This window comes from Paraburkholderia sp. RL18-101-BIB-B (assembly GCF_046026985.1).
Classification (GTDB): Bacteria; Pseudomonadota; Gammaproteobacteria; order Burkholderiales; family Burkholderiaceae; genus Paraburkholderia.
Genome location: NZ_JARESV010000007.1, coordinates 115,343 through 173,013, shown reverse-complemented (window position 1 = coordinate 173,013; position 57,671 = coordinate 115,343). Strand labels below are relative to the sequence as shown.

Here is a 57,671-nt window from a genome sequence, read left to right as displayed (position 1 = left end):
CGCGATCTGGCCCGGATGCTGATGCGGCTGCCATGCGTCGATGAACTGCTCGGCGCTGGAGAAGCATTGCACGCGGTAGCCGTTCGCCTCCAGCAGCCAGCGCAGCGAATCTCGCACGGCCTCGTCGTCATCGACGACAAAGACAGTTTCCTGTGTGGTGACTGGGCTGTTCATAGCTCTCCCGTAACGGTTTGTGGTGTCGGCGCCTGTGTCCCGCCGTTGCTCGGGCCATCAGGCTCTCCAATAGGCAGACTGCAATGGAACGTGGCGCCTGTGATGTGGCCGTCAGATTCGACGTTGTTGACCACCCACAGACGGCCGCGGTGCGATTCGATAATCGAACGGCAAATGTTCAGCCCCATGCCCATACCATCGGACTTGGTGCTGTAAAACGGTTCGAACAGCCGCTCGGCTGTCGCTTCGTCGACGCCGGGTCCCTGGTCGACGACGCTGATGCAGACAAACCCGCTCTCCAGCCGCACGACCACGCGGATCACCGGATCGACCGCATTCGGACGGGCTTCGGCCATCGCTTCGGCGGCGTTCTTCAGCAGGTTGACCAGCACCTGCTCGATCAGCACCGGGTCGACGTAGATCACCGGCAGGCGCGAGCGCAGATCCGTGACGATGCGAATGCGGCGCTTGCGCGCCTCGATTTCGGCCAGACCCACGGCGTCGGCGACGATATCGGCCACGCGCGTGGCTTGCCGCTTCGGCTCGCTGCGCTTCACGAACTCGCGGATGCGCTTGATGATCATGCCCGCGCGCACCGCCTGCTGGGCGGTCTTTTCAAGCACTGGCAGCAGATTGTCAGGTGTCGTCCGACCGGATTTAACCAGTGCGACGGTTCCGGAGCAATAGTTATTGATCGCGGCGAGCGGTTGGTTCAGTTCGTGCGCGAGCGACGAGGCCATTTCGCCCATCGTCATCAGACGGCTGGTGAACTGCAGCTTCTCGTCTTGCTGGCGCGATAGTTCCTGGGCCTGCTTGCGAGTTGTGATGTCGGTTGCGATCTGCATCTGCGCGAGGTGGCCGTCCACCCACTGAATGTACTGGCGGCGCACTTCGAACCACTTCTGGATACTCTGCACGTAGATTTCCTGCGCATCGGCGGTGCTTTCGGTCAACGCGGCGGCGGGTAGGCCGGCGTAGGTATCCACCATATCGATCGAATCGGACGACGCCTGTGCGCTATCGAACCCGCCGCCCGCCAATTCCAGATGACCGTCCGGGCGAATGCCGAAGAGATGCCGGTAATAGCGGTTGGCGAACAGGAGTTCGGCTTCGTCGGCGGCCAGCACGGAGACGGCGGCGTCGAGACTTTCGAGCACCGTGGTGAAGCGTTCGTGCGCGGCGGCGAGTTCTTCGCGCGCGCGCTTCGGCTCGGTGATGTCGGTCATCGACGACATCCAGCCGGTCTGGCGGCCCGAACTGTCGATCAGCGGCGACACGTACAGACGCGCATGGAACAGCGAGCCATCCTTGCGGCGTACCCGTAATTCGAAGCCGGAAGAGGGCGCCTTGCCGCGCAGCGTCATGTCGAGCTGGCGCTGCATTTCGGGGTAAGCGTCGCGCGGCCAGTAGGCGAACGGCGCGTTCTTGCCGACCAGATCGCTTTCGTCCCAGCCGGTCATGCGGCAAAACGCCGGATTGACGTGGGTGATGCGCCCATGCATGTCGAGCACGCGCATGCCGATCAGCACGGAGTTTTCCATCGCGCGACGGAAGAACGCTTCGGCGTACAGCGCCTGCTGCGCCTCGAAGCGTTGGCGCGTGTGTTTCCACAGGCTCCACAGGCTCCACAACACGAAACAGGAGAGACCCGCCACCAGCCATACCAGCGTGTTGTTGGTGAAGTTGGTCATCTGCGGGAACGCGTAGACGCGCACCGAGACACCTTGGCCCGGCGGGTCGAGCGGCAGATCGTAGAACATGTCGCGCGGCAGGCGCGGGCGGGTCGACGTGGTGGTCAACTCGCGGTTGTTCACGTCGATGATCGAGATTTTGTACTTGGCGGACAGCTCAGGCGGAATGTCGTGCTTGAGGATGCCTTCCACCGAGAAGACGGCGGCGATCGTGCCGAGGAAGTCGCGGTCGCGGAACACCGGCGTTTGCAGCGTGATGTAGCCGTTGCCGAGGTCGTCGTAGATGAGCGGCGAATACACCTGGCGGCGCGTGTTGCGCGCCTCGGCGAAGGCCGCTTTGACGGCTTCGTCCATCTGCGTGTCGTTCGGCTTGGCCAGACGCTGGCCGAACACCGGCAGCGCGGTATTGGGCCAGCGCGGCTGCTGCTGGCTCGTGTACCAGTTCATGTAGAGGATCTCGGGATGCCCCTGCATGATGTCCGTGGTGGACACCTGGAACGAATGCGGATCGGCGTGGCCGGCGACCAGATCGCGCGCGAGCGCCTGGATCTGCTCCTGCGCGCCGGTCATGGACAGGCGGATCTGCTGCTGCGCCCACGCGACATTACGGTAAAGCGTGTCTTCCTGCTGTTGCTGTTCGCGCCGGTTCAGGCTCCACAAAATCAGACTCATGACGACCAGGAAGACCAGGATCGACAGGAGCGGCGTGAGCAAATAGGAATTGGACCACCACGGTCCGTGGTGCCAGCGGGAGGACGGCGTCGAATCCGCGGGCGAACCGGCGGTGCGCGCCGAGCGTGCGAAAAGCCGTTCGGTCAACATGCGTGGCATTGTAGCGCAGCGTGAAGCTAGCAAATGGCGCAAAAAAGCGCGGAAAGGACCATTAATCGGCGCAAACTAGCCAACGTATCCGTCGATCGGCAGTCAAATCAGGTTGCGCCGCAACAATTTTTCGCATTATGAGATTCGATCTCGTAATTCGAAAATTTTGTTGCGTGGACGTCGGGACCCTTATTACAATCGGCCGAAGCTGCCGCGGCCGTGCTTCGTCCGCGTCGTCTGTTCAAAGAGCGTTCCTCTACATCCAGGAGACGAGCATGTCCGCTGTACCCGACGAAGTCATGAAATATGTCGCTGCTGAAAAAGACGACGATCCCCAGGAAACCGGCGAATGGCTTGAAGCGCTGGATGGCGTGATTTCTGCTGTGGGCCCAGATCGCGCTCACTACCTGATCGAGAAACAGATTGAATTCGCCCGCGTGCATGGCGAACATTTGCCGTTCTCGGCCAACACGCCTTACATCAATACGATCCCGGTTTCGCGTCAGGCGAAGATCCCCGGCGATCAGGACATCGAACACCGTATCCGCTCGTACACGCGCTGGAACGCCATCGCGATGGTGCTGCGCGCCGGCAAGGACACCAACGTCGGCGGCCACATCGCCTCGTTCGCTTCCGCCGCCACGTTGTACGACGTCGGCTACAACCACTTCTGGCATGCGCCGTCGGCCGAACATGGCGGCGATCTCGTGTTCGTGCAGGGCCACTCGTCGCCGGGCGTCTACTCGCGCGCGTTCCTGCTGGGCCGTCTGACCGAGAACCAGCTCGACAACTTCCGTCAGGAAGTGGGCGGCGAGGGCATCTCGTCGTACCCGCACCCGTGGCTGATGCCGGACTTCTGGCAATTCCCGACCGTCTCGATGGGCCTCGGCCCGATCATGGCGATCTATCAGGCGCGCTTCATGAAGTACATGCAGGCGCGCGGCATTGCGAAGACCGACGGCCGCAAGGTCTGGGCCTTCCTCGGCGACGGCGAAACGGATGAGCCGGAATCGCTCGGTGCGATCGGCATGGCCGGCCGCGAACGGCTCGACAACCTCGTGTTCGTGATCAACTGCAACCTGCAGCGCCTCGACGGTCCGGTGCGCGGTAACGGCAAGATCATCCAGGAACTGGAAAGCGAATTCCGCGGCGCCGGCTGGAACGTCATCAAGGTCATCTGGGGTAGCCGCTGGGACGCGCTGTTCCAACGCGACAAGTCGGGCGCGCTGATGCGCCGCATGATGGATGTGGTCGACGGCGAGTACCAGACGTACAAGTCGGAGTCGGGCGCGTATGTGCGCGAACACTTCTTCAACACGCCGGAACTGAAGGCGCTGGTCGCCGAATGGTCCGACGAGGAAATCTGGAATCTGAACCGCGGCGGCCACGATCCGCACAAGATCTACGCAGCGTTCCAGGAAGCGTCGAATTCGCAGGGCCAGCCGACCGTCATTCTCGCGAAGACGATCAAGGGCTACGGCATGGGCGAAGCCGGCCAGGCGATGAACATCACCCACCAGCAGAAGAAGCTGCACGTGGATCAGCTGAAGAAATTCCGCGACCAGTTCCGCCTGCCGATCGCCGACGAAGACCTCGTCAACGTGCCGTACCTCAAGTTCGAAGAAGGTTCGAAGGAACTGGAGTACATGCGTGCTCGCCGTCAGGACCTCGGCGGCTATCTGCCGGCGCGTCGCCAGAAGGCCGAGTCGCTGCCGGTGCCGGAACTGTCGGCATTCGAGCCGCTGTTGAAGGGCACGGGCGAAGGCCGCGAGATCTCCACGACCATGGCGTTCGTGCGGATCCTGAACATCCTGCTGAAAGACAAGGCGCTGGGCAAGCGCATCGTGCCGATCGTGCCGGACGAGTCGCGTACCTTCGGTATGGAAGGTTTGTTCCGCCAGATCGGTATCTGGAATCAGGAAGGCCAGAAGTACGTGCCGGAAGATTCCGACCAGTTGATGTTCTACCGTGAGTCGGAAACCGGTCAGATTCTGCAGGAGGGCATCAACGAAGCCGGTGGTATGGCCGACTGGATCGCAGCCGCGACGTCTTACTCGACGCACGGCGAGATCATGATTCCGTTCTACATCTTCTACTCGATGTTCGGCTTCCAGCGCATCGGCGATCTGGCATGGGCGGCGGGCGACATGCGTTCGCGCGGCTTCCTGCTGGGTGGCACGGCCGGCCGCACGACGCTGAACGGCGAAGGCCTGCAACACGAAGACGGCCACTCGCTGCTGTGGGCGGCTTCGGTGCCGAACTGCATCAGCTACGATCCGACGTTCGGTTACGAACTCGCGGTCATCATGCAGGACGGCCTGCGCCGCATGGTCGCGGATCAGGAAGACGTGTACTACTACGTCACGGTGATGAACGAGAACTACGAGCACCCGGCGATTCCGCAGGGCGAATCTGTAGCGGCCGACATCATCAAGGGCATGTACTCGTTCCGCAAGGCCGAAGCGGACAAGAAGGCGCCGCGCGTGCAACTGATGGGCGCGGGCACGATCTTCAACGAAGTGATCGCCGCCGCCGATCTGCTGAAGAACGACTGGGGTGTCGCCGCCGATCTGTGGAGCGTGCCGAGCTTCACCGAACTGGCTCGCGAAGGCCACGAAGTGCAGCGTTGGAACCTGCTGCACCCTACCGAAGAAAAGAAGCTCTCGCACGTCGAGAAGCTGCTCAAGGACGCACAAGGTCCGGTCATCGCCTCGACCGACTATGTGCGCGCGCTGACCGAACAGATCCGCGCCTTCGTGCCGCAGAAGTTCGTCGTGCTGGGCACGGATGGCTACGGCCGTTCGGACACGCGCGAAAAGCTGCGCCACTTCTTCGAAGTCGACCGCTACTGGGTCACGGTTGCCGCGTTGAATGCACTCGCAGATGAAGGCACGATCGAACGCAAGGTAGTCGCCGAGGCGCTCAAGAAGTACAACCTTGATCCCGCCAAACCCAACCCGATGACCGTCTAAGGCATCATTCCCCGTGTGCCATGGCGTGCGCGCCCGCCCCTGATCGCCAGGGGCAGGCCGCGTGCGCGGCCCAGGAGACACTAACAATGAGTCAAGCGATCGAAGTCAAGGTGCCGGACATCGGCGATTACAAGGACATTCCTGTGATCGAGGTGCTGGTGAAGGCGGGTGACACCGTCGAAAAAGAGCAATCGCTCGTTACGCTGGAATCCGACAAGGCGACCATGGACGTGCCGAGCTCGGCCGCCGGCGTCGTCAAGGAAGTGAAGGTCAAGGTCGGCGACAACGTGTCGGAAGGTTCGCTGATCGTCGTGCTGGAAGGTGCGGAAGGCGGCGCGGCCGCACCGGCTCCGGCGCCTGCCGCCGCACCGGCTCCGGCACCTTCGGCCGCACCCGCGGCCGCGCCGGCGCCTGCCGCCAGCGGTGGCGGTGGTCTGCAGGAAGTCAAAGTGCCGGATATCGGCGACTACAAAGACATTCCCGTGATCGAAGTCGCGGTGAAGGTCGGCGATCGCGTCGAGAAAGAGCAGTCGCTGGTGACGCTCGAATCCGATAAGGCGACCATGGACGTGCCGAGCTCGGCTGCCGGCATCGTCAAGGAACTGAAGGTCAAGGTCGGCGATACCGTGTCGGAAGGCTCGGTGATCGTGGTCGTGGAAGCGGAAGGCGGCGCGGCTGCGCCGGCTCCGGCTCCCAGGCAGGAGGTCGAGAAGCCGTCCGATGCGCCGGCTGCACCGTCGCCGGCTCCGGCGGCTCCGTCGGCGCTCGCTCAGGCACCGGTGATTCCGGCCGGCGAAGGCGGCGCGCGCCATGCGAGCCATGCATCGCCGTCCGTGCGCAAGTTCGCGCGCGAACTCGGCGTCGACGTGACGCAGGTGCAGGGCACGGGTCCGAAGGGCCGCATTACGCAAGCCGACGTGACTGCCTTCATCAAGGGCGTCATGACCGGCCAGCGTGCCGCGCCGGCTGGCGCTGCTGCACCGGCTGCCGCGGGTGGCGGCGAGTTGAATCTGCTGCCGTGGCCAAAGGTCGACTTCACGAAGTTCGGTCCGATCGATCCGAAACCGCTGTCGCGTATCAAGAAAATTTCGGGCGCGAATCTGCATCGCAACTGGGTCATGATTCCGCACGTCACGAACAACGACGAAGCGGATATCACCGATCTCGAAGCGCTGCGCGTGCAGTTGAACAAGGAAAACGAAAAGGCCGGTGTGAAGATCACCATGCTGGCTTTCGTGATCAAGGCCGTGGTTTCCGCCCTGAAGCAGTTCCCGACGTTCAATGCCAGCCTCGACGGCGATAACCTGGTGTTCAAGCAGTACTTCCATATCGGCTTTGCGGCTGATACGCCGAACGGTCTGGTCGTTCCTGTCATTCGCGATGCGGATAAGAAAGGTTTGATCGAGATCGCCAAGGAAATGGCCGAGCTGTCGAAGGCTGCGCGCGATGGCAAGCTCAAGCCGGATCAGATGCAAGGTGGGTGCTTCTCGATTTCTTCTTTGGGTGGCATTGGTGGCACGAACTTCACGCCGATTATCAATGCGCCTGAAGTCGCCATTCTCGGGTTGTCGCGTGGCGCGATGAAGCCGGTTTGGGACGGCAAGCAGTTTGTGCCGCGTCTGATCTTGCCGCTTTCTTTGTCGTACGACCATCGTGTGATTGATGGTGCTGCGGCGGCGCGGTTCAATGCGTATCTTGGGGCGCTTCTTGCCGATTTCCGGCGTGTGATTCTTTGATGTGGTGGTTGCGCGGGGCGCGGGTTTCTTTTTGTTTGTGATCCGCGTCTCTCTGTAGAACCTGATTTCTTGTCGGTCTATTAGCGTCGCCCCTGTGCGGGGCGGCACCTACTTTTCTTTGTCTTCCAAAGAAAAGTAGGCAAAAGAAAGGCGCGTCCTTGGGCGGACTGCAAAGGATGATTCTGTTCGCCGCGCTGCCAGCTTTTGGGCTGCTTTTTTGAGGTTCTTCCTTCATCACGATCAATAAGAGAAGGGGACACTAATGAGTCTCGTCGAAGTAAAAGTGCCGGATATCGGTGACTTCAAGGATGTCGATGTCATCGAAGTCAATATCAAAGCGGGCGACGTCATCGAGAACGAACAGGCGCTGATGACGCTCGAGTCCGATAAGGCCTCCATCGAAGTGCCGAGCGATACCGCCGGCACGGTCAAGGAAGTCCGCGTCAAAGCCGGCGACAAAGTCTCGCAAGGCACGGTGATCGCGCTCGTCGAAACATCGGCGGACGCGGCTCCCGCGAAAGATGCGCCGAAGGCTCCGGCCAAGGAACCTGAGAAAGCGCCCGCTCAAGCGGAAGCAAAACCGCAGGCGGCGGCTCCGGCCAAGGCGGCTGCGCCCGCTCCGCAAGCGGGTAGCTTCTCCGGCAACGCGGATATCGAGTGCGACATGCTCGTGCTCGGTTCGGGCCCCGGCGGCTATTCGGCGGCGTTCCGTTCTGCTGACCTGGGTATGAAGACGGTGTTGGTCGAACGTTACTCGACGCTCGGCGGCGTGTGTCTGAACGTCGGCTGTATTCCGTCGAAGGCGCTGTTGCACACAGCGCTGGTGATCGACGAAGCCGAAGCGCTCGGCTCGCACGGCATCACGTTCGGCAAGCCGCAAATCGATCTCGACAAGCTGCGCGACTTCAAGTCGGGCGTCGTCAAGAAGCTCACCGGCGGTCTCGCCGGCATGGCGAAGATGCGCAAGGTCGAAGTCGTGACGGGCACGGGTTCGTTCGTCGATCCGCATCATATGGAAGTGCAGGTCGAGGGCGGCAAGAAGGTCGTCAAGTTCAAGCAGGCGATCATCGCCGCGGGCTCGGAAGCGGTAAAGCTGCCGTTCATTCCCGAAGATCCGCGTGTGGTCGATTCGACCGGCGCGCTCGAACTGCGGCAGATTCCGCAACGCATGCTGGTGGTCGGCGGCGGCATCATCGGGCTGGAAATGGCCACGGTGTACGCGACGCTCGGCGCGCAGATCGACGTGGTCGAAATGCTCGACGGCCTGATGGCCGGCGCGGACCGCGATCTGGTCAAGGTCTGGGAGAAGTACAACAGCAAGCGTTTCGCCAACGTCATGCTGAAGACCAAGACCACGGCGGCCGAAGCGAAAGACGACGGCATCTATGTGTCGTTCGAAGGCGAGAAGGCCCCGGCCGAAGCGCAACGCTACGACCTCGTGCTGGTTGCCGTCGGCCGTTCGCCGAACGGCAAGAAGATCGGAGCGGACAAGGCAGGCGTCGCGGTGACGGATCGCGGCTTCATCGACGTGGACAAGCAGATGCGCACCAACGTGCCGCACATCTTCGCGATCGGCGATATCGTCGGTCAGCCGATGCTGGCGCACAAAGCCGTGCATGAAGCTCACGTCGCCGCCGAAGTCGCACACGGCGAAAAGGCATACTTCGACGCGCTGCAGATTCCGTCGGTGGCTTACACCGATCCGGAAGTGGCCTGGGCCGGCAAGACGGAAGATCAGTTGAAGGCCGAAGGCATCAAGTACGGCAAGGCGGTGTTCCCGTGGGGCGCTTCGGGCCGCGCAATCGCCAACGGCCGCGACGAAGGCTTCACCAAGCTGCTGTTCGACGAGGAAACGCATCGCGTGATCGGCGGCGGGATTGTCGGTCTGAATGCGGGCGACCTGATCAGCGAAGTCTGTCTCGCGGTCGAAATGGGTGCGGACGCAACGGATATCGGCAAGACGATTCACCCGCATCCGACGCTTGGCGAATCGATCGGCATGGCCGCCGAGTTGTACGAAGGCGTCTGTACCGACCTGCCGCCGCAGAAAAAGAAGTAAGGCGATTCGGTCCGTCTGCATTCGTGCAGGCGGATTCGATGATGCAAATAAAAACGGCGCGCCCCGCAAAGGGCGCGCCGTTTTTTTCTTTGGGCAGCAGAGTGGGGCGGTTGCCGCGCGACGACGGCGTCACCAATACATGCTGAACGACTCAGGCGACGGCGAAAAAGCGTCGGGTAAAAAAATCCCGGCCTTTCGCCGGGCAAACGATACGCCGTTCAACGTATCGGAGCGTTCGGCCAATTAACACCGTGTGAGCGGCAACGACACGACGCTGTTGCTTGCGGTAACGCCGGCACAGCGTTCGAGCTGTGCCGGCGTTGGGTGATGCCTGCAGAGTGATGCTTGAGACTGAAGCTTAGACTGCCTTCTTGGCCGAGCGCGATGCTTGGGCGGCGGCTTGCGAAGCTGCCTTCGATGCGGCCGTTGCAGCTGCATTGAAGTTGCTTTCAGCGATTTCGACAGCTTGCTTCGTTGCCTTGTGAACCGTTTCGTACGTGGTGTTAGCGGCGGTGATAGCCGACTTCATCACGGCGACAGCGGTTTCCGAACCAGCCGGTGCATTCTTGGCGACGTTTTCGACGAGCGATTGGACCTTGCGGTTTTGCTCTTCGAATTGCGCTTCCGCGACGCGGGTGAATTCACCTTGCGTTGCCGAAACGATCTCATACACGTGGCGACCGTACGACAACGCCTTTTCAGCCACCGGCTGTGCAAGGCTTGCTTGCAGAGCCAGCAATTCTTGCGCGTCCTTGACCGACAGGGCGCGTTGAGCATTTTCCTGGCTTTCCGCGAGCGTCGATTTCACGACTTGCAGGTTCAGCTCAACCAGCTTTTCGACGCCTTCGAATGCTTTGGTCGTCAGGCCGAACAACGTTTCAAAGTTGGCTTTCTGGGCTGCGGCGAATTGCTCAGGGGTCAGCAGAGTCATGGTTTACGCTCCTGGATCGCGGTCTGTCTGTGCGGACCGCATTGGGTGAATGGTGAGACACATGGTGCGTCCCGCCGGACCGCGATGTATTGTGCATCGCAGCAATGGTTCCCATTTTAGGATGGTTACAAAGAATGTCAAGCGCTTTTTGTGCGTCGCACAATATTAAGAAACTACTGATAAAACATAGTGTTATGCGATCGGCATGACATCCTTATGACGCAGGTCGATTTAACCGCCGCACCGCGCCGGTGCCTAATCATGCTGTATTTATTACTGAATTGTAAGGTCAATTTGACCGACAAACGCGGGCTAAGTGGGGACGCTAACATCCGGCAATTGTTAAAAAAGTCTTCGGCGGTCGATTTGGTGTAAACCGGAAAGTGTCACGGAACGTTAATGCTTCATGCTGGTCGAATGCGCGTTGCAGTCTGCAGCAGGCGTTTAACAACCTCGCTGCAGCGACTGCTGCCGCGTGCTGTTGCACTGGCAGTTTGACCGCCCGTGCTCTGACCGTATTTCCCCTGATCAAGGTTGTCTCGAAATTGCCGTTATGCTGGAAGAATCACCTCGATTCCGGCGTATGGCGGCAGCGGCGAGGCGTAACGTGCCGGCGATCGTTTTTTTCGATCGATGCACGGCACTTATTCGTGTTTTTGCGATCGGAGCTTACAAGCCGGTTTAAGGAGCGCGTATAAGTGCTTCAAATTGCTAATTTTTCGTTGTTTTACTACACTTGCGGAAACCTCTCGCCGCTCCCTACCGAACACCCATGAAAACCGACATGTTTTCGTCGCTAAAAGTGATCCACGGCGCGGCCCGCAGCACCGCTCTGTCGGTGGCCGCCTCCATGGTCATCGCGGCGGCGTTCGCCACGCCCGTGAGCGCTTTTGCCGCCACGCCCGATGCACCTGCAAAAACCTCCAAACACGCCAAAGCGGCCAAGAAGCCGGCTGCCGCTCCTGAAAAGGTGTCGGGCAAGGCCTCGAAAGCGACCAAAGGCGCGGCCGCAAAAACCGTAGCCGCTGACGACGACGCGCCGCGCGCGGGCGTCAAGCGCAAGCGCGTGACGTACACGTCGAACGGCCGTCACCACTCGGTGGTGCGCCGCATCGCGTACGAACCGCGTCAGCCGAGCGTCGGCCAGGCTTTCGGTCTGCACGAAACGCCGGACGCGCTCATGCTGCGCTCGAGCGTCGCCTACGTGATCGATCAGAACTCGGGCGAGTCGCTGTTCGACAAGAACTCGCGCGCCGTGGTGCCGATCGCGTCGATCACCAAGCTGATGACCGCGATGGTGGTGCTCGACTCGAAAGAGCCGATGACCGACCAGATCGAAGTCACGGACGAAGACCGAGACTACGAAAAGAACACCGGCTCGCGTCTGTCGGTGGGCTCGGTGCTCTCGCGTGAAGACATGCTGCATATCGCGCTGATGGCATCGGAAAATCGCGCGGCCGCGGCGCTGTCGCGTTATTTCCCGGGCGGCCGTCCGGCGTTCCTCGCGGCCATGAACGCGAAGGCCAAGCAGCTCGGCATGACCGACACGCACTTTGAAAACCCCACGGGTTTGACGAGCCAGAACGTGTCGAGCGCGCGCGACCTCGTGAAGATGGTCAACGCGGCGTATCAGTATCCGGTGATCCGCAGGTTCTCGACCGATCACAGCTACGAGGTGTACACCGGCAAGCGCTCCCTGGCGTACAACAGCACCAATGCGCTGGTGCGTAACCCGACGTGGGATATCGGTCTGCAAAAGACCGGCTTTATCAACGAAGCGGGTGAATGCCTCGTGATGCAGGCGACCATTCACGGCCGTCCGATGATCATGGTGTTGCTCGACTCGTCGGGTAAGTACTCGCGGTTCGCGGACGCCACGCGTCTGCGCACGTGGCTGGATAACGGCGGCGGCGAGGCGCGGATTACCAGCGCGGACGCCAGCGGTCCGGGTACCTGAAGCGTTTGTTCGCTGGCCGGTTTCCGGACCGGCCGCGTGAAAACAAAAAGCCTCGCAGTTGCGAGGCTTTTTTGTTTCTTGAGCGTAAGCCCAGCGCCGGGCTTACGCGTGATGGCTATGCGAATGGTCCTGCGCGGGTTGCGGCCGGTAGCCGAGCGACGCGGAGATCATCAGCGCCGTCTGGCTAAGCTGGCCGAGCCAGGAATCCTGCAAGCGATCCGCCGGCGCCGACAGCGACAGACCGGCAACCAGTTTGCCGGTGTCGTCGTAAATGCCGGCGGCGATGCAGCGCACGCCGAGTTCCAGCTCTTCGTTATCGCGCGCGCAGGCCTGCTGGCGCACGTGCGAGAGCTCCCGCTCCAGTTTGGTCAGGTCGGTGATGCTGTTCTGCGTGTGGCCCGACAAGCCGGTGCGCGTGGCGTAGGCCCTCACGCGAGTGGATTCGTCGGCGGCGAGGAACAGCTTGCCTACCGAGGTCAGATGCAACGGCGCCCGTCCGCCGATGGCGCGCACCACCTGCATGCCGGAACGCTCGGAATAAGCACGTTCGATATAGACGATCTCGTCGCCCTGACGTACCGACAGATTCACCGTCTGGCCCGTCTGACGATGCAGTTCGCGCATCGGCGTGAGCGCCGCGTCGCGGACCGACAGACGCGCCTTCACCAGATTGCCCAGTTCGAGCAGGCGCATGCCGAGACGGTAGGTGCCGGGATCCGACCGGTCGACCAGCCGGCACATCACCATGTCGTTGAGGATGCGGTGCGCGGTGGACGGATGCAGCTCCGTGCGGATGGCGAGTTCTTTCAGGCTGACCGGGTCGCTATGCGCAGCGAGTGCGTCGAGCAAGCGCATCATGCGTTCGATCACCTGGATCGAAGTTTTGGGATCCGGGTTCGTATCGCTCATGGGAGGAATCGGTTGACGCGTCAAACAGCGGAAATTGATTGTATCCCGTATTGTGAAAAGAAGGAAAGCGATTGGAACGCCAATTCCAATTTCAGCGGCTTTCGTCCTATGCCTTCCGGCCGTTGGTATTGTGCGGCAAACAGCGGATAATCAGGGACGTTTTCCCGAAGGAGGGCTCATGCGAGTCGGATTGTTCGTTACCTGCCTGATCGACCTGATGCGTCCCGAGATCGGTTTTTCGGTCATCAAGCTGATCGAAGGCGCCGGATTCGAGGTGGTGGTGCCACCCGCCCAAACCTGTTGCGGTCAACCCGCGTACAACTCCGGGGAACGGCGCATCGCGCGCGATCTGGCCGAGAAAACCCTGCGCGAGTTCGAACAGTTCGATTACGTCGTGGTCCCGTCCGGTTCGTGCGGCGGCATGATCCGCGTGCATTACGGCGATCTCTTCGCCGATGATCCGGAACTGATGAACCGCTTCGGCCGGTTGCGCGCCAAGGTGTTCGAACTGACCGATTTCCTCGTGAACGTGGCCAAGGTGCAATTGCAGCCGGGCGAGTTCGCGGGTCAGGTCACGTACCACGATTCCTGCTCCGGGCTGCGTGAGCTCGGCGTGAAGGCGCAGCCGCGCGCTTTGCTGGCGCAGGTCGGCGTCACAGTGAACGAGATGAAGGATTGCGAGCATTGCTGCGGCTTCGGCGGCACCTTCGCGGTCAAGTACGGCGACATCTCCACGGCGATCGTCGACGAAAAGTGCGCGAATATCAGTGCAAGCGGCACCGGCACGGTGGTGCTCGGCGACCTCGGCTGCATGCTCAATATTGAAGGCCGTTTGCGGCGTACCGGCGACGCCACCACGCGCGTGCTGCACATCGCGCAGGTGCTGGCCGGCGACGTGTAACCCTGCTTGCCGCACTCGCACCGTTTTCAGATACGCGCGCTTGACTCGTACTTCAGTCGCGCTTCGCCTGTTTTGCCCGCTTCGCTCGAATACGCATAAGGCCGCCATGCAAGTCCAATCGATGCAATTCAAGGCACGCGCCGGTCAGAAACTGGCCGACCAGCGTCTGCAGCAGAACCTCACCAAGCTGTCGACCAAGTTCGTGTCGGCCCGCGCCACGGCCATGACAGCGATTGATTTTCCCGCCACGCGCGCCGCGCTGAAGGAGCGCCGCAATCGCGCGCTGGAGAATCTCGACGTGTGGCTGGAAACCTTCGAGCGCGAAGCGGCCCGGCGCGGCGTGACGGTGCTGTTTGCCGAGACGACCCAGGAGGCCGCGCGGCTCGTCGGCGACATTGCGCGCCGGCACGAGGTGAAGAAGGTCATCAAAACCAAGTCGATGGTCACTGAAGAAATGCGCCTGAACGAAGTGCTCGGGCAAATGGGCGTCCAATCCATTGAAACCGATCTGGGCGAGTACATCCTGCAGATCAACGACAACGAGCCGCCGAGCCACATCATCGCCCCAGTCGTCCACAAGGATAAGGACGAGATCGCCGACCTGTTCGCGAAGACTCACAACCGGCCGCGCCTGACCGAAATTACCGACATGACGCGCGAAGCGCGCGAGATGCTGCGCCCGCATTTCATGACCGCGGACATGGGCGTGACCGGCGGCAATTTCGTGGTGGCGGAAACGGGCTCGGTCGTGCTGGTCACGAACGAGGGCAACGAAGGCATGTGCACCGTGATGCCGCGCGTGCATGTGGCGGTGACGGGCATCGAGAAGGTGCTGCCTACGCTCGAAGATCTGGCCACGGCGATGCGTCTTTTGCCGCGCTCAGCGACCGGGCAGACCACCTCGAACTATTTTTCCGTGTTGACGGGGCCGCGCGGCGAGGGCGACCAGGACGGTCCTGCGCATATGTATGTGGTGCTCGTCGACGGCGGGCGCACGGGGCTGATCGGCGGCGACTTCCAGGAAATGCTGAGGTGCATCCGCTGCGGCGCGTGCATGAACCATTGCCCGGTGTATCAGAAGGTGGGCGGCCACGCGTACGGCTGGGTCTATCCCGGCCCGATGGGTTCGGTGTTGACGCCGAGCTACGTCGGCATCGACAAGGCGCTGGATTTGCCGCAGGCCGCGACTTTGTGCGGCGAGTGCAACAGCGTGTGCCCGGTGGGCATTCCGCTATCCGATCTGTTGCGCAAGCTGCGCGAGAAGCAGGTGGAGCGCCATCTGCGGCCCTGGAAAGAGCGCGCCGGACTTGCCGTGTGGGGTTTTCTCGCGCTGCATCCGGATGCTTACGCGCTTTTCACGAAGCTGGCCGTGCGCGTGCTGGAACGCATGGGCGGAAGGAATCGGTCGATTGCCAAATTGCCGTTGGGCGGCGCGGGCTGGACCAATACGCGGGATATGCCCGCTCCGGTCGGTCGAACGTTCAGGGAGTTGTACGCGGCGCAGCGCAGTCATATCGGCTGAGCGGGCGTTCTGGGCGAAGCGCGCCGTCGTATTTTTAGAGGTTGGTGGCGTTGCGCGCGAGCCGGTGATTCCGGCGCCGCGCTATCTAAGTCATGGCCGTGCCGTTTGGCGGCTGTCTCCGTCTGCCGTTCAGGACGTTGCCGCAGAAAACGGAGCGCGGTATGCGTGCGTTGACAGATACGCATGCGAACCGCGCAACTATGCGACCAGCGGCGCTTAGTGGTCCGTCATCTGGCCAGGTTGTCGGCCCGGTGCCCCTCGCACGGGGGCGCCCCCATTATTGCCATTACCACGACCGCCGCCATTGCCCGCCTGCTGCGACGGCGGTGGCGGAGGCGGCGGGCTGGCAGCCCCCGGCCGGGGCGCATTCGATCCGCTCGGGCCACGCGGCCCGCCCACGCCGCCTTGAGGCGGCGGGCCGCCGTGTGAGCCGCCATTCGGCTGACCGTGCCAACCGCCGTTATCGCCGTGGTTGCCGTTGTTTCCATAGTTGCCGTTGTTCGGCCGGCCCCGGTTCGGATAGCCGCCGTAGCCCGGTCCGTAATAGCGGCCGGGTCCGTCGTAATAGCCGGGGCCAGAGTAGTTGCTGTAGCCCATGTAGACGTTGGTTTGTGGCACAACCGGCACGCCGGTGGCGTAGCCGTCGTAATCGTCATAGCCGCTGTAACCGCCGCCGTAGCCATTGCTGTACATCGGCGTGCCGTCCGGATAGACCGCGCAGCCGCCGAGCAGGGTGGCGACAGCGAGGCAGGCGATGGGTGCGAAGCGTTTCATGGTGATGGACCAGTGCGAGATTTTGTTTCTGTAAGACCGCTATTATCGTCATCCGTCACAAGAGCTTTGTATGTGTTTGTAAGGATTTCTTTCTTGTGCCATGACGAGCGTCGACGTCGTGCGCCGCAAAACGTGAATTCACTGTTCCATTCGGAGCAACGCTCTATCTCGCGCCAGTGGGTTTTTCCCGATTGCGAATTCCTATAGCATTTGCACTGGGCATAGTGGGTTGCAAACTCATCTGCCCCTAATCGGAAGAAACGACATCATGAAAAAGACAATATCGGTGTACTGGCCCCTCGCCATCGTTGTACCGCTCGCTGCGGCCGCTTATCTGCATATTTGCGGCGACGCTGCGTCGCGCGCCCCGCAGGCTCCGCTCGCGGCCGCTCAACTCACGGCTGAACTTGCACGTGCCGTCTCGTACGGCATGATCGACGACACCGCGACGCTGCCGGCCAAACCTATGCGCGCCGCTACGGCGGTGCCGATCGCGGAAGCGTCGTAAGCACACGGTTAAGCGCGAGCGGATCGGTTACCTCATCATTGCGGTGCCTCGGTGCCTCGGTGCCTCGGTGCCGCGAGCGCGCCGGCTTCCGGCGAGATTCCGGCCAGCTTTGTATAATCGCGGCACCGTTTGTTAACAGTCGTCCTACGCGCGTCGCGTGTCTGAAAAAGCCCCTTGATGAAAACCGTATCCATCTGCTTTGTCTGCCTCGGGAACATCTGCCGTTCTCCGACCGCGGAAGGTGTGATGCGCCATCTGGTCGGCGAGGCGAAGCTCACGGAGCGCATTCTGATCGACTCCGCCGGAACGGGTGACTGGCACATCGGCGAGCCGCCGGACGAGCGCGCGCAGCAGGCGGCCGGCCGGCGCGGATATGAACTCGCCGCCTTGCGCGGCCGCCAAGTCGCTGTAGCGGATTTTGAGCGCTTCGACCTGCTCATTGCGATGGACGACAAAAACGTCGCCGCGCTGCGCCAGGTCTGCCCGCCGCAGCAACGCGACAAGATCCGCCTGCTGATGGAGTTTGTCCCCGAAGCGGACGCCCGCTGGAGCGGCGCCCGCGAAGTCGTCGACCCGTATTTCGGCGGCGCGGAAGGTTTCGAGCAGGTACTGGATCAGTGTGAAGCGGCCTGCCGTGGCCTGATTACGGCGTTACGTCCCCAATTGCTTGTGTAGAGTTTGGCGAGAGAGAGCGCCGGGCTTATCCAACAATTAAGCAAATGACCCAAATCGCGGTAGGGATACTTGACTAAATCGCTCATGTATTTATACTTGACAAAACTTGTCGAGAATTGCGGTTCCCACACCATATGAGACTCACCACGAAAGGCCGTTTCGCCGTCACGGCGATGATTGACCTGGCACTGCGCCAGGAGCAGGGCCCGGTGACGCTTGCGGGTATCAGCCAGCGCCAACACATCTCCCTGTCGTACCTCGAGCAGCTGTTTGGCAAGCTGCGTCGTCATGAAATCGTCGAGTCCGTGCGCGGACCGGGCGGCGGTTACAATCTGGCCCGCCGCGCCGAAGACGTGACCGTGGCCGACATCATCATCGCCGTCGACGAGCCGCTCGATGCCACCCAATGCGGCGGCAAGGGCTCCTGCGAGGGTACCAAACAGCACGACGGCCACTGCATGACGCATGAACTGTGGTCCACGCTGAACCAGAAAATGGTCGAGTACCTCGATTCGGTCTCCCTGAAAGATCTGGTGGACCAGCAGCGTTCGCGCGAAGGCGCGCCGGCCGTGCTGCGCGACAGGCGCAACGAAGCGCCGGCGGTCGAACCCGTCCGCGTGGCGCCGAAAGGGCCCAATTCCGTTTTCAACATGGCCGGTTCCTAGGCGCGGTATCGAGCAGTCACCGCAGCCTGATAAGAAACCCAGAAGCCAGAGCACATGACGTCCCCGGAGCAATTGATGAACAACGACACTCTCCATCTGCCCATCTACATGGACTACAGCGCGACGACGCCGATCGATCCGCGCGTGGTGGACAAGATGATTCCGTATCTGCGCGAGCAGTTCGGCAACCCCGCATCGCGCAGCCACTCGTATGGCTGGGCGGCGGAGCGCGCAGTCGAAGAAGCGCGTGAGAATGTCGCCGCGCTGGTGAACGCCGATCCGCGCGAAATCATCTGGACCTCGGGTGCCACGGAGTCGGACAACCTGGCCATCAAGGGCGCCGCGCACTTCTACAAGAGCAAGGGCAAGCACATCATCACGGTGAAGACCGAGCACAAGGCCGTGCTCGACACCTGCCGCGAACTCGAGCGCGAAGGCTTCGAAGTCACGTATCTGGACGTCAAGGACGACGGCTTGATCGACCTGGAAAAGCTCAAGGCCGCGCTGCGTCCGGACACGATTCTGGTGTCGGTCATGTCGGTGAACAACGAGATCGGCGTGATCCAGGATATCGAGGCGATCGGCGAGATCACTCGTGAAAAGGGCATCATTTTCCACGTCGACGCGGCGCAAGCCACCGGCAAGATCACGATCGATCTGCAAAAGCTGAAGGTCGACCTGATGTCGTTCTCGGCGCACAAGACGTATGGCCCGAAGGGCATCGGCGCGCTGTACGTGCGCCGCAAGCCGCGTATCCGTATCGAAGCGCAGATGCACGGCGGCGGTCACGAGCGCGGCATGCGTTCGGGCACGCTGGCCACGCACCAGATCGTCGGCATGGGCGAAGCGTTCCGTCTCGCACGTGAAGAAATGGCGACGGAAAACGAACGCATCCGCATGCTGCGCGACCGTCTGCTGCGCGGCCTGTCGGAAATGGAAGAAGTGTATGTGAACGGCGACATGGAAAAGCGTGTGCCGCACAACCTGAACATCAGCTTCAATTTCGTCGAAGGCGAGTCGCTGATCATGGCGGTGAAGGACGTGGCGGTGTCGTCGGGCTCGGCCTGTACGTCGGCTTCGCTGGAACCGTCGTATGTGTTGCGCGCGTTGGGCCGTAACGACGAGCTGGCGCACAGCTCGATCCGCTTCACGGTAGGCCGCTTCACGACCGAGCAGGACGTCGATTACGTGATCAACCTGCTGAAGACCAAGATTTCGAAGCTGCGCGATTTGTCGCCGCTGTGGGAAATGCACAAGGACGGGATCGATATTTCGACCATCCAGTGGGCAGCGCACTGACGCGCCGGGTTTGGGACGATATCGAATTCATCGAATTGCAATTGCAGGTTGAAACGGATCAAGGAGTGTAATCATGGCTTATAGCGACAAGGTTCTGGACCATTACGAAAACCCGCGCAACGTCGGTTCCTTCGCGAAGGACGACGATGCGGTCGGTACCGGTATGGTCGGCGCGCCGGCATGCGGCGACGTGATGAAGCTGCAGATCCGCGTGGGCGCGGACGGCATCATCGAAGACGCGAAGTTCAAGACGTATGGCTGCGGTTCGGCGATTGCGTCGAGCTCGCTCGTCACCGAATGGGTGAAAGGCAAGACGCTCGATCAAGCCATGTCGATCAAGAACACGCAGATCGCCGAAGAACTGGCGCTGCCGCCGGTGAAGATCCACTGCTCGATCCTCGCGGAAGACGCGATCAAGGCAGCGGTCGCCGACTACAAGCAACGCCACGGTGAAGCCGTCGTCGAAGGCGACAAGCAACACGCTTAAGCGGTGATTGCGGCGCGGTTTCAGCGCGGTCTCAGGTGAATCGAAACGGGCGGCGGCGCGAGTTTGCAGCGGGCCGTCCGGTCCGGGCGATATTTGATGCAGGCAGGGTAGCAGCGCGTGAGCAGGCAGAAGAATGACCGGCACGCACTGCGCAATGAGAAACGCTATGGCAATTACGTTGACCGAAAAGGCAGCACAGCACGTCCAGAAGTATCTGAACCGTCGCGGTAAAGGCGTCGGCTTGCGCGTCGGCGTGCGCACCACCGGTTGCTCCGGCTTGGCTTACAAGCTCGAGTACGTGGACGAACTCGCGCCCGAAGACGAAGTCTTCGAATGCAACGGCGTGAAGCTCATTGTCGACCCGAAGAGCCTCGCCTATATCGACGGCACCGAACTCGACTTCGCACGTGAAGGGCTGAACGAAGGCTTCAAGTTCAACAACCCGAACGTGAAGGACGAATGCGGTTGCGGCGAATCGTTCCGCGTGTAAATCCGGACATTCCGCGTGCAGCGGATCAAAGGCGGCGCGGGCCGCCTTTTTAGTTTAATCCGCGAATTCGCCTGTGCCGCTAGGCTCTGCCGAGCCGCGTTTTTAGACTGCACTCCGGTGCGCTTTCCTGAACGGACTCCTTTTATCCGATGGCCTCGCTGAACGACAGCCACTTCGACCTGTTCGATCTGCCGGCGCAATTCGCGCTCGACGCATCAGCGCTCGATCACGCCTACCGCACGGTGCAGGCGCAAGTGCATCCAGACCGCTTCGCGGCGGCCGGCGACGCGCAAAAGCGCATCGCGATGCAATGGGCGACGCGCACCAACGAGGCGTATCAGACGCTGCGCGATCCGTTGAAGCGCGCCACTTATCTGCTGCATCTGCGCGGCATCGACGTCGGCGCGGAGAACAATACGGCGATGGAGCCGGCGTTCCTGATGCAGCAGATGGAATGGCGTGAAGGCATCGAGGACGCGGCCGCGGCGAAGAACGTCGATGCGCTCGACGCCTTGCTGACCGAACTGCGCGACGAAGAGCGCGTGCGTTTCGACAAGCTCGGCGCCTTGCTCGACAGCGGCGTGAATCAGGCCGCGGGCGAGGCGGTGCGGCAGTTGATGTTCATCGAGCGGGTGGCGTCGGAAATCGGCACGCAGATCGAGCGGCTCGAGAACTAGCGAGCCCGAACGCGCCGTGCGTGTTGCGCCGCGCGCGAGCGCAGCGGCAACCGCGAGAATAGCCGTAGCATTACAACCAGCAACGCGAAAATTCAGGACGGGGCCGAGCGGCTCCGAGAAGATCCAGATGGCCCTACTGCAAATCTCCGAACCCGGCATGGCGCCGGCGCCCCACCAGCGGCGTCTGGCGGTCGGTATCGATCTCGGCACCACCAATTCCCTCGTTGCCGCCGTGCGCAGCGGCGTGCCCGATGTGCTGCCCGACGAAGACGGCCATGTGCTGCTGCCGTCGGTGGTGCGCTACCTGGAAAAGGGCGGCCGCCGTATCGGCCGCACGGCCAAGGCTGAGGCCGCGAGCGATCCGCGCAATACGATCGTCTCGGTCAAGCGCTTCATGGGCCGAGGCAAGGCGGAAGTGGAAGGTGCCGAAAACGCGCCGTACGATTTCATCGATGCACCCGGCATGGTGCAGATCCGCACCATCGACGGCGTGAAGAGCCCGGTCGAAGTGTCGGCCGAAATTCTCGCGACGCTGCGCCAGCGCGCCGAAGACTCGCTCGGCGACGAACTGGTCGGCGCGGTGATCACGGTGCCCGCTTACTTCGACGAAGCCCAGCGTCAGGCGACCAAAGACGCCGCGCGTCTGGCCGGGCTGAATGTGCTGCGCCTCCTGAACGAACCGACCGCGGCCGCGATTGCCTACGGCCTCGACAACGGTTCCGAGGGGCTGTACGCCGTGTACGACCTCGGCGGCGGCACCTTCGATCTGTCGATTCTCAAGCTCACCAAGGGCGTGTTCGAAGTGCTCGCGGCGGGCGGCGACTCCGCGCTCGGCGGCGACGATTTCGACCACGCGCTGTATCGCCATGTGCTGGAGCAAGCCGGCATCGCGCCGCAAACCCTCGCACCGGAAGACGTGCGCTTGCTGCTGGACAGCGTGCGCGTGGCCAAGGAGGCGTTGTCGGACGCGTCGAGTGCGAAGCTACAGACCACGCTCTCGAACGGCGCTCAGATCGATCTGACGATCGACGAAGCCACTTTCGAGGCCATCACGCAGGCGCTGGTTCAGCGCACACTCGGCCCGACCAAGAAGGCGCTGCGCGACGCCAAAGTCACGACGAAGGAAATCAAGGGCGTGGTGCTGGTCGGCGGCGCGACGCGCATGCCGGTGATCCGCCGCGCGGTCGAATCGCTCTTCGGCCAACCGCCGCTGATCAATCTCGACCCGGATCAGGTGGTCGCGCTCGGCGCGGCGATCCAGGCCGATCTGCTCGCGGGCAATCGCGGTGCGGACGGCGACGAGTGGCTTTTACTCGACGTGATTCCGCTCTCGCTCGGCGTGGAGACGATGGGTGGTTTGACCGAGAAAATCATCCCGCGCAATTCGACGATTCCGGTCGCGCGCGCACAGGATTTCACGACTTTCAAGGATGGCCAGACGGCCATGGCGATCCACGTCGTGCAAGGCGAGCGCGAGCTCGTCAGCGACTGCCGCTCGCTCGCGCGCTTCGAGTTGCGCGGCATTCCGCCGATGGCTGCCGGCGCGGCGCGCATTCGCGTGACCTACCAGGTGGACGCCGACGGTCTGCTGTCCGTGTTCGCGCGCGAGCAGGGCTCGGGCGTGGAAGCGTCGGTGGTGGTCAAGCCGTCCTACGGTCTCGCCGACGACGATATCGCCCGAATGCTCGAAGACAGCTTCTCGACCGCTGAAGTCGACATGCGCGCTCGCGCGCTGCGCGAAGCGCAAGTCGAAGCGCGGCGACTCGTGGAGGCCACCGACGCCGCGCTCGCCGCCGACGCCGAACTGCTCGACGACAGCGAGCGCGCCGAGCTCGACACGCTGCTCGATGCATTACGCAACGTCGCGCAAAGCGAGGATGTCGATACGATCGAAGCCGCCACCAAAACCCTCGCCGAAGGCACTGACGAATTCGCCGCCCGCCGCATGAACAAGGGCATTCGCCGCGCGCTCGCCGGCCGCAAGCTCGACGAGATCTGAGCGCTGCGGTTGCGGCAGGGCGGGCCGCCCGGTCGGTCCGCCGCTAAGAATCGAATCGCGCCGCGTGGACTTAAAAAGTCCGCGCGGCGCCAGTAAAATGGTACGGAGCCTGTTTGCGGCCGCCGTGCCTCAGACCCAAACGGAAAATGTATGCCTCAAATCGTTGTGCTGCCTCACGTCGAACTGTGCCCGGAAGGCGCGGTGATCGATGCCGTGCCCGGCAAGAGCATCTGCGACAGCCTGCTCGAACACGGCATTGAAATCGAGCACGCGTGCGAGAAGTCGTGCGCGTGCACGACCTGCCACGTGATCGTGCGTGAGGGTTTCGCCGCCTTGACGCCATCGGAGGAAGACGAGGACGATCTGTTGGACAAGGCGTGGGGGCTCGAACCGGCCTCGCGTCTGTCGTGCCAGGCCATGGTGCCGGCGGAGCAGGATCTGGTTGTCGAAATCCCTCGCTACTCGATCAATCACGCGAAGGAAAACCACTAACAGGAGGATGCAGCCATGAAGTGGACCGATACGCAAGACATCGCGATGGCCCTGACTGACAAGCACCAGGACATCGATCCGCAACAGGTGCGCTTCACCGACTTGCACCGTTGGGTCACCGAGCTGGAAGGATTCGACGACGATCCTAACCGGTCGAACGAAAAGATCCTCGAGGCGATTCAGGCTGCATGGATTGAAGACGCGGATTATTGAGCGTCACTGAGTTTCCCGAAGCCAGTCAGCGATGTGCTCCACGCCGCTGCCGGCTGCGGCAAAGAAAAAGGCGACTCCAATGGAGTCGCCTTTTTTGCGTCTGGCGCAAATTCCGCCTGGTTACGCCCTAGCTTGCTACAAGCGTGCCGTTCTGAACCCGAACTCGCTGACCTTGCTGGAACGGCGGCGCTTCATGGTAGGTGAAGTAACGCGTCTTGCCGCTTTCCATCCGCACCCGTACCGAATACGACGTGGTGCTGCGGATATGTTTCTCGACCGAGTTGCCGGCAAGGCCGCCGCCGAGCGCGCCGAGAACGGTCATCGCGGTACGGCCGCCGCCGCTACCGAACTGGTTGCCGACCACGCCACCGGCCACCGCGCCGCCGACCGCGCCGATACCAGTGCCATGACCTTCCTGACGCACCGCCGAGATGGCCTCGACTACGCCACATGTCGAGCAGTAGGCTGGTTGCGCCGGCTGCTGCTGCTGCTGCTGGGCATAGTTGGGCGCCGGCTGGGCCTGTTGCTGCTGCGCGTATTGCTGCTGCTGCGTGGGCGCAGGCGCCGGAGCGGGCGCAGGCTGCGGCTGTTGCGCGGCTTGCTGCTGGGCAGCCTGTTGCTGCGCGGCCTGCTGCTGTGCTGCCTGTTGCGCCGTCGGGTTGGCGGGCGTCGCCGAATCGACCACGCCCTGCTGGTTAGCTTGCGTGGCGACTTGCGCCGATTGCGTCTGATCGTTTTGCGCGCCGTTGCTGGATGCCTTCGGGAACAGGCCCGTGACCGCCGCGGTGGCGACGAGGCTTGCGATGATCACCGCGCCGGCAGCGGTCGCGACGAGCGGGTGAATCCGGCGTTGTTGCGCAGGCTGCGCGGATTGCGTGGTGGGTTGCGTGTTCGGATTGTCCATTTTGGCCTCCGTCTTCAACAGGAGTCGACTTTTGGTAAGACAAAGTGTCTGGTAAATCGATTCGGTGAGGGTTTCAATTTGTAACGATTTCCGGGTAATCGCCGCGATGGCGTCCTATCAAAGCCCGCGCGGCGCGGCGGGGCGCCGCTTCCGGCAAGCGCTCGCGCGATGAACACGGACGGCGGAATCCTCGCATGGCGCGCAGCTTTTACCGATGGTTACAAACCGTCCGACGGCCGCCAGGTGTGCTTTCAAAGGAAGCAGCAAGAAAAACGCCCGGCATCGAGCCGGGCGTTCTCCAGGATGCGAACCACGCAACGCTCAGTCTTCGCGGCGCAGATGCGGGAACAGAATCACGTCGCGGATGCTCGGGCTGTCGGTCAGCATCATCACCAGACGGTCGATGCCGATGCCGCAACCGCCGGCCGGCGGCATGCCGTATTCAAGCGCGCGAATGTAGTCCGCGTCGTAGAACATCGCTTCCTCGTCGCCGGCGTCTTTCTGGTCGACCTGCTTCTTGAAGCGGGCCGCCTGGTCTTCCGGATCGTTCAGCTCCGAGAAGCCGTTGGCGATTTCACGGCCGGTGATGAACAGCTCGAAACGCTCGGTGATGCCGTCGACCTTGTCCGACGCGCGCGCCAGCGGCGACACCTCGATCGGGTAGTCGATGATGTAGGTCGGCTCCCACAGTTGCGACTCGGCGGTCTCTTCGAACAGCGCCAGTTGCAGCGAACCGACGCCCGCGTTCAGGAACTGCGGCTGCGACGCGTCCACGCCGAACTTCTTCAACTCCGTGCGCAGGAAAGCGCTGTCGGCGAGTTGCTCGTTCGTGTATTGCGGCGCGTACTTCTGGATTGCCTGCGTGATCGTCAGGCGATGGAACGGCTTCGCCAGATCGAGTTCACGGCCCTGATACGTGATTGTCGCGGTGCCAAGCGAGTCGATTGCGGCCTGGCGGATCAACTGCTCGGTGAAGTCCATCAACCACTTGTAATCGGTGTACGCGGCGTAGAACTCGATCATCGTGAATTCCGGATTGTGGCGCACGGACACGCCCTCATTGCGGAAGTTACGGTTGATCTCGAACACACGCTCGAAGCCGCCGACCACGAGGCGCTTCAGATACAGCTCCGGCGCGATACGCAGGAACATCTGCATGTCGAGCGCGTTGTGGTGCGTGGTGAACGGCTTGGCCGCCGCGCCGCCCGGAATCGGGTGCAGCATGGGCGTTTCGACTTCCATGAAGTCGGCGTCGGCCATGAACTTGCGGATCGACGAAATCGCCTTCGTGCGCGCAACGAAAGTCTTACGCGTTTCCGGCGTGACGATCAGATCGACATAGCGTTGGCGATACTTCATTTCCTGGTCGGAGAGACCGTGGAACTTGTCCGGCAGCGGACGCAGCGATTTCGACAGCAGGCGCAGTTCCGTGCAACGTACCGAGAGCTCGCCCTTGTTGGTGCGGAACAGCACGCCACGCGCCGCGACGATGTCGCCCATGTCCCACCTCTTGAAGGCGTCGTACGTTTCCTGGCCGACGTCGGCGGGCGTAATGAAGAACTGGATCTGACCCGAACCGTCGCGCACGGTCGCAAAGCTCGCCTTGCCCATCACGCGCTTGAGCATCATGCGGCCGGCGATCGCGACTTCGAGCGGATTCGCTTCGAGCGCTTCCTTGTCGGCGTGCTCGTACTGCGACTGCAGATCTTCGGCGTGATGCGTGGGACGGAAATCGTTCGGATAGGCGACACCTTGCTCACGCAGCTCGCGCAGCTTTTCGCGGCGCTCGGCCATGATTTTGTTGTCGTCCACCTCGGGCGCCACATTTGGCTGGGCCACATTCGGCTGGGCCGCATTCGGCTGGGTCGGTTCGGTCATGATGATTTGGTATTCGGTGGCCCGCACGGAAATGGCTCGCTTGCGGGTGGCCAGTCAGTAAAAACCTCAGGCGGTAAAAAGATACGGCGCGGCGTTGCAAGGGCAGGCCGCGCCGGTTGCGCTTAGACGCCTTGTTTCAGGCTGGCGCTGATGAACGGATCGAGGTCGCCGTCGAGCACGCTCTTGGTATTGCTGATTTCGACGTTGGTGCGCAGATCCTTGATACGGCTGTTGTCCAGCACGTACGAGCGGATCTGATGACCCCAGCCCACATCGGTCTTGCCGGCTTCGAGCTTGTCCTGCTCGGCCTGACGCTTGCGGATTTCCGCCTCGTACAGGCGCGATTTCAGCATGGCCATCGCTTCGGCGCGGTTACGGTGCTGCGAACGGTCGTTCTGGCACTGCACGACGATGCCCGACGGCATGTGCGTGATACGCACCGCGGAGTCGGTCTTGTTGATGTGCTGACCGCCCGCGCCGGACGCGCGGTACGTGTCGATACGCAGATCGGCCGGGTTGATGTCGACTTCGATCGAGTCGTCGATTTCCGGGTACACGAACACCGACGAAAACGACGTATGACGGCCGCCCGACGAGTCGAACGGCGACTTGCGCACGAGGCGATGCACGCCGGTTTCGGTGCGCAAAAAGCCGTACGCGTATTCGCCTTCGATCTTGATCGTGGCGTTCTTGATGCCCGCGACGTCGCCGTCGGTCTGTTCCAGCACTTCGGTCTTGAAGCCTTTGCGTTCGCAGTAGCGCAGATACTGGCGCAGCAGCATGGAGGCCCAGTCGCACGCCTCGGTGCCGCCGGCGCCGGCCTGAATGTCCAGGAAGGCGTTGTTCGGATCGGCCGGGTTCGCGAACATGCGGCGGAATTCCATGTCGGCGACACGCTGTTCGATGCCTTGCGCGTCGGATTCGCAGGCGAGGAGTGTTTCCTCGTCGTCTTCTTCGCGGGCCATGTCGAACAGGTCCTGCGCGTCGCGCAGGTCGTTATCGAGCGACGTGAGTTTGCCGACGGTGTCGTCGAGCAGCTTCTTCTCCCGGCCGAGGGCCTGGGCGTGCTTCGAGTCGTTCCAGACGTCCGGGTCTTCGAGTTCCCGGTTGACTTCGATTAGACGCAGTGCTTTGTCGTCGTAGTCAAAGATACCCCCGTAGCGCGCCCGCGCGAGTGCGCAGGTCCGCCAGTGAGGCTTCGATCGCGTTGAGACGTTCCGCTTCCATGTCGATCTTTTATAGCTTCGTAAAAAGGGGAAATTATAGCCGATCGGCGTGCCGCGCCGGAGGCTGTTCAGCGATCCGGCGCGTGTTTGCGGTTGATTTTGCGGAGATTTTTCGAGGTTTTCGGTGCCCCGCAGCCTGGCGCACCGGGCGGCTTCGACTCACCGCTTCAGTGCATCGCCTCAGTTCGCGGCGTGCTCGACGATCAGCTGCACGCGCGATACACCGTTCCATGTGTCGCTCGCGAGACGATAGGCGACGGTGGTGCGAGCGGGCAGCGTGTCGGTGTGATTGAACCAGATCGCGTTGAAGCGCTGGCGCCCGCGCACGAGTTGCAGCTTCAGGTGCTTGTCCTTCACGAGCGCCTGCGAGGCGATGTCGAATTCACCCGAAAACACTGGCGCTGGGAAGCCCTGGCCCCACACGGCGGCGTCGAGCATTTCGACGAATTGCGGCGTGAAATACGCGTCCTCCAACTCGCCGTCGGTTTCCACCGTGCGCGAGAGCGCGTCCTCGGACAGCCATTCGCGGCCGACCGCTTCGAACGCGGCGGTGAAGCGCGCTACGTCGGCGGCGGCGAGCGTGAGGCCGGCGGCCATCGCGTGGCCGCCGAATTTGACGATCAGGCCGGGCTCGCGCTTCGAGATCAGATCGAGCGCGTCGCGCAGATGGAAACCCGCGATCGAGCGGCCCGAGCCTTTGACGGTCTGGCCGCTGTCGTCGGCGAGCGCGAAGGTGAACGAGGGCCGGTGGAACTTCTCCTTCAGCCGCCCCGCGACAATGCCGATCACGCCTTGGTGCCAGCTGGGATTGAACAGCGTGATGGTAGTCGCGCCGTCAGGGTCGATCGCCGAGAGGTCTTCGAGCGCCTGCTGCTGCATGCCGGCTTCGATTTCGCGGCGTTCGCGGTTCATCGTGTCGAGTTGCTGCGCGAGATCCCACGCGCGGCCGATGTCGTCGGTCGTCAGGCATTCGATTCCGAGCGACATGTCCGACAGGCGGCCCGCCGCGTTCAGGCGTGGCCCGAGCGCGAAGCCGAGGTCGAAACCCGACGCGCTGCGAGCGTCGCGCGCGGCGGCGCGAAAGAGCGCGGCGATGCCCGGCTGCATCTTGCCTTTGCGGATGCGCTGCAAGCCTTGCGCGACCAGCACGCGGTTATTGCCGTCAAGCTTGACGACGTCCGCGACCGTGCCGAGCGCGACCAGATCGAGCAGGCCGTCGAGGCGCGGTTCGGGAAACGCGTCGTTGAAGGCGCCGCGGCGGCGCAATTCCGCGCGCAATGCCAGCAGCACATAAAACATCACGCCGACGCCCGCGATGCACTTGCTCGGGAACGTGCAGCCCGGCTGGTTCGGATTGACGATCGCGCGGGCGGCCGGCAGTTCGTCGCCGGGCAGGTGGTGATCGGTGACCAGCACGTCGATGCCGAGCGCATTGGCCGCTTCCACACCGTCGACGCTGGCGATGCCGTTATCCACCGTGATCAGCAGATCCGGTTTGCCCGACGCGCTGCGCGCAGCCAGCGCGACGATCTCGGGCGTCAGGCCGTAGCCGTACTCGAAGCGGTTCGGCACCAGATATTCGATCCGGCCGCCGAACATGCGCAGGCCGCGCACCGCGACCGCGCAGGCAGTGGCGCCGTCGCAATCGTAGTCGGCGACCACCAGCATGCGGCGTTGGTTCTGGATCGCGTCGGCGAGCAAGGCGGCGGCGTCTTCGCAGCCCTTGAGCGTGACCGGCGGCACGAGCCGCGCGAGGCCGGTTTCGATTTCGTCGGGCATGCACACGCCGCGCGATGCGTAGAGGCGCGCGAGCACCGGATGCAGGCCGTGGCGGGTGAGGACTTCGGCGTCGACAGGAGAGCAGGCGCGCGTAACGATTCGAGTCATTCGGAAAGGCCGTGAGTCATTCGATCAATTATTCGATGAAGAGCGAGGCGAGCACGCGCCGCCGCCAGAATTTGCGCAGGTCGCCGCGCGTAACCGAGAGCGTCACCGAGCCGGTGTCGCCGCACAAGGTCAGGCCGAGTTCAGCGAGATCGCCGGATTGCAGCGCGGCGAGCGCGGGTTCGAACCAGTCTGTTTGCATGGCGGCGAAGGCGCCGTTCCAGCGCGCCCAGTCCTGCTGGATGTAGGGCGCGGAGAACGGATCGAGTTCGACCAGCGTGATGCTCGCGCCCGCGTGCGTGGCGCCGTTCGCCTTGTCCGCGAGCGACGCCAGCGCGCCGAACGAGCCCGGCGGCGCACCGTTCGCGACTCCGGCGGTCATCGCAAGGCCGCGCGTGGCGGCCGCGTCGGACAGCACCCGCGCGAACGGACTGCGCACCGGTTGCGCCGCGCCCTGCGCGTGAAACCAGATCGAGTTGACGGCCGGCAGGCCGCGCGCCTCGCGCGCTTCGTTGACCGGATGCTCGAACCACGCCATCTGCACTTCGTTCTGCAGCTTCATCCACGCGCGCGAACGCTCGCCGGAATGGGCCTCGTGCGGCAGCCAGATTTCGATGTTGCGCCCGCTCGCGCGCAACGGCGACGCGCCGGCCAGCGTGCCGAAGCCGTCGCCCGACAGATACCAGCGCGCGGGCCGCGGCGCTTCGATACGCACGCCGAGTTCCTCGATCAGCGGTCGCGCGACCGCGAGCAGCGCGCCGGCTTCCTCGTCGGACAGATCGAGGGAGGCCGGATCGATCAACACCAGATGATCGTGCGCGATGCGCACGTGCACCGGCTGCACGCAGGCCCATGTGGCGTTGCCGGGTTCGCCGCCGTCGGCGCGCAGCATGTACGGCGCGAGCGGCGCTTCGTCGGCGGCCGCCGCGCCGCTCGGCAGCGCGCCAAATTGGCGTGCCACCCAGCGCTCGTGCGGCAGCGTGCGCTGAAAGTCTTCGCCGATCACGCGTTCCACCAGCGTCGCGCGCGCGATCAGCCGGTCGAGGGCCGGACTGCGGATGGCGTGAAGGGCGGTGGAGGCGTCCGCTGCGGCGGGCAGCGCGAAGGGCAGGAGAAGATGGAGACGGTTGGCGAGCATGATGCTGCGCATTGTAGGGCAAAGAGTGCGAGTATTCCGACCATCAGCATCCGCTCGACGAAGCGTGGCGGCAGCGGACCTCCGGGTTCGCCGCCGGCCGGCCGCCGGAGCAACAGCCGCGCGCGGCGGCACCGCGCACATGACGAGGGAGACCGGCATGTCGCGTGAACTCAAAACCGAGCAGGAATTGCTAGCGCTGGTCGTCAAGGCGCTCGATGCGAACCCGGCCACGGCCGGCTGGATTCCGACCGGCTTCCACGAGACCGTGGACGACGAGAGCGGCTGCAACTGGGACATCAGCCATCTGCACCGCGACCGCAAGGACGCCGACGTGCGCGACGCCGCCAACAGCGCCGCCGCGGGCATCATCAACGAGCTGCGCGGCCGTTACAACCTGCGTTAGGCGGAACCGGGGCCGTGCCCGAACGCGGCGCACGGCGACGCGGCGCCGGTTCAGGACGGCCGCCGCCGAGCCGAGCTGACCGCAGGCGGCCGGCGTTTCTGTTCGAGGTCCCGTCCACACTGCGTTTGCGCGAGCGGGCGGCATTGTATGGCAAACTTCGCGCTTGATTAGTGGTGGCAGCGATGTTGGCGACAGCAACGGCCGCCTCCCGGACAGCCGCGGACCGCGGTGGCGCGCGCATTGCTACGCTACGGCACGCCGTACCGGAACCATCCGCGTCGCAACGACACCAATGATCACGACGCTCGGGCCGCACGGCAGGCGCTTCACGCCATCGTGCGCGGCACAAAGCCGAAGAACGCAGACAAGGATTCGCTTGAAATTTCCCTACGAATGGCAGATTGGCTGGCGCTACACCCGCGCCGGCAAACGCACGACCGGTAACGGCTTCATTTCCTTCATTGCGCTCGTGTCGATGTCGGGCATCGCGCTCGGCGTCGCGGCGCTGATCGTCGTGTTGTCCGTGATGAACGGTTTTCAGAAAGAGGTGCGCGACCGCATGCTGTCGGTGCTCGCGCACGTCGAAATTTTTTCGCCGACCGGGTCGATGCCCAACTGGGAGCTGACCGCCAAGGAAGCGCGCCAGAACAAGGAAGTGATCGGTGCGGCGCCGTATGTCGAAGCGCAGGCGCTGCTCACGCGCCAGGACGCGGTGAGCGGGGTGGCGCTGCGCGGCGTCGAGCCGTCGCTGGAGCCGGAGGTGTCCGATATCGGTAAGGAGATGAAAGGCGGCAGTCTGAACGCGCTGAAGCCGGGCGACTTCGGCATCGTGCTGGGCGCCGACCTCGCCACCAATCTCGGCGTGCAGGTCGACGACAAGATCACGCTGGTCGCGCCCGAAGGCACCATCACGCCAGCCGGCATGCTGCCTCGGCTAAAACAGTTCACGGTGGTGGGCATCTTCGAGTCGGGACACTACGAATACGACAGCACGCTCGCACTGATCAACATCAAGGACGCGCAGGCGCTATTCCGGCTGCCCGCGCCGACCGGCGTGCGGCTGCGCCTGACCGACATGCAGCGCGCGCCGGAAGTCGCGCATCAGCTTGCGCGCACACTGTCGGGCGATTTATACATTCGCGACTGGACGCAGCAGAACAAGACCTGGTTCTCCGCGGTGCAGATCGAAAAACGCATGATGTTCATCATCCTCACGCTGATCATCGCGGTGGCGGCGTTCAATCTGGTGTCGTCGCTCGTCATGACGGTGACCAACAAGCAGGCCGACATCGCGATTCTGCGCACGCTCGGCGCGCAGCCCGGCTCGATCATGAAGATTTTCGTCGTGCAGGGCGTGACGATCGGCTTTATCGGCACGGCGACCGGCGTCGCGCTCGGCTGCCTGATCGCGTGGAGCATTCCATGGCTCGTGCCGATGATCGAACATCTGATCGGTGTGCAGTTCCTGCCGCCGTCGGTGTATTTCATCAGCGAACTGCCGTCCGAACTGGTTCCGGCCGACGTCGCGCGAATCGGCATCATCGCCTTCGCGATGTCGGCGCTGGCCACGTTGTACCCGAGCTGGCGTGGTGCGAAAGTCCGTCCGGCGGAGGCACTGCGCTATGAATGACCGTTCCGCAAACCTATCCATGGCTTCTTCCGACACCGTGCCGCATCCCTACGTGCTGGAAGCAACCGGCATTTCCAAGTCGTTCGTGCAGGGCGGTCTGAACGTGACGGTGCTCAACAACACGGAACTGAGCGTGCGGCGCGGCGAGAAGCTGGCGATCGTCGGCGCGTCGGGTTCCGGCAAGAGCACGCTGCTGCACGTGCTCGGCGGCCTCGACGATCCGAGCGCCGGCCATGTTTCGGTGATGGGCAAGCCCTTTACCAAGCTCTCGGAGCGCGAACGCAACGACCTGCGCAATCGCGCGCTGGGTTTCGTGTATCAGTTCCACCATTTGCTGCCGGAGTTCACCGCGCTCGACAACGTTGCGATGCCGCTGCGGATTCGCCGCATGACGACCGAAGCATCGCGCCGCGAAGCGCTCGCGGTGCTGGAGCGCGTCGGCATGGGCCATCGCGCGAAGCATCGTCCGGGCGAGTTGTCGGGCGGCGAACGCCAGCGCGTCGCGATTGCGCGCGCACTGGTGACGAAGCCCGCCTGCGTGCTGGCCGACGAACCGACCGGCAATCTCGACGGCGGCACCGCCGACACCGTGTTCAACCTGATGCTCGAACTGTCGCAAACGCTCGATACGAGCTTCGTGATCGTCACGCACGATCCGGAACTCGCGGGGCGTTGCGACCGCATCATGCGGCTGCGCGACGGCGTGCTGCACGAAGAGCCGCCGGTGCCGGTTTAAATGGCCGGACGTCGCGAGCCGGTGCTGCGCCGCTTGCGCCGATAACGAGGCACGTCATGTGGATCGATACGCACTGTCATCTCGACGCTTCGGAATTTGACGCCGACCGCGCGGAAGTCACGGCGGCGGCGCGCCGCGCGGGCGTGGGACGGATCGTGATTCCGGCGATCGGCCGGCAGAATTTCGCGGCGGTGCGTGAACTGGCGCACCGGGTCGACGGTGGCGCGTATGCGCTCGGTATTCATCCGTTGTTCACGCCGGGCGCGCAGGAGAGTGACCTCGATCTGTTGCGCATGGAAATCGAGGCGAGTCTCGACGACCCGCTGTTTGTCGGTATCGGCGAGATCGGCCTCGATTATTTTGTCGAGGGTCTCGACGACGCACGTCAGCAATTCTTCTACAACGGCCAGTTGCAGCTCGCGCGTGAGTTCGATCTGCCGGTGATCTGCCATGTGCGCAAATCACAGGATCAGGTGATCAAGGGACTGCGGCGGCATCAGATTCATCGCGGCATCGCGCATGCATTCAACGGCAGTTTTCAGCAGGCTCAGGCGTATATCGACCAGGGCATGCATCTCGGCTTCGGCGGCAATCTGACTTTCGAGCGGGCGCGGCAAATCCGCCGTCTCGCCGAGCAGTTGCCGTTCGACGCGCTGGTTGTGGAAACGGACGCGCCGGACATCGCGCCTTCGTGGATTTACAAACAGCGCAATACGCCGGAGCAGATTCCGGCGATCGGCGCGAGCCTCGCGCAACTGCGCGGCATGGCCGCCGACGAGGCCGCCCTAGGCACAACAGCTAACGCGCTCGCCGCGCTGCCGCGGCTCGCACTTTCCTCTGCATAATTGAACTCGATGGTTTGAGTGGTTCGCGCCGGGCGATACCCACGCCTGGCGGGCTCGCTGACGCCCGCGCGGCGAGCGTTGCGTCGTCCGGCGATTGCTGGCGGAGGGCGGATGCGGGCATGGTGGTGTGGATTTGCGTTGGGCGTGATCGGGCTGCAACGGCAGGCGGTGCTGCCGGATTGGATGGCGTTGTGCGGGTTGGTGGTGGTTGCTTGTGCCGCGGTCGTGGTGGCGGTGTGGGGTTTGGGCGAGTGCGGAAGTGCTCGCGTTGGTCGGGATGACGCGGTCGCTGGAGCGATGCTTGCGACTGCGGCCGCTGCTGGCGCTACGGCTGCCGCGAAGTCGACGGCTGCGGCCACGAGCATCACGTATGCACGCGCGGCAATTCTCACTGCACTAACCGACCGGATCCGCGTCAGCCAGCGTGTGCGTTCATTCGCCGGCTGGAGCGCGGTGTCGTGCGCGGCGTTATGTGTGGGCTTCGGCTATGCAGCCGTTCGCGCGGAAATGCGTCTCGCGGTGAGCTTGCCGAACGCGTGGGAAGGGCGCGATATCGAGGTGGTCGGCAGTATCAAAGGCCTGCCGTCACGCGATGAAAACGGCGCGCGTTTTCTATTCCACGTTGAATCGGCCGAAGCACCCATCGACGCTTTCCCACATGTGATCCAACTCTCGTGGATCGCTGAAGATGCGCCGCCGCCTTTGCTCGAACCCGGCTCACGCTGGCGGCTGACGGTGCGCCTCAAACGTCCGCATGGCAATGCCAACTTCGGCGTGCGCGATGCCGAGGCGAGTCTGCTCGCGCGCAACGTGCGGGCCACCGGCTATGTCAGTGCGCCGGCTCATGCCGTGCGATTGCGCGGCTATGCGCGCGGCGTTGGCGTGACGGTGGACCGCTGGCGCGCCGCACTGCGCGAACGGATCGATGCGGTGCTAGCCAACGCGCCGCACCGCGGGATCGTCGTGGCGCTCGCCATCGGCGCGCAGGACGAAGTCAGCACTGCGGACTGGTTGCTGATGCGAGGCACGGGCACGAGTCATCTGGTTGCGATTTCGGGGCTGCACATCGGTTTCGTCGCGGGCCTCGCGGGCTGGCTGGCGGGCGCGTTCTGGCGGCGCTCCGGATTTGTCGGCCGCAACTGGCCGTTGCGGCTGCCCGCGCAAGTCGTCGCGGTCACGGGCGGCGCGGTGTTCGCCGCGCTGCATGCTGCGTTGGCCGGCTTCAATGTGCCGGCGCAGCGCGCGCTGTGGATGGCGGGGGTCGTCGCGCTCGCTTTTATCAGCGGGCGCAATGTGGCGCGCTCGGCGGTGCTCGCGTGGGCCTTGGGGCTCGTGCTGCTGATCGATCCTTGGGCGGTCGCGTCGGCGGGATTCTGGTTGTCGTTCTGCGCGGTGGCGGCGATTCTGTTCGCCATGTCGGGGCGGCCCCGTGTGCAGGATCATCGACAGCATCGCGACGAAACGGGCGCGGGCGGCGAGGCATCGAGCCGATGGTCGAGGTTGCGTGATCGCGTGCGCCGCCGCATGCGAAGTACCGGCGAGCGGCTGCGCAGCGCCGCGCACGTGCAATTCGCCGTAACGGTCGCGCTCGCGCCGTTGACTGTCTACTGGTTCGCGCAGATTCCGCTGATCGGCCCGCTCGCGAATGCCTTCGCGATTCCGTGGGTAAGCATGCTGGTGACGCCGGCCGTGCTGGCCGGCGTCGCATTGCCCGCGCCGCTTGACGCCTACGCATGGCATGTCGCGCACGCTTTGCTCGAGCTACTGGCAGCGGGCTTGCAGAGGCTGTCCGGTCCCGCCTGGGCGCTCTGGCGTCTGCCGCAACCGGATGCGTGGACGCTGGCCGCGGCGGCGGTGGGCGTGCTCTGGTGTCTGGCGCCGCGTGGCTGGCCGCTGCGCTGGGCCGCGCCGCTGACATGGCTGCCGCTTCTGATGCCGGCGCCGTCCGGGCCGCCGCACGGCAGTTTCCGTCTGACGGCGCTGGACGTCGGTCAGGGCACCTCGGTGCTGGTCGAAACGGCGCATCACACCTTGCTGTTCGATACCGGGCCGGGTCCGGAGTCGACTCACGCCGGCGAGCGGGTGGTCGTGCCGTTTCTACAGGCGCATGGCGTGACGGCGCTCGACACGCTGATCATCAGTCACGCCGACTCCGATCATTCGGGCGGCGCGCCCGCCGTGCTGGACGCGATCGAGGTGCATCAAATGGTGGCGGCATTGGCGCCGTCGAATGCGCTGTGGTCGAACGCGAGGCAGCACCGCGCCGACACGCTGCCGTGCGCGGCGGGCCAGCGCTGGCAGTGGGACGGCGTGGAGTTCGCGATGCTCTGGCCGGACGCCGGTCCGCTGCAAGGCAAGCCGAACTCGCATTGCTGCGTGTTGCGGGTCAGCACGTTGCCCGCCGCCGCGAGCCCGTCGCTTAGCCGCATTCAAGCAGAATCGTCACGCATGACGGCCTTGCTGACGGCGGATATCGAAGCGCCCGTCGAACGCGTTCTGCTCGCGCGTGATCGCGGGGCGTTGCGTGCTCAGGTGCTGGTCGTGCCGCATCACGGCAGCAAGACTTCGTCGACCGAGCCGTTCCTCGACTCTATCGACCCGCTCATCGCGCTATTTCAGGTAGGCTATCGCAACCGTTTTCATCATCCGAATGCGGGTGTGTTCGAGCGCTACAAGGCGCGGCAGATCGAACTCGGGCGCAGCGATGCGGACGGTGCGGTACGCGTCGAGGTGAGCCCACAGACTGAGGCGAATGCCGACGTCGCCGGCAAGAGCGCCATGCTCACGCTCGAGCGCTATCGCGACACGCGGCGACGCTACTGGATGGATCGCTGACGGGTGTCGATGAATCGCCGGCCGCACAGATAGAAGAAACGCTGCCGGGCGTGGTGACTGCACGCAGGTGCGCACGACAACTCGCACGCAAAAAAACAGAACGGAGATAGCGCAGTTGAAAAACATCATTCACTTTTCGCACGCGAATGGCTTTCCGGCGTCGACCTACCGGACGATCTTCGCCGAACTCTCCGACGACTACGAACTGCGTTACATCGAGCGGATCGGCCACGACGCGCGCTTTCCGGTGACGCAGGACTGGCCGCATCTGGTCGAACAGTTGCTCGACGACATTCGGAGGACGTACGAGCATCCGGTGTGGCTGGTGGGGCATTCGCTCGGCGGCTATCTGTCGTTGATGGCCGCGCTCAAGAAGCCGCAGTGGGTGAGGGGCGTGGTGATGCTCGATTCGCCGGTGATCGCCGGCTGGCGCAGCAGCATGCTGCGCGTGTCGCAATGGACCGGCCTCGACGAGCGGCTCTCGCCCGCGGCGGCCACTCGCACGCGGCGGACTCAATGGGCGAGCCGCGACGAAGCGTGGCGCCATTTCCATTCGAAGCCGGCGTTCGCGCGCTGGGATGAGCGCATGCTCTCCGACTACATCGACTTCGGCATTCCGCAGACTTCACCCGACGGCTCGCGCTCGCTGGCCTTCGACCGCCGCACCGAATATCAGATCTATAAGAGCTTGCCGCACACGCTCGGCTCGCGGCTCGCGCGGGGCGCGCCGGTGCCGGTGGGCTTCATCGCCGGCACGCGTTCGAAGGAAATCCGCCAGGCCGGTCTCGACGCTACCCGCCGCGCGACCGGCGGCCATGTGGAATGGATCGAGGGCAGTCATCTTTACCCGATGGAAAAACCGGTCGAAACCGCACGCGCCGTGCAAAGCATGCTGCATGAACTGGAGCAGCGCGGCTGACGGCCGCAGAAAACGGTGCATGATCGAAGCACGGCAACGGCCGCCGCCGCGGCATACGCACGTGCCGACCTCGCTCGGATTTTGCTGGGGTTGGGGCCCTGCTTTACGGTATAATCCGTTTTTCCCGCGAGCATCCAGCGATGACCAAATATGTTTTCGTCACCGGCGGCGTAGTATCTTCCCTCGGCAAGGGTATTGCCGCCGCTTCCCTCGCCGCGATCCTCGAATCGCGCGGTCTTAAAGTCACCCTCCTCAAGCTCGATCCCTACATCAATGTCGACCCCGGCACGATGAGCCCGTTTCAACACGGCGAAGTGTTCGTGACGGAAGACGGAGCGGAGACGGACCTCGACCTCGGCCACTACGAGCGCTTCATCAGCACGAAGATGCGCAAGGCCAATAACTTCACCACGGGCCAGATTTACGAATCGGTGATCCGCAAGGAACGCCGCGGCGATTATCTCGGCAAGACGGTGCAGGTCATCCCGCACATCACGAATGAAATCCAGGCGTTCATCGAACGCGGCGCGGCTTCCGCGACGTGTGGTGAGCCGGACGTCGCGATCGTCGAAGTGGGCGGCACCGTGGGCGACATCGAATCGCTGCCGTTCCTCGAGGCCGCGCGTCAGATGAGCCTGCGCATGGGGCGCAACAGCGCGTGCTTCGTGCACCTCACGCTGGTGCCATGGGTCGCCACGGCCGGCGAACTGAAGACCAAGCCCACGCAGCACAGCGTGCAGAAGCTGCGCGAAATCGGTATTTCGCCGCACGTGCTGCTGTGCCGCGCCGACCGCCGCATTCCGGACGACGAGCGCGCCAAGATCTCCATGTTCTCGAACGTGCCGGAAGACGCCGTGATCTCCGTGTGGGACGCGGACAGCATCTACAAGATTCCGCAGATGCTGCACGATCAGGGTCTGGACGCGATCATCTGCGAAGAGCTCAAGCTCGCGCCGAAGGCCGCCGATCTGTCCATGTGGTCCGATCTCGTCGAGAAGCTGGAGCATCCGAAGCACGAAGTCACGATCGGCATGGTCGGCAAGTATGTCGATCTGACCGAGTCGTACAAGTCGCTGATCGAAGCGCTGCGCCATGCGTCGATGCATACGTCGACCAAGGTCAACATCGAATACATCGATTCGGAAGAAGTCGAGACGCAAGGCGTCGAGAGCCTCAAGCATCTGGACGCCGTGCTCGTGCCGGGCGGCTTCGGCCGTCGCGGCACCGAAGGCAAGATTGCGGCGATCCGCTATGCACGCGAAGCGAAAGTGCCGTATCTCGGCATCTGCCTCGGCATGCAGCTCGCCGTGATCGAATTCGCGCGCGACGTGGTCGGTCTGAAAGATGCGAACAGCACCGAGTTCGATCAGGAAACGCCGAACCGTGTGGTCGCGCTGATCACCGAATGGTACGACCGCGAAGGCCGCGTCGAGAAGCGCACGGAAGAGTCGGATCTGGGCGGCACGATGCGCCTCGGTTCGCAACGTTGCCCGATCAAGCCCGGCACCATGGCCGAAGAGATTTATGGCAAGGACGTGAACGAACGCCATCGCCACCGTTATGAAGTCAATAACCGCTTCGTGCCCCAGCTCGAAGCCGGCGGCCTTATCATCAGCGCCCGTACCCCGAGTGAAGATCTGCCGGAAATGATGGAATTGCCGCGCAGCATGCACCCGTGGTTCGTCGGCGTGCAGTTCCACCCGGAATTCACGTCCACGCCGCGTGACGGCCATCCGCTGTTCAAGTCGTTCGTCGAAGCGGCGCTCGCGCATCACGAGGCGCGCACGCCGGTCGCAGTCGGGGAGAAAGCATGAAACTGGGCGATTTCGAAATTGGGCTCGACAAGCCGTTTTTCCTGATCGCAGGCACCTGTGTCGTCGAATCCGAACAGATGACGATCGACACAGCCGGCCGGCTGAAGGAAATCTGCGCGAAGCTGAACATTCCGTTCATCTACAAATCGTCGTACGACAAAGCCAATCGCAGCAGCGGCAAGTCGTTCCGCGGTCTGGGCATGGACGAAGGCTTGCGCATCCTGTCGGAAGTGAAGCGCCAGCTCGGTCTGCCGGTGCTGACCGACGTTCACGCCGAGCATGAGATCGAGCAGGTCGCCTCGGTGGTCGACGTGTTGCAAACGCCGGCTTTCCTGTGCCGTCAAACGGACTTCATTCACGCGTGCGCGCGTTCGGGCAAACCGGTCAACATCAAGAAAGGCCAGTTTCTCGCACCGCACGACATGAAGAACGTGATCGACAAGGCGCGCGATGCCGCGCGTGAAGCCGGTCTGTCGGAAGACCGCTTCATGGCGTGCGAGCGCGGCGTGTCGTTCGGTTATAACAACCTCGTGTCGGACATGCGTTCGCTCGCGATCATGCGCGAAACCAACGCGCCGGTCGTGTTCGACGCCACGCACTCGGTGCAGTTGCCGGGCGGGCAGGGCACGAGCTCGGGCGGTCAGCGTGAATTCGTGCCGGTGCTGGCGCGTGCGGCGGTGGCGGTGGGCGTATCGGGGCTCTTCATGGAGACGCACCCGAATCCGGCCGAAGCCAAGTCGGACGGTCCGAACGCCGTGCCGCTGCATCGCATGGCCGATCTGCTCGAGACGCTGGTTACGCTCGATCAGGCCGTCAAGCGCACGCCGTTCCTCGAAAGCGATTTCAACTGATTCAGGCGTTCACCGCGTGTCACGAGAGCTTTGCATAATGGACCTGGTCGTGAGCACGCGGCGAATGCACGCAATGGTCGTCGAACGTATCGGCGCGCAGGTAGTTTGCCGGGGAGACCGGCTGTGCCAGGTACAGTGTCACAGTAAAGAATTCAACGTCATTTCTTGAGGAAACCATGAGTGCTATCGTAGATATCATCGGTCGAGAGATTCTCGATTCGCGAGGCAACCCCACCGTCGAATGCGACGTGCTGCTCGAGTCTGGCACGATGGGCCGCGCAGCGGTGCCGTCGGGCGCATCGACGGGTTCGCGTGAAGCGATCGAACTGCGCGATGGCGAAGCCGGCCGTTACGGCGGCAAGGGCGTACTGAAGGCCGTCGAGCACATCAACACCGAAATCTCCGAAGCGATCATGGGCCTCGACGCTTCCGAACAGGCTTTCCTCGACAAGACCCTGCTGGAACTCGACGGCACCGACAACAAGTCGCGCCTCGGCGCGAACGCGATGCTGGCCGTGTCGATGGCCGTCGCGAAGGCTGCCGCTGAAGAAGCCGGCCTGCCGCTGTACCGCTACTTCGGCGGCTCGGGCGCGATGCAACTGCCGGTGCCGATGATGAACATCGTCAACGGCGGCGCGCACGCCAACAACAGCCTGGACATCCAGGAGTTTATGATCGTGCCGGTCAGCCAGCCGACCTTCCGCGAAGCACTGCGCTGCGGCGCCGAAGTGTTCCACGCGCTGAAGAAGATCCTGTCGGACCGCGGCATGAGCACGGCCGTCGGCGACGAAGGCGGCTTCGCGCCGAACTTCGGCAGCAACGACGAATGCCTGTCGACCATCCTGCAAGCCATCGAGAAAGCCGGCTACCGCGCCGGTGAAGACGTGCTGCTCGCGCTCGACTGCGCAGCCAGCGAGTTCTACCACGACGGCAAGTACCAACTGGCCGGCGAAGGCCTGCAACTGTCGTCGACGGAATTCGCGGACTACCTCGCGAACCTGGCCGACAAGTTCCCGATCGTGTCGATCGAAGACGGCATGCACGAAAGCGACTGGGCCGGCTGGAAGATTCTGACCGACAAGCTCGGCAAGAAGGTGCAACTGGTGGGCGACGACCTGTTCGTCACCAACACGCGCATCCTGAAGGAAGGCATCGAGAAGGGCATCGCCAACTCGATCCTGATCAAGATCAACCAGATCGGCACGCTGACGGAAACCTTCGCGGCGATCGAAATGGCCAAGCGCGCCGGCTACACGGCCGTGATCTCGCACCGTTCGGGCGAAACCGAAGATTCGACGATCGCGGATATCGCGGTCGGCCTGAATGCCGGTCAGATCAAGACGGGCTCGCTGTCGCGTTCGGACCGCATCTCGAAGTACAACCAGTTGCTGCGCATCGAAGAAGACCTCGGTGATATCGCCAGCTACCCGGGCAAGTCGGCGTTCTACAATCTGCGCTAATGGCTGGTTTGCAAGCGCTGACCGATGAGCCGGTTATCCTTCGTTTTTGATTGACCCCGCCGCCCTGCGTATAGCGCAGGGCGGCGTGTATTTATTGTGCTTACTTCATGCGGCTTGTCACTGCTGTCCTGATCGTTCTACTGGCGCTGATCCAGTACCCGCTCTGGTGGGGGCACGGCGGTTGGTTGCGCGTGCACGAGTTGCAGCAGCAACTGGCGCAGCAAGTGCAAAAAAATGCTGATTCGAAACTGCGCAACGAACGCATTCAGGGCGAAGTGCAGGATTTGCAGAACGGCACGGCCGCGGTCGAAGAGCGGGCGCGTTATGAAATGGGCATGGTGAAGGACAGCGAAGTGTTCGTGCAGTTCGTTTCGCCAAATGCGCCGTTGCCGGCGGCGAACACGCCTTCGGTTACGACGTCCACGCGTGGTGAGATGTCGACCGCGCCGCTGCATGTGGTACCGAATCCGGAGTCGCGCGCGAAGCCGGATCGCAAGCACGGTGGTAAAGCGGCTGCTGAGAAAGACAAGAAGCCTGCGCATTGAGCTTCGCCGTAGCGCAACAACGGATCAGTACGAAGGATGCAAAAAAGGCACGGTGAGAACCGCGCCTTTTTCTTTGGGCTCGCCGCCGCCCGTCGAACCTGGATTCTCGCCGCGTGCGTGAGCTAGCCGCCGCTTACCAGCCCCAGTACGGCCCGTAACCGATGCCGACACCTGTACCCCAGCCGTGTCCCCATCCACCGCCGTAATAGCTGCCGTACACGCTGACAGGCGGCGCGTAGTAACGCGACCACGCCTGTGCCGCATTTTCCGCGGCCATCGCCTGATTCTGCTCGGCCATCACTTGATGGTCGATCGCGTCATAGCGCTGGCGTTCTTCAGGCGTCAGCGGTTGGGCGGTGGCGGCCATGCCCGACTGATCGGCGGGCAGCCGGCTGTAAATCGGCGACGGGCCCGGCGGGTCCATCACGCAGCCCGCAAGCGCGCCACTACCGGCGAGGACAGCCAGCACAGCGACCGTGCGCGCACGGCGCAGCAGCGGTATCGGCGAAGTAGGGTAGTTCATGTCCGATCTCCATCGGTCGGATGCCTAACCAATGATCCAACCCAATGATCAAAGATACTGCGCCGCCCGGGCCCTGAAAAGGCAGCGGGCGGCGCGGTATTTTTACTGCCGTAATACAGGCGTGACAAACCGCCGCTCGGCGCGCATGGAATCCGCGCGCCAACGAGCCGTTCAGTGCCGCTGGTCAGCCGCGGGCGTCACACCTTGTGAGAGCGCCTCGGCGACAAAAAGTTGCGCGACGTCGACCGGATCGAACTCATAACGCTGGTTGCAGAACTCGCAATGAATCTCGACATGGCCTCGCTCTTCGAGCACGCCGTCGACTTCCTCGCGGCCCAGCATCTTCAGCATGCCGCCGACTTTTTCGCGCGAACACGTGCACTCGAAACGCGCCGTGGCCGGTTCGAAATGCTGGACGTTTTCCTGCCAGAACAGACGGCGGAACACCGTTTCCGGTTCTTCCTTCAGCAGCTCGTCTTGCGACAGCGTGCCGCCCAACGTGCAGACGCGCTCCCACGTGTCCGCGTCCAGATCGCCCGGATGGGGGACGATGCCGCCGTCGCCCGGCAATTTTTGCAGCAACATGCCGACTGCGCGCTCGGTGTTCGCCGCGAGCCACAGGCGCGTGTCCAGCTGCTCCGAGTGATGCATGTAGTGCTCGAGCACCTCGGCCATCGAGTTGAGCGGGCCGTCCACGCCCGACAACGGCACGATACTTTGATAGGGCTGCTGACCGGGCTGCTTGTTGGCCGGATCGAGCGTGATCACGCAACGGCCGTGGCCGCTCGCGTTCAGCAGCTCGACCATGCTGGTCGTCTCGCCGATCACGTTGGCCGCTTCGCCGGACAGCTTGGCGGTCGCGCGCATCGACAGATCGGAGCTGCACTGCACCACCAGCATCTTGACCGGGCCATCGCCGAAAATCTGCATGATGAGCGTGCCGTCGAACTTGAGATTCGCCGACAGCAGCGCGCACGCGGCCATCATTTCGCCCAGAACCGTCCGCACCGGCGCCGGATAATCGCGGCGCGTCAGCACTTCCTGCCAGGTATTGCGCAGGGAAACGATCTCGCCGCGCACCGGCGCCGCGCTGAACATGAATTTTTGCAACTGGTCGCTCACAACTTTTCCTCGGTCGAATGACGCAGCGTGATGCCGCGCCGTGCGCGCCGCGCGCTCCGGCTGGTTAGCCGATGCGCACGAGCTGCGCCTTGTAATAGTCGCGGCGCTCGGCATAGGTTGCCGCGCCGCGCTGCATGTTGGCGATATCCGTCTCGGTCAGTTCGCGCACCACCTTGGCGGGCGCGCCGAGAATCAGCGAATTGTCGGGAAATACCTTGCCCTCGGTGACGACGGCGCCCGCTCCGACCAGACAGTTGCGGCCGATTACCGCTCCATTCAAGACCACCGCCTGAATTCCGATCAACGAGCCTTCCTTGATCGTGCAGCCGTGCAGCATGACCTGGTGGCCGACCGTCACATTGGGCTCGATCGTCAGCGGAAAACCGGGGTCGGTGTGCAGCACGGCGTTTTCCTGCACGTTGCTGCCGGCGCCGATGGTGATCGGCTCGTTGTCGCCGCGAATCGTCGCGCCGAACCAGACGCTGGCGTTCTCCCCGAGCGTCACGTTGCCGATGATGCTCGCCGAATCGGCGACGAAGACGCTTTCATGGATGGTCGGGGCGGCTTCGCCAAGCTTGTAAATGGTCACGGTGTCTCCTCTTGATCGGTCACTGCGCGCGCCGGACATTGCGCCGAACCGCCCGAAACGTCTTGCCACGCCGGGTTGTCGCGCCTCGCCGACGCATCGGGCGCGTTGGATGGTCGAATCGAGTATTGTAAACGGTTGTGTGGTTGGGCCGCTTGGTCTGGCCGCAGGAGCGTTCGCCGCTTCGTTGGTCAGGCTGCCGGCCGCGCGGTTGCGGCGCGTGCTTTGACGGCAGTATGCCAAAGCGTCGGTTGCCGCCGGCTTTGCCATTTCCTTAGCCATGCCGTTGTTGGCTTCCTTCATAGCTTCCCTTGCCGATCCGCTTGCCATGATGTCCGCTGTTTCGTCCGTTTCGCCTCATTCGCCGGCCACTGAAACCGGGCGCGAGGCCCCTTGCGCGCGCACCGCAGCGCTCGCCGCGTTGCGCGAAGCCGATCCGGCCGCCAAGGCCGCCGCGGCCCGCGCGCTCTATGCCGCGGTGCTCGACGGCAGCATGGCATGCGCCGTGGACCTCGAACTCGACGAACCGGCTGGACTGCCGGGCCGTCCCGCGCGCCCCGAACTGGTCGATCCGCGCGGTTTGAAGCGGCGCAGCATGCAAGCGCCGCAAGGGCGCGCAATCCTGCTGCACGCACTCGCGCACATCGAATTCAACGCCATCAATCTCGCGCTCGACGCGGTCTGGCGCTTCGGCGGCATGCCCGCCGCGTTCTATACCGACTGGCTCAAAGTTGCCTCCGAAGAGGCCTATCACTTCTCGCTGCTGACCGCGCGCCTCGCCGAATACGGCCACGTCTACGGCGATTTTCCGGCCCACGACGGTCTGTGGGACATGTGCGAGCGCACGCGTGGCGACGTGCTGGCGCGCATGGCGCTGGTGCCGCGCACGCTCGAAGCCCGCGGCCTCGACGCCTCACCGCCGATCCGCGCGCGCCTGCTGCAGGCTGGCGATCAGGCGTCGGCAGCGATTCTCGACGTGATCCTGCGCGACGAAATCGGCCACGTGCTGATCGGCAATCGCTGGTTCCGCCATCTGTGCGACGGCAGCGGCCTCGACCCTCACGAGACTTACACGCGCCTCGCCGACCAGTATCACGCACCGAAATTACGTGGGCCGTTCAATTTCGAGGCGCGCCGCGACGCCGGTTTCGACGAAGCCGAACTGGCCGCTCTGGCAGCCCTGGCGGGCCTCGATGCGCCGGAAGCGCAGCCGCCGTCCGCCGGCGACTGAGACTTCCTTCACCATCCGACCCCGCGCATCGGCGGGCTATCTCGTTATAATCGAACGATCATTCTTTTTTGGCGTGCCGTTCATGAACACTTCGCAGTCTGAATTCGTCGCGGTGCGCGGCATCCGCTTGCATGTGCGGCGCTGGGGCAACCCCGACGCCCCGATGCTCTTCATGCTGCACGGCTGGATGGACGTGGCCGCCTCGTTCCAGTTCGTCGTCGACGCGCTGGGCGGCGACTGGCAGGTGCTGGCGCCCGACATGCGCGGCTTCGGCCTGTCGGACTGGCCGGTGGCGGAACGCGGCGGCGGCAACTACTGGATTCAGGACTACGTGGCCGACCTCGACGCCTTGCTCGACCACTACGCGCCGACCGGCGAAGTGAATCTGGTTGGCCACAGCATGGGCGCGAACATCGCGTGCGTGTATGCGGGCGTGCGGCCGGAGCGGGTGCGGCGGGTGGTCGACCTGGAAGGTTTCGGACTCGCGCCGTCGCACTCGGCACAAGCGCCCAAGCGCCTGCGCACCTGGCTCGATGAATTGCGTGATCCGCCGCAATTGAAGCGCTACGCGTCGCTCGACGACGTCGCCGCGCGCCTGATCAAGACCAATCCGCGGCTCGACCCGAAGCGCGCGCAATTTCTCGCGCAGCACTGGTCGAAGCCGGACGGCGAAGGGCGCTACATGCTGCTCGCCGATCCCGCGCACAAGCTGCGCGGCCCGGCGCTGTACCGTCTCGACGAAGTGATGGCGACGTGGCGCAAGGTGAGCGCGAAGGTCCTGCACGTGGAGGCCGCCAATTCGCCGACGCTCGCGCGGATCGCCGGCGAGATTCCTCTCGACGAATTCAAGGCGCGCTTTCAGGCGTTCCCCGACTGGCGCGAGAAGATCATCGACGAAGCGGGGCACATGGTGCACCACGACCAGCCGGAGCAGGTGGCCGCGCTGATCGAGGGATTCTGCGCGTAGCGCTTAAAAAAGTTTGAGGGTTCCCGAGGGGCTACCTTCGGGACGTCCGTTGTGAGATAGCTCTGCGTCCGCTTACTGCGTTGCAGTAAAATGAGTGCAGAACCTTTTCAAGACAACGATGAACGCCGACCTCCACTGTCACTCCACCGTTTCCGACGGCCAGTTCGCGCCGGCCGACGTCGCGCGCCGCGCGCACGCGGGCGGCGTGACGCTGTGGGCGCTCACCGATCACGATGAACTGGGCGGCCAGCACGAAGCCAGAAGCACCGCCGAGGCGCTCGGCATGGACTATCTGAGCGGCGTCGAGATCTCGGTGACGTGGGCGTCGCGCACGGTGCACATCGTCGGGCTGGGCATCGATCCGACCAGTTCGATCCTGATCGACGGTCTCGCGCGCACCCGCAACGGCCGCGCCGCGCGGGCGGAGGCGATCGGCGAACAACTGGCTACGCTCGGCATTCCCGACGCCTATCAGGGCGCGCTCAAATACGTGTCGAACCCGGACATGATTTCGCGCACGCATTTCGCGCGTTTCATGGTGGACAGCGGCTACGCCAGTTCCACCCAGGACGTGTTCACCCGCTATCTCGGCGACGGCAAACCGGGCTACGTGCCGCACCGCTGGGCCAAACTGGCCGACGCGGTCGGCTGGATCCAGGCTGCCGGCGGCGAAGCGATCATTGCGCATCCGGGTCGCTATGCTTACTCGCCGGTTGAATTCGACGCGTTTTTCGCCGAATTCATCGATCTCGGCGGCAAGGCGATCGAGGTAGTGACGGGCAGCCACACGCCCGATCAATACCGCGAATACGCCGATGTCGCGCGCCGGTTCGGTTTCGAGGCTTCGCGCGGGTCAGACTTCCACGCACCCGGCGAAGGCCGCGTCGATCTCGGCACGCTGCCGCCGCTGCCCTCCGATCTGAAGCCCGTCTGGGAACGCTGGCTGTGATCGCGCCGTGCCGTCGCGGCACGTCATGCGCGAAAGCGGGCCGTGCGCCGCGCGTGCTTTTCGTCCGATCTTCCGACCGGTGTTCAGCCGCAGTTCAATTTGCCGTCTGTCCGCTTTCATCCGTGAGCCAACGTTAGTCGCCATGTCTCAATACTTTCGGCTTCATCCTGATAACCCGCAGCCGCGCCTCGTCAAACAGGCCGTACAGATCATCAACGATGGCGGCGTGGTCGCGTTGCCGACGGATTCGAGCTACGCGCTCGCCTGCCATCTGGACGACAAGGACGCGGTCGAGCGTCTGCGACGTATTCGCGGACTCGACGAGAAGCAGTTGCTGTCGTTGCTGGTGCGCGACCTGTCGGAGCTCGCGAACTTCGCGATGGTGGACAACCGGCAATACCGGCTGATCAAATCGGTGACGCCGGGCCCCTACGTGTTCGTCCTGCAGGCCACCAAGGAAGTGCCGCGGCGTCTGTCGCATCCGTCGCGCAAGACCATCGGCCTGCGCGTGCCGGATCACGCGATCACGCTGGCGATTCTCGAAGAACTCGGCCAGCCGTTGCTCGGCTCGACGCTGATCATGCCGGGCGAAACCCAGCCGCTGAACGACCCGGAAGAAATCCGCGAGCGTTTGGAGAAGCAACTGGATCTGGTGATCGACAGCGGTCCGTGTGTGTGCGAGCCGTCCACGGTGATCGATCTGACCGGCGCGGAGCCGGTGCTGGTGCGGCCGGGGCGCGGTTCTCTCGCGCCGTTCGGCCTCGAAGAGACGGCATGAGTGAAAGCGGACAGACGCACGCAATCGCGTTGTTACAATAACGAGTTATGGATTCTTCCCTGATACAGACCATTGCGGTTTACGCGCTGCCGGTGATTTTCGCCATCACGCTGCACGAAGCCGCCCATGGCTACGTCGCGCGCTGGCTCGGCGACAATACCGCCTACGTGCTCGGCCGCGTCTCCGTCAATCCGATGCGGCACATCGACCCGCTCGGCACGATTGCGATTCCCTTGCTGCTGTACTTCGCCACCAGCGGTGCGTTCATGTTCGGCTACGCCAAGCCGGTGCCAGTCGCCTTCGGTAATCTGCGCAATCCGCGCTGGGGCAGTTTGTGGGTCGCAGCGGCGGGTCCGGGCTGCAACTTCGTGCAGGCGGTGATCTGGGGTCTGTTTGGTGTCGCACTCGCGGTGTCGAACGTGGACGAGCCGTTCTTCACGCGCATGGCGGGAGCGGGCGTCGGCGTGAATCTCGTGCTCGGCGTGCTCAACCTGTTTCCGCTGCCGCCGCTCGACGGCGGCCGTGTGCTGATGGCGCTGTTGCCGCCGCGGCAGTCCATCACGCTGTCGCGCCTCGAACCGTACGGGTTTTTCATCGTGATGGCGCTGGTCATGACGGGTACGCTGACGCGATACTGGTTGAACCCGCTGGTCACGATCGGCTACAGCGCGATCACCGCCATTCTGACTCCCCTTGTTTCGCTTTTCTAGATAACCATGTTCCCAGACCGTATCTTCTCCGGCATGCGGCCCACCGGGTCGTTGCACCTCGGCCACTATCACGGCGTGCTGAAAAACTGGGTGCGGCTGCAGTCCGAGTACCCGTGTTTCTTTTGTGTGGTCGACTGGCACGCGCTGACGACGCACTACGAAACGCCCGAAGTGATCGAAAAGAACGTCTGGGACGTGCTGATCGACTGGCTGGCCTCCGGGATCGATCCGGCACAGGCCACGCTGTTCATTCAGAGCAAGGTGCCCGAGCACGCCGAGCTGGCGCTGCTGCTTGGCATGAGCACGCCGCTCGGCTGGCTCGAACGCGTGCCGACCTACAAGGAGCAGCAGGAGAAGCTGAAGGACAAGGATCTGTCCACTTACGGCTTTCTCGGCTATCCGGTGCTGATGGCGGCGGACATTCTGCTGTATCGCGGCTCGCTCGTGCCGGTTGGTGAAGACCAGGTGCCGCACGTCGAAATGACGCGTGAAATCGCGCGCCGTTTCAACTACCTGTACGGCCGCGAACCGGGCTTCGAAGAGAAGGCCAACGACGCCGCGAAAAAGCTCGGCGGCAAGCGCGCCAAGCTCTATCACGAACTTCGCAACGCCTACCAGCAGGAAGGCGACGACGAAGCGCTCGAACAGGCGCGCGCCATGTTGCAGGAATCGCAAAGCCTGTCGATGAACGACCGCGAGCGCCTGTTCGGCTACCTCGAAGGTTCGCGCAAGATCATTCTGGTCGAGCCGCAAGCCATGTTGACGGAGGCGTCGCGCATGCCGGGCCTCGACGGCCAGAAAATGTCGAAGTCGTACGGCAACACGATCGGCCTGCGTGAAGACGCGGAGACCATCACGAAGAAAGTGCGCACCATGCCGACCGATCCGGCCCGCGTGCGCCGCACCGATCCGGGCGATCCCGACAAATGCCCGGTGTGGCAGCTTCACCAGGTCTACACGGACGAAGCCACCCACGAGTGGGTGCAGAAGGGCTGCCGGACGGCCGGCATAGGTTGCCTCGAGTGCAAGCAGCCGGTGATCGAAGGCATTCTGCGCGAGCAGCAGCCCATGCTCGAGCGCGCGCAGAAGTATATGGACGATCCGTCGCTGTTGCGCGCGATCGTCGCCGACGGCTGCGACAAGGCCCGCAGGTTCGCCACGGAAACCATGCGCGAAGTACGCGAAGCCATGGGCCTGTCGTACAACTGAGCCGCGCCGAAGTGATGAGCACTCCCGCTACCGCCATGCATGGAGTGGGCGAGCCGTCGCCCTGGGTGCGCGACTGGGCGCATCTGGTCGCGGCGGGCGGCGCGGTGCTCGATGTCGCGTCCGGGGCGGGGCGGCATGCGCGGTTCTTTGCGTCGCTGGGGCATCCGGTGACCGCCATCGACCGCGACGCGGCGGCGCTCGACGCGCTGCGCGACGAGCCGCTCGTCACCCCGCTCGAAGCCGACCTGGAAGGCGCCGCGTGGCCGTTGCCCGCTGACGCGAAATTCGCCGCCGTCGTGGTGACGAACTACCTGCACCGTCCACTCTTTCCGCAGTTGTTGCGCGCGCTCGCGCCCGGCGGCGTACTGGTTTACGAGACCTTCGCGCAAGGAAACGAAAGCGTCGGCAAACCCTCTAATCCGGCGTTTCTGCTGGCGCCCGGCGAGCTTCTCGAGCGCGTGCGCGGCCAGCTCCGGGTGGTCGCTTTTCAGGACGGTTTTCTCGCGCAGCCGCGCCCGGCCTACGTCCAGCGGATCTGCGCAATTCTGGAGGCGGAGCGCTCAGACGACCCCGCGCAGGCGGCATCTCCGCCTTGTTACGAGTTGGCTGGCTAATCCGCTACAATCGCGGTTTACCTGATCAAATTCATGGCGTTTCATGACTAACGGCAACCACAGCAGCAACGACAGCGTTCAGATTCGCGGCAGCATTCCTGCCATCATTACCCCGATGCTCGAAGACGGCAGCCTCGATCTGCCGGCGTTTCGCAAACTGATCGACTGGCACGTCGCGGAGGGCACGAACGCTCTCGTCGTGGTCGGCACGAGCGGCGAGTCGGCCACGCTGTCGGTCGAAGAACACGTGCTGATGGTTAAGACCGCGGTCGAGCACACGGCGGGCCGGATTCCGGTGATCGCCGGCTCGGGCGGCAATTCCACGACCGAAGCCATCGAACTCACCCAGCAGGCCAAGGAAGTCGGCGCCGACGCCACGCTCCAGGTCGTGCCGTACTACAACAAGCCGACGCAGGAAGGCATCTACCGCCACTTCGCGAAGATCGCCGAAACCGTCGATCTGCCGGTGATTCTGTACAACGTGCCGGGCCGCACCGTTGCGGACATGAGCAACGAAACGATTCTGCGCTGCGCACAGGTGCCGGGCATCATCGGTGTGAAGGAAGCGACCGGCAATATCGATCGCGCCGCGCATCTGATCAAATCCGCGCCGGCGCACTTCGGCATCTACAGCGGTGACGATCCCACCGCGATCGCGCTGATGCTGCTCGGCGGCCACGGCAACATTTCGGTCACCGCCAACGTCGCGCCGCGCGCGATGAGCGAGCTCTGCAAGGCCGCCCTGGCCGCAGACGCGAAGACCGCGCGTGAGATTCATCTGAAACTCCTGTCGTTGCATAAGAACCTGTTCATCGAATCGAATCCGATTCCGGCCAAATGGGCACTGCAGCAACTGGGTCGTGTGCAGGGCGGAATCCGCCTGCCGCTCACGCCGCTCGACGCGCAATACCACGAAGTGGTGCGCGGCGCGCTGCGCGAAGCGGGCCTGCTGGGCTAGGCGGATATCGTCCGCGGCACCCACCAGCGCCAACGAAAGCCTGCCACCGGCACTCCCTTAACCGACGTCGATCCAGCCCACGTTCCCGGCACACAGAACCAAGGCACCGCGTTCCAGCATCACGAAGGACCTCATGAAACGTTCCGCACTTTCCCTCCACGCAACCCGCATGGCGGCGCTGGCGCTTGCCCTCACGACGCTCGCCGGCTGTGACACGCTGAACGACTGGTTTGCTTCCGACCGCGTCAACTACAAGGGCGCGGCCAGCGCGCCGCCGCTTGCCGTTCCGAACGATTTGAGCACCACCAAGACCGACGAGCGCTACGTCGCTCCTCCGGCCAATCTGGCGCTGGGCGGCGCGCAGACGCGCGCGGTCACGGCCGCCGGCAATTCGACCGAAGGCCAGCCGAACGCGCAGGATCCGCTCGGCATGCATATTGAACGCGACGGCGATCGCCGCTGGCTGGTCGTCGACGGCCGCTCGCCTGACCAACTCTGGCCGCAGTTGCAGGAGTTCTGGCAGGAGAACGGCTTCGTGCTGAAGACCGACGCGCCGGCCACCGGCATCATGACGACCGACTGGGCGGAAAACCGCGCCAACATTCCGGACGACTGGTTCCGCCGCACGGTCGGCAAGGTCATCGACTTCGCGTATTCGTCGGGCACGCGTGACAGCTTCCGCACCCTCGTGTCGCGTGCGCCGGGCGACACGACCGACATCTCCATTACGCACAGCGCCATGGAGGAAGTGTTGACCGGGCAGGACAAAACGTCGTCGCGTTGGGAAGAGCGCCCGCGCGATCCGGCGCTCGAGGCGCTGTTCCTCACCAAGCTGATGCAGAAGTTCGGCCTGACCGAAGCGCAATCGAAGCAGCTGCTGACTGACGCGCGCACGGCCGTCGCGCCGACCACGATCGATCAGAGCGCGGGCGCATCCACGCTCGACCTGCAGGAGTCGTTCGATCGTGCATGGCTGCGCGTGGGCCTGGCGCTCGACCGCACGAACTTCACCGTCGACAACCGCGACCGCGCGAAGGGTATCTACTACGTGCGCTACGCGGACTCGATGCAGGAACTGAAGAAGGAAGGGCTGCTCGGCAAGCTGTTCTACAGCGGCAATTCGTCGAAGAAGCCGGGTCAGGAATTCCTCGTCAACGTGCGCTCGAAGGGCGACACGGTGACCCAGGTGGCGGTGCTGACTGCGAACGGGCAGGTCGACAATTCGTCCGACGCGCAGCGCATCGTGACGCTGCTGCACGCGCAACTGAACTAAACGGACCGTGAGGTTCGCGAGTCTCGGTAGCGGCAGTGAAGGCAATGCCTTGCTGGTGGAAGCGCAAAGCGGCGCGACCACCACGCGTGTGCTGCTCGACTGCGGTTTTTCGGCCAAGGAAGTCGAGCGGCGTCTGACGCGGCTCGGCGCGAGCGTCGAAGGTCTCGACGCGATTCTGATCACGCATGAACATAGCGACCACATTGGCAGCGCGCTGACGCTGGCGCGCAAGTGGTCGATTCCGTTGTACATGAGCTGGGGTACCGCCCGCGCGGTGGGCGCCGACGAAGCCGATGTCGACCTGCAGGTGCTGTGGGGCGACGAAGCGGTGGCGATCGGCGACCTCAGCATTCTCCCTTACACCGTTCCGCACGACGCCCGCGAGCCGCTGCAGTACGTGCTCTCGAACGGCGCGAGCCGGCTCGGCGTGCTGACGGATGTCGGCACGTCCACGCCGCATATCAGTTCGGTGCTGAGCGGCTGCGACGCGCTGGTGCTCGAATGCAATCACGATGTGCGGATGCTGGCGGGCAGCCGCTATCCGCAGTCGCTGAAGGCGCGCATCGGCGGCAATCATGGGCATCTGAACAACGACGCGGCGGCTGAAATTCTGGCCTCGCTTGATCGATCGCGGTTGCGCCATCTGGTTGCCGCGCATCTGAGCCAGCAGAACAATCTGCCAGAGCTGGCGCAAGCCGCCATGGCCGGTGTGCTGGGCGCGGCGCCGACGGAAGTGGTGGTGGCGTCGCAGGATGAGGGGTTTGCGTGGCTGAGCGTGTGATCCGCGTCTGATGCTCGATTTCCGGCGCTTCTGACGCCGCGGCGCATGAAAAAAGCCCATAACGATCGCTCGTTATGGGCTTTTTCTTTCAGGGCGAGACGTTTCGAACGCCGCGCCCCCGAAGCAAGCTTAGTTGCGGTTGCCGCCGAAGATACCGAGCAGCGCCAGCAGGTTGACGAACACGTTGTACAGGTCCAGGTAGATCGCGAGCGTGGCGGTGATGTAATTCGTTTCACCGCCGTTCACGACGCGCTGAACGTCGAACAGCATGTAGGCCGAGAAAATCACGATGGCCATGACCGACACCGTCAACATGAGCGCCGGCAGATGCAGGAACACGTTCGCCACCGATGCGAGCAGCAGCACGATCACGCCCATGAACAGCCACTTGCCGAGGCCCGAGAAATCACGCTTGCTGACCGTGGCGATGGTTGCCATCGACGCGAAGATCACACCAGTGCCACCGAAGGCGAACATGATCAGCGACGGGCCGTTCGAAAAACCGAGCACGAAGCTCAGGATGCGCGACAGCATCAGGCCCATGAAGAACGTGAAGCCGAGCAGCACGAACACGCCGGCCGCGCTGTCTTTGGTCTTCTGGATGGCGAACATGAAGCCGAAGGCGATCGCGAAGAACGCCAGCATGCTCATGGCCGGACTCGTGGCGGCGAACAGCGAGAAACCGGTGGTGAGGCCCACCCACGCGCCAAGCACTGTCGGAATCATGGACAGCGCGAGCAGCCAGTAGGTGTTCCGTAGCACGCGGTTACGCGTTTCGACCGTGCTGACCGCGCCATTGCGGCCAAAGCTATACGGATGTTCGTTCATGGTCTCTCCTTACCTCAGAAGCGTGATGCGTATGGTTGTGAAGCGGGTTGTGGCGAGTCGGGCTGCGCCGGTGGGAATGTCTGTCGCCGGCCGCGGCGCTCTCATCCCTAAGATTGGCGCGCGGGCAGGGAGTTTCAATGCCCGGAAAATACCGACACCGCCTACGCTACCAGTATTCGGAAACTCCTGCTTGGAGTCTTTCAATGTTGTAAGGGTTCAATCGCAATCATACACGGGAACATGCTACAATAGCGGATTCATTTGAATCTGTAACCTCTTAATTTTTTGGAGTTTTTATGGCGATCGAACGCACCCTGTCGATTATCAAGCCGGACGCAGTGGCCAAGAACGTGATCGGCCAGATCTACAGCCGTTTCGAAAACGCTGGCTTGAAGATCGTGGCTTCGCGCATGGTTCACCTGTCGCGCGCCGACGCGGAGAAGTTCTACGCCGTGCACGCAGCACGTCCGTTCTTCAAGGACCTGGTCGATTTCATGATCTCGGGCCCGGTCGTCGTGCAAGCGCTCGAAGGCGAAAACGCCATCCTGAAGCACCGTGATCTGATGGGTGCAACGGACCCGAAGAAGGCGGAAAAGGGCACGATCCGCGCCGACTTCGCCGACAGCATCGACGCGAACGCAGTGCACGGTTCCGACGCGGCTGAAACGGCTGCCGTCGAAATCGCGTTCTTCTTCCCGCAAGTGAACGTCTACTCGCGTTAAGCAGGGCTTGCCTCACGCGATTCGTGCAGCCGACTGGATTTGTCGCACGAATCGCCCGGCAAAGTAGTAAGGTAAAAGCAGCAGGAATGGGCGCGAACGGCATTGCGTTCATGCAGCTTGTTGCATGAACGTAGTCTCGCACTGAAATGGCAGGATTCGATATGACGAGCAGTCCCACCGTCAACCTTCTCGACCTCGACGCCCAAGGGCTGGTCGCCTACTGCGACAGCCTGGGCGAGAAGCCGTTTCGCGCTAAGCAATTGCAGCGCTGGATTCACCAATACAACGCTGCCGACTTCGACGGCATGACCGATCTCGCGAAGTCCTTGCGCGAAAAGCTAAAGGGGCGCGCCGCGATCTCGATGCCGGGCATCGTCAGCGACCATATTTCGACCGACGGCACACGCAAGTGGCTGATCGACGTCGGCAACAGCAACGCGGTTGAAACCGTCTACATTCCCGAAGAAACGCGCGGCACGCTGTGCGTGTCGTCGCAGGCCGGGTGCGCGGTCAACTGCCGTTTCTGTTCGACCGGCAAACAGGGTTTCTCCCGCAATCTCACCACCGGCGAAATCATCGGCCAGCTGCGCATGGCTGAGTTCGCGCTGCGCGCATCGCGCGGCGTGGACGGCGGCCGCGCCACGGGTGGCGACGGCAAGGGTGAGCGGGTCGTCACGAACGTCGTGATGATGGGCATGGGCGAGCCGCTGCTCAATTACGACGCGGTCGTGCCGGCCATGCGCCTGATGCTCGACGACAACGCCTATGGCCTGTCGCGCCGCCGTGTCACGCTGTCCACCTCGGGCGTCGTGCCCATGATGGACCGGCTCGGCGCCGATCTGCCGGTGGCGCTCGCGGTCTCCTTGCATGCGCCCAGCGATCCGCTGCGCGACATGCTGGTGCCGCTGAACAAGAAGTACCCGCTGCGCGAACTGATGGCGGCTTGCCAGCGCTATCTGAAGGTCGCGCCGCGCGACTTCATTACGTTTGAATATTGCATGCTCGACGGCGTGAACGACAGCGAAGCGCAAGCGCGCGAATTGCTCGCTGTCACGCGCGACGTGCCGTGCAAGTTCAACCTGATTCCGTTCAATCCGTTCCCCGAATCGGGCCTCATCCGCTCGAAGCCGGAACAGATCAAACGGTTTGCACAAGTGTTGATGGACGCGGGCGTCGTCACCACGGTTCGTAAGACACGCGGCGATGATATCGACGCTGCCTGCGGTCAGTTGGCCGGCGCGGTGAAAGACCGCACACGGCTCGCTGAGCGCACCGGGAAGGCAGCGAAGATCATCGAGGTTCGCGCCGTGTAATCGTGCGGGGATGGCAGGGTGCCGGCGTTCGGAGAAAGCTCCGCGAACGTGCGACAACCTGCTGTGCCGGTGTCGATTGAAAAGAA

General features: G+C 63.4%; 52 protein-coding genes (1 of these 52 cut by a window edge). 38 read left to right on the top strand and 14 right to left on the bottom strand.

From position 1 onward, the window contains the following. Both fixJ and fixL read right to left on the bottom strand, forming a co-directional pair. On the bottom strand, positions 1–174 hold the beginning of the coding sequence (gene fixJ, locus P0D73_RS13970; protein WP_006051254.1) for an oxygen response regulator transcription factor FixJ. It extends 471 nt beyond the left edge of the window; only the first 174 of its 645 coding nucleotides appear in the window; its start codon is at positions 172–174; its stop codon lies off the left edge, out of view. Continuing rightward, entirely contained in the window at positions 171–2,687 is a 2,517-nt protein-coding gene (gene fixL / locus P0D73_RS13965; protein WP_132376838.1) for an oxygen sensor histidine kinase FixL, read from the bottom strand. Before fixL ends, fixJ begins: the two co-directional genes overlap by 4 nt. 275 nt (positions 2,688–2,962) lie before the next feature. Here fixL and aceE point away from each other — a divergent pair, with 275 nt between their 5' ends. The 3 genes from aceE (at position 2,963) to lpdA (ending at position 9,454) form a co-directional block, all read left to right on the top strand. Continuing rightward, entirely contained in the window at positions 2,963–5,659 is a 2,697-nt protein-coding gene (gene aceE / locus P0D73_RS13960) for a pyruvate dehydrogenase (acetyl-transferring), homodimeric type (RefSeq protein WP_132373818.1), read from the top strand. An 86-nt stretch (positions 5,660–5,745) separates the two neighbouring features. Beyond that, positions 5,746–7,395, top strand: a complete 1,650-nt coding sequence (aceF, locus tag P0D73_RS13955; protein WP_408282751.1) for a dihydrolipoyllysine-residue acetyltransferase — start codon at positions 5,746–5,748, stop codon at positions 7,393–7,395. A gap of 262 nt (positions 7,396–7,657) precedes the next feature. Further along, positions 7,658–9,454, top strand: coding sequence for a dihydrolipoyl dehydrogenase (lpdA, locus tag P0D73_RS13950; RefSeq protein ID WP_408431684.1), 1,797 nt, complete (start codon positions 7,658–7,660; stop codon positions 9,452–9,454). Between the two features lie 358 nt (positions 9,455–9,812). Here lpdA and P0D73_RS13945 read toward each other — a convergent pair whose 3' ends face one another. Then, the gene (locus tag P0D73_RS13945; RefSeq protein ID WP_095418901.1) at positions 9,813–10,385 is read right to left on the bottom strand and encodes a phasin family protein; all 573 of its coding nucleotides are present in this window, start codon (positions 10,383–10,385) and stop codon (positions 9,813–9,815) included. 772 nt (positions 10,386–11,157) lie between these two features. Here P0D73_RS13945 and pbpG point away from each other — a divergent pair. Then, positions 11,158–12,342 carry a D-alanyl-D-alanine endopeptidase gene (gene pbpG, locus P0D73_RS13940; RefSeq protein ID WP_408175847.1) on the top strand — a complete coding sequence of 395 codons (1,185 nt, stop codon included), beginning with the start codon at positions 11,158–11,160 and terminating at the stop codon, positions 12,340–12,342. A 102-nt stretch (positions 12,343–12,444) separates the two neighbouring features. On the opposite strand, the gene P0D73_RS13935 is transcribed toward pbpG, so the two are convergent. Continuing rightward, positions 12,445–13,251, bottom strand: a complete 807-nt coding sequence (locus tag P0D73_RS13935; protein WP_132373822.1) for an IclR family transcriptional regulator — start codon at positions 13,249–13,251, stop codon at positions 12,445–12,447. A 178-nt stretch (positions 13,252–13,429) separates the two neighbouring features. Between P0D73_RS13935 and P0D73_RS13930 the strand changes: the two genes are divergently transcribed. Together P0D73_RS13930 and P0D73_RS13925 are read left to right on the top strand one after the other, a co-directional pair. After that, a complete protein-coding gene (locus tag P0D73_RS13930; RefSeq protein ID WP_408175848.1) occupies positions 13,430–14,152 on the top strand; it encodes a (Fe-S)-binding protein in 723 nt (240 codons plus the stop codon). A 106-nt stretch (positions 14,153–14,258) separates the two neighbouring features. Next, positions 14,259–15,674 carry a lactate utilization protein B gene (locus P0D73_RS13925; RefSeq protein ID WP_408282749.1) on the top strand — a complete coding sequence of 472 codons (1,416 nt, stop codon included), beginning with the start codon at positions 14,259–14,261 and terminating at the stop codon, positions 15,672–15,674. A 216-nt stretch (positions 15,675–15,890) separates the two neighbouring features. Here the strand turns inward: P0D73_RS13925 and P0D73_RS13920 are convergent, their stop codons facing one another. After that, positions 15,891–16,448 (bottom strand): hypothetical protein, encoded by a 558-nt coding sequence (locus P0D73_RS13920; protein ID WP_408313379.1) that lies wholly within the window; start codon positions 16,446–16,448, stop codon positions 15,891–15,893. A gap of 268 nt (positions 16,449–16,716) precedes the next feature. Between P0D73_RS13920 and P0D73_RS13915 the strand changes: the two genes are divergently transcribed. The 10 genes from P0D73_RS13915 (at position 16,717) to iscX (ending at position 23,953) form a co-directional block, all read left to right on the top strand. Then, complete coding sequence (locus P0D73_RS13915; protein WP_408175851.1) at positions 16,717–16,956, top strand: hypothetical protein; 240 nt, start codon at positions 16,717–16,719, stop codon at positions 16,954–16,956. Positions 16,957–17,133: 177 nt separating this feature from the next. Then, positions 17,134–17,631 carry a low molecular weight protein-tyrosine-phosphatase gene (locus tag P0D73_RS13910; RefSeq protein WP_408431682.1) on the top strand — a complete coding sequence of 166 codons (498 nt, stop codon included), beginning with the start codon at positions 17,134–17,136 and terminating at the stop codon, positions 17,629–17,631. Positions 17,632–17,765: 134 nt separating this feature from the next. Next, the gene (gene iscR, locus P0D73_RS13905) at positions 17,766–18,296 is read left to right on the top strand and encodes a Fe-S cluster assembly transcriptional regulator IscR (protein WP_094783140.1); all 531 of its coding nucleotides are present in this window, start codon (positions 17,766–17,768) and stop codon (positions 18,294–18,296) included. A 75-nt stretch (positions 18,297–18,371) separates the two neighbouring features. Next, a complete protein-coding gene (locus P0D73_RS13900; protein WP_408175854.1) occupies positions 18,372–19,595 on the top strand; it encodes an IscS subfamily cysteine desulfurase in 1,224 nt (407 codons plus the stop codon). Between the two features lie 73 nt (positions 19,596–19,668). Then, positions 19,669–20,082 (top strand): Fe-S cluster assembly scaffold IscU, encoded by a 414-nt coding sequence (iscU, locus tag P0D73_RS13895; RefSeq protein WP_028199493.1) that lies wholly within the window; start codon positions 19,669–19,671, stop codon positions 20,080–20,082. A gap of 166 nt (positions 20,083–20,248) precedes the next feature. Then, positions 20,249–20,572 carry an iron-sulfur cluster assembly protein IscA gene (gene iscA / locus P0D73_RS13890; RefSeq protein ID WP_012433565.1) on the top strand — a complete coding sequence of 108 codons (324 nt, stop codon included), beginning with the start codon at positions 20,249–20,251 and terminating at the stop codon, positions 20,570–20,572. A gap of 149 nt (positions 20,573–20,721) precedes the next feature. Beyond that, positions 20,722–21,249, top strand: a complete 528-nt coding sequence (hscB, locus tag P0D73_RS13885) for a Fe-S protein assembly co-chaperone HscB (protein ID WP_408175855.1) — start codon at positions 20,722–20,724, stop codon at positions 21,247–21,249. Between the two features lie 127 nt (positions 21,250–21,376). Next, a complete protein-coding gene (gene hscA / locus P0D73_RS13880) occupies positions 21,377–23,248 on the top strand; it encodes a Fe-S protein assembly chaperone HscA (protein WP_408431679.1) in 1,872 nt (623 codons plus the stop codon). Between the two features lie 150 nt (positions 23,249–23,398). Further along, positions 23,399–23,740: an ISC system 2Fe-2S type ferredoxin gene (gene fdx, locus P0D73_RS13875; RefSeq protein WP_097389705.1), complete on the top strand. Its 342-nt coding sequence runs from the start codon at positions 23,399–23,401 to the stop codon at positions 23,738–23,740. A 15-nt stretch (positions 23,741–23,755) separates the two neighbouring features. After that, entirely contained in the window at positions 23,756–23,953 is a 198-nt protein-coding gene (gene iscX / locus P0D73_RS13870) for a Fe-S cluster assembly protein IscX (RefSeq protein WP_007181290.1), read from the top strand. A gap of 127 nt (positions 23,954–24,080) precedes the next feature. On the opposite strand, the gene P0D73_RS13865 is transcribed toward iscX, so the two are convergent. The 5 genes from P0D73_RS13865 to P0D73_RS13845 form a co-directional block, all read right to left on the bottom strand. Further along, positions 24,081–24,857 carry a glycine zipper 2TM domain-containing protein gene (locus tag P0D73_RS13865; protein ID WP_408431677.1) on the bottom strand — a complete coding sequence of 259 codons (777 nt, stop codon included), beginning with the start codon at positions 24,855–24,857 and terminating at the stop codon, positions 24,081–24,083. 321 nt (positions 24,858–25,178) lie between these two features. Then, positions 25,179–26,735, bottom strand: a complete 1,557-nt coding sequence (lysS, locus tag P0D73_RS13860) for a lysine--tRNA ligase (protein WP_408175859.1) — start codon at positions 26,733–26,735, stop codon at positions 25,179–25,181. A gap of 122 nt (positions 26,736–26,857) precedes the next feature. Next, positions 26,858–27,962, bottom strand: a protein-coding gene (gene prfB, locus P0D73_RS13855) for a peptide chain release factor 2 (RefSeq protein ID WP_132373832.1) whose coding sequence is annotated in 2 segments (ribosomal slippage) — positions 26,858–27,880 and positions 27,882–27,962 — 1,104 coding nt in all. Because the reading frame shifts where the segments join, the coding sequence is not laid out codon by codon here. Positions 27,963–28,141: 179 nt separating this feature from the next. Further along, the gene (gene recJ, locus P0D73_RS13850; protein WP_408175861.1) at positions 28,142–29,848 is read right to left on the bottom strand and encodes a single-stranded-DNA-specific exonuclease RecJ; all 1,707 of its coding nucleotides are present in this window, start codon (positions 29,846–29,848) and stop codon (positions 28,142–28,144) included. A gap of 28 nt (positions 29,849–29,876) precedes the next feature. Further along, entirely contained in the window at positions 29,877–30,995 is a 1,119-nt protein-coding gene (locus P0D73_RS13845; protein ID WP_408431675.1) for a regulator, read from the bottom strand. Between the two features lie 145 nt (positions 30,996–31,140). Between P0D73_RS13845 and P0D73_RS13840 the strand changes: the two genes are divergently transcribed. The 10 genes from P0D73_RS13840 (at position 31,141) to ftsB (ending at position 43,021) form a co-directional block, all read left to right on the top strand. Continuing rightward, positions 31,141–31,386, top strand: coding sequence for a hypothetical protein (locus P0D73_RS13840; protein ID WP_132373835.1), 246 nt, complete (start codon positions 31,141–31,143; stop codon positions 31,384–31,386). A gap of 376 nt (positions 31,387–31,762) precedes the next feature. Beyond that, positions 31,763–33,016, top strand: coding sequence for a lipoprotein-releasing ABC transporter permease subunit (locus P0D73_RS13835; RefSeq protein ID WP_132373836.1), 1,254 nt, complete (start codon positions 31,763–31,765; stop codon positions 33,014–33,016). Then, a complete protein-coding gene (gene lolD, locus P0D73_RS13830; protein WP_106279458.1) occupies positions 33,009–33,752 on the top strand; it encodes a lipoprotein-releasing ABC transporter ATP-binding protein LolD in 744 nt (247 codons plus the stop codon). The genes P0D73_RS13835 and lolD overlap by 8 nt, the downstream gene beginning before the upstream one ends. 56 nt (positions 33,753–33,808) lie before the next feature. Further along, entirely contained in the window at positions 33,809–34,597 is a 789-nt protein-coding gene (locus tag P0D73_RS13825) for a TatD family hydrolase (protein ID WP_408431673.1), read from the top strand. A 111-nt stretch (positions 34,598–34,708) separates the two neighbouring features. Continuing rightward, the gene (locus P0D73_RS13820) at positions 34,709–37,432 is read left to right on the top strand and encodes a DNA internalization-related competence protein ComEC/Rec2 (RefSeq protein ID WP_408431671.1); all 2,724 of its coding nucleotides are present in this window, start codon (positions 34,709–34,711) and stop codon (positions 37,430–37,432) included. Positions 37,433–37,547: 115 nt separating this feature from the next. Further along, on the top strand, positions 37,548–38,351 hold the full coding sequence (locus P0D73_RS13815; RefSeq protein ID WP_408175866.1) for an alpha/beta fold hydrolase: 804 nt from the start codon (positions 37,548–37,550) through the stop codon (positions 38,349–38,351). Positions 38,352–38,491: 140 nt separating this feature from the next. After that, a complete protein-coding gene (gene pyrG, locus P0D73_RS13810; protein WP_342960367.1) occupies positions 38,492–40,165 on the top strand; it encodes a CTP synthase in 1,674 nt (557 codons plus the stop codon). Further along, entirely contained in the window at positions 40,162–41,016 is an 855-nt protein-coding gene (kdsA, locus tag P0D73_RS13805; RefSeq protein WP_408175867.1) for a 3-deoxy-8-phosphooctulonate synthase, read from the top strand. Before pyrG ends, kdsA begins: the two co-directional genes overlap by 4 nt. A gap of 176 nt (positions 41,017–41,192) precedes the next feature. Continuing rightward, complete coding sequence (gene eno, locus P0D73_RS13800) at positions 41,193–42,476, top strand: phosphopyruvate hydratase (protein WP_054038196.1); 1,284 nt, start codon at positions 41,193–41,195, stop codon at positions 42,474–42,476. 107 nt (positions 42,477–42,583) lie between these two features. Beyond that, entirely contained in the window at positions 42,584–43,021 is a 438-nt protein-coding gene (ftsB, locus tag P0D73_RS13795; protein WP_132373842.1) for a cell division protein FtsB, read from the top strand. A 133-nt stretch (positions 43,022–43,154) separates the two neighbouring features. On the opposite strand, the gene P0D73_RS13790 is transcribed toward ftsB, so the two are convergent. The 3 genes from P0D73_RS13790 to P0D73_RS13780 form a co-directional block, all read right to left on the bottom strand. Then, positions 43,155–43,544: a hypothetical protein gene (locus P0D73_RS13790; protein WP_408431669.1), complete on the bottom strand. Its 390-nt coding sequence runs from the start codon at positions 43,542–43,544 to the stop codon at positions 43,155–43,157. 171 nt (positions 43,545–43,715) lie between these two features. Beyond that, positions 43,716–44,666: an Hsp33 family molecular chaperone HslO gene (hslO, locus tag P0D73_RS13785; RefSeq protein ID WP_132373844.1), complete on the bottom strand. Its 951-nt coding sequence runs from the start codon at positions 44,664–44,666 to the stop codon at positions 43,716–43,718. 64 nt (positions 44,667–44,730) lie between these two features. Then, a complete protein-coding gene (locus P0D73_RS13780) occupies positions 44,731–45,255 on the bottom strand; it encodes a gamma carbonic anhydrase family protein (RefSeq protein ID WP_132373845.1) in 525 nt (174 codons plus the stop codon). Positions 45,256–45,580: 325 nt separating this feature from the next. On the opposite strand from P0D73_RS13780, the gene P0D73_RS13775 reads away from it, so the two are divergent. The 10 genes from P0D73_RS13775 to P0D73_RS13730 all read left to right on the top strand — a co-directional run bounded on the left by P0D73_RS13775 (position 45,581) and on the right by P0D73_RS13730 (position 54,722). Continuing rightward, a complete protein-coding gene (locus tag P0D73_RS13775) occupies positions 45,581–46,483 on the top strand; it encodes a ferritin-like domain-containing protein (protein WP_408431667.1) in 903 nt (300 codons plus the stop codon). A gap of 82 nt (positions 46,484–46,565) precedes the next feature. Beyond that, positions 46,566–47,450: an alpha/beta fold hydrolase gene (locus P0D73_RS13770; protein ID WP_132373847.1), complete on the top strand. Its 885-nt coding sequence runs from the start codon at positions 46,566–46,568 to the stop codon at positions 47,448–47,450. Positions 47,451–47,568: 118 nt separating this feature from the next. Continuing rightward, positions 47,569–48,399 carry a 3',5'-nucleoside bisphosphate phosphatase gene (locus P0D73_RS13765; protein WP_132373848.1) on the top strand — a complete coding sequence of 277 codons (831 nt, stop codon included), beginning with the start codon at positions 47,569–47,571 and terminating at the stop codon, positions 48,397–48,399. A 142-nt stretch (positions 48,400–48,541) separates the two neighbouring features. Further along, positions 48,542–49,177, top strand: coding sequence for an L-threonylcarbamoyladenylate synthase (locus P0D73_RS13760; RefSeq protein ID WP_132373849.1), 636 nt, complete (start codon positions 48,542–48,544; stop codon positions 49,175–49,177). Positions 49,178–49,224: 47 nt separating this feature from the next. After that, the gene (locus P0D73_RS13755; protein WP_408282722.1) at positions 49,225–49,887 is read left to right on the top strand and encodes a site-2 protease family protein; all 663 of its coding nucleotides are present in this window, start codon (positions 49,225–49,227) and stop codon (positions 49,885–49,887) included. Positions 49,888–49,893: 6 nt separating this feature from the next. Beyond that, positions 49,894–51,096: a tryptophan--tRNA ligase gene (locus P0D73_RS13750; protein WP_132373851.1), complete on the top strand. Its 1,203-nt coding sequence runs from the start codon at positions 49,894–49,896 to the stop codon at positions 51,094–51,096. Between the two features lie 14 nt (positions 51,097–51,110). Continuing rightward, the gene (locus P0D73_RS13745) at positions 51,111–51,710 is read left to right on the top strand and encodes a class I SAM-dependent methyltransferase (protein ID WP_408431665.1); all 600 of its coding nucleotides are present in this window, start codon (positions 51,111–51,113) and stop codon (positions 51,708–51,710) included. 43 nt (positions 51,711–51,753) lie between these two features. Beyond that, positions 51,754–52,668, top strand: coding sequence for a 4-hydroxy-tetrahydrodipicolinate synthase (dapA, locus tag P0D73_RS13740; RefSeq protein ID WP_408175873.1), 915 nt, complete (start codon positions 51,754–51,756; stop codon positions 52,666–52,668). A gap of 133 nt (positions 52,669–52,801) precedes the next feature. After that, positions 52,802–53,941: an NlpB/DapX family lipoprotein gene (gene bamC, locus P0D73_RS13735; RefSeq protein ID WP_408175874.1), complete on the top strand. Its 1,140-nt coding sequence runs from the start codon at positions 52,802–52,804 to the stop codon at positions 53,939–53,941. Between the two features lie 7 nt (positions 53,942–53,948). Next, the gene (locus P0D73_RS13730; protein ID WP_408175875.1) at positions 53,949–54,722 is read left to right on the top strand and encodes an MBL fold metallo-hydrolase; all 774 of its coding nucleotides are present in this window, start codon (positions 53,949–53,951) and stop codon (positions 54,720–54,722) included. A 129-nt stretch (positions 54,723–54,851) separates the two neighbouring features. Here the strand turns inward: P0D73_RS13730 and P0D73_RS13725 are convergent, their stop codons facing one another. After that, positions 54,852–55,550 (bottom strand): Bax inhibitor-1/YccA family protein, encoded by a 699-nt coding sequence (locus P0D73_RS13725; RefSeq protein ID WP_408431662.1) that lies wholly within the window; start codon positions 55,548–55,550, stop codon positions 54,852–54,854. A 296-nt stretch (positions 55,551–55,846) separates the two neighbouring features. Here P0D73_RS13725 and ndk point away from each other — a divergent pair, with 296 nt between their 5' ends. After that, positions 55,847–56,272 (top strand): nucleoside-diphosphate kinase, encoded by a 426-nt coding sequence (gene ndk, locus P0D73_RS13720; RefSeq protein ID WP_012433533.1) that lies wholly within the window; start codon positions 55,847–55,849, stop codon positions 56,270–56,272. Between the two features lie 161 nt (positions 56,273–56,433). Then, entirely contained in the window at positions 56,434–57,585 is a 1,152-nt protein-coding gene (gene rlmN / locus P0D73_RS13715; RefSeq protein WP_408175877.1) for a dual-specificity RNA methyltransferase RlmN, read from the top strand. The last annotated feature ends 86 nt before the right edge of the window (positions 57,586–57,671 follow it).

Coding starts and splice junctions, on each gene's coding strand:
- fixL (WP_132376838.1), bottom strand. CDS start 2,687: ATGTTGACCGAACGGCTTTTCGCACGCTCGGCGCGCACCGCCGGTTCG.
- aceE (WP_132373818.1), top strand. CDS start 2,963: ATGTCCGCTGTACCCGACGAAGTCATGAAATATGTCGCTGCTGAAAAA.
- aceF (WP_408282751.1), top strand. CDS start 5,746: ATGAGTCAAGCGATCGAAGTCAAGGTGCCGGACATCGGCGATTACAAG.
- lpdA (WP_408431684.1), top strand. CDS start 7,658: ATGAGTCTCGTCGAAGTAAAAGTGCCGGATATCGGTGACTTCAAGGAT.
- P0D73_RS13945 (WP_095418901.1), bottom strand. CDS start 10,385: ATGACTCTGCTGACCCCTGAGCAATTCGCCGCAGCCCAGAAAGCCAAC.
- pbpG (WP_408175847.1), top strand. CDS start 11,158: ATGAAAACCGACATGTTTTCGTCGCTAAAAGTGATCCACGGCGCGGCC.
- P0D73_RS13935 (WP_132373822.1), bottom strand. CDS start 13,251: ATGAGCGATACGAACCCGGATCCCAAAACTTCGATCCAGGTGATCGAA.
- P0D73_RS13930 (WP_408175848.1), top strand. CDS start 13,430: ATGCGAGTCGGATTGTTCGTTACCTGCCTGATCGACCTGATGCGTCCC.
- P0D73_RS13925 (WP_408282749.1), top strand. CDS start 14,259: ATGCAAGTCCAATCGATGCAATTCAAGGCACGCGCCGGTCAGAAACTG.
- P0D73_RS13920 (WP_408313379.1), bottom strand. CDS start 16,448: ATGAAACGCTTCGCACCCATCGCCTGCCTCGCTGTCGCCACCCTGCTC.
- P0D73_RS13915 (WP_408175851.1), top strand. CDS start 16,717: ATGAAAAAGACAATATCGGTGTACTGGCCCCTCGCCATCGTTGTACCG.
- P0D73_RS13910 (WP_408431682.1), top strand. CDS start 17,134: ATGAAAACCGTATCCATCTGCTTTGTCTGCCTCGGGAACATCTGCCGT.
- iscR (WP_094783140.1), top strand. CDS start 17,766: ATGAGACTCACCACGAAAGGCCGTTTCGCCGTCACGGCGATGATTGAC.
- P0D73_RS13900 (WP_408175854.1), top strand. CDS start 18,372: ATGAACAACGACACTCTCCATCTGCCCATCTACATGGACTACAGCGCG.
- iscU (WP_028199493.1), top strand. CDS start 19,669: ATGGCTTATAGCGACAAGGTTCTGGACCATTACGAAAACCCGCGCAAC.
- iscA (WP_012433565.1), top strand. CDS start 20,249: ATGGCAATTACGTTGACCGAAAAGGCAGCACAGCACGTCCAGAAGTAT.
- hscB (WP_408175855.1), top strand. CDS start 20,722: ATGGCCTCGCTGAACGACAGCCACTTCGACCTGTTCGATCTGCCGGCG.
- hscA (WP_408431679.1), top strand. CDS start 21,377: ATGGCCCTACTGCAAATCTCCGAACCCGGCATGGCGCCGGCGCCCCAC.
- fdx (WP_097389705.1), top strand. CDS start 23,399: ATGCCTCAAATCGTTGTGCTGCCTCACGTCGAACTGTGCCCGGAAGGC.
- iscX (WP_007181290.1), top strand. CDS start 23,756: ATGAAGTGGACCGATACGCAAGACATCGCGATGGCCCTGACTGACAAG.
- P0D73_RS13865 (WP_408431677.1), bottom strand. CDS start 24,857: ATGGACAATCCGAACACGCAACCCACCACGCAATCCGCGCAGCCTGCG.
- lysS (WP_408175859.1), bottom strand. CDS start 26,735: ATGACCGAACCGACCCAGCCGAATGCGGCCCAGCCGAATGTGGCCCAG.
- recJ (WP_408175861.1), bottom strand. CDS start 29,848: ATGACTCGAATCGTTACGCGCGCCTGCTCTCCTGTCGACGCCGAAGTC.
- P0D73_RS13845 (WP_408431675.1), bottom strand. CDS start 30,995: ATGCGCAGCATCATGCTCGCCAACCGTCTCCATCTTCTCCTGCCCTTC.
- P0D73_RS13840 (WP_132373835.1), top strand. CDS start 31,141: ATGTCGCGTGAACTCAAAACCGAGCAGGAATTGCTAGCGCTGGTCGTC.
- lolD (WP_106279458.1), top strand. CDS start 33,009: ATGAATGACCGTTCCGCAAACCTATCCATGGCTTCTTCCGACACCGTG.
- P0D73_RS13825 (WP_408431673.1), top strand. CDS start 33,809: ATGTGGATCGATACGCACTGTCATCTCGACGCTTCGGAATTTGACGCC.
- P0D73_RS13820 (WP_408431671.1), top strand. CDS start 34,709: ATGCGGGCATGGTGGTGTGGATTTGCGTTGGGCGTGATCGGGCTGCAA.
- pyrG (WP_342960367.1), top strand. CDS start 38,492: ATGACCAAATATGTTTTCGTCACCGGCGGCGTAGTATCTTCCCTCGGC.
- kdsA (WP_408175867.1), top strand. CDS start 40,162: ATGAAACTGGGCGATTTCGAAATTGGGCTCGACAAGCCGTTTTTCCTG.
- eno (WP_054038196.1), top strand. CDS start 41,193: ATGAGTGCTATCGTAGATATCATCGGTCGAGAGATTCTCGATTCGCGA.
- ftsB (WP_132373842.1), top strand. CDS start 42,584: ATGCGGCTTGTCACTGCTGTCCTGATCGTTCTACTGGCGCTGATCCAG.
- P0D73_RS13790 (WP_408431669.1), bottom strand. CDS start 43,544: ATGAACTACCCTACTTCGCCGATACCGCTGCTGCGCCGTGCGCGCACG.
- P0D73_RS13775 (WP_408431667.1), top strand. CDS start 45,581: ATGATGTCCGCTGTTTCGTCCGTTTCGCCTCATTCGCCGGCCACTGAA.
- P0D73_RS13770 (WP_132373847.1), top strand. CDS start 46,566: ATGAACACTTCGCAGTCTGAATTCGTCGCGGTGCGCGGCATCCGCTTG.
- P0D73_RS13765 (WP_132373848.1), top strand. CDS start 47,569: ATGAACGCCGACCTCCACTGTCACTCCACCGTTTCCGACGGCCAGTTC.
- P0D73_RS13760 (WP_132373849.1), top strand. CDS start 48,542: ATGTCTCAATACTTTCGGCTTCATCCTGATAACCCGCAGCCGCGCCTC.
- P0D73_RS13755 (WP_408282722.1), top strand. CDS start 49,225: ATGGATTCTTCCCTGATACAGACCATTGCGGTTTACGCGCTGCCGGTG.
- P0D73_RS13750 (WP_132373851.1), top strand. CDS start 49,894: ATGTTCCCAGACCGTATCTTCTCCGGCATGCGGCCCACCGGGTCGTTG.
- P0D73_RS13745 (WP_408431665.1), top strand. CDS start 51,111: ATGAGCACTCCCGCTACCGCCATGCATGGAGTGGGCGAGCCGTCGCCC.
- dapA (WP_408175873.1), top strand. CDS start 51,754: ATGACTAACGGCAACCACAGCAGCAACGACAGCGTTCAGATTCGCGGC.
- bamC (WP_408175874.1), top strand. CDS start 52,802: ATGAAACGTTCCGCACTTTCCCTCCACGCAACCCGCATGGCGGCGCTG.
- P0D73_RS13725 (WP_408431662.1), bottom strand. CDS start 55,550: ATGAACGAACATCCGTATAGCTTTGGCCGCAATGGCGCGGTCAGCACG.
- ndk (WP_012433533.1), top strand. CDS start 55,847: ATGGCGATCGAACGCACCCTGTCGATTATCAAGCCGGACGCAGTGGCC.
- rlmN (WP_408175877.1), top strand. CDS start 56,434: ATGACGAGCAGTCCCACCGTCAACCTTCTCGACCTCGACGCCCAAGGG.